The organism is Pseudomonas sp. XS1P51 (genome assembly GCF_054897845.1).
Map to the genome: position 1 here is coordinate 7,126,140 of NZ_CM142707.1, position 56,252 is coordinate 7,182,391.

Annotated in this window: 51 protein-coding genes, 1 tRNA gene and 2 pseudogenes (1 of these 54 only partly in view); 36 read left to right on the forward strand and 18 right to left on the reverse strand. The window is 59.6% G+C overall.

Annotation, left to right across the window (positions count from 1 at the left end):
* On the reverse strand, positions 1-1,018 hold the 5' portion of the coding sequence (eat, locus tag ACYZUD_RS32955; protein WP_084322389.1) for an ethanolamine permease. The gene continues 347 nt to the left of window position 1, outside the view; the window shows 1,018 of its 1,365 coding nt (coding positions 1-1,018); the start codon lies at positions 1,016-1,018; its stop codon lies off the left edge, out of view.
* Between the two features lie 404 nt (positions 1,019-1,422).
* On the opposite strand from eat, the gene kdpF reads away from it, so the two are divergent.
* The 6 genes from kdpF to ACYZUD_RS32985 all read left to right on the forward strand — a co-directional run bounded on the left by kdpF (position 1,423) and on the right by ACYZUD_RS32985 (position 9,508).
* Positions 1,423-1,512 carry a K(+)-transporting ATPase subunit F gene (gene kdpF / locus ACYZUD_RS32960; RefSeq protein ID WP_007899818.1) on the forward strand — a complete coding sequence of 30 codons (90 nt, stop codon included), beginning with the start codon at positions 1,423-1,425 and terminating at the stop codon, positions 1,510-1,512.
* Between the two features lie 8 nt (positions 1,513-1,520).
* Positions 1,521-3,215 carry a potassium-transporting ATPase subunit KdpA gene (gene kdpA, locus ACYZUD_RS32965; protein WP_462021936.1) on the forward strand — a complete coding sequence of 565 codons (1,695 nt, stop codon included), beginning with the start codon at positions 1,521-1,523 and terminating at the stop codon, positions 3,213-3,215.
* A gap of 10 nt (positions 3,216-3,225) precedes the next feature.
* Positions 3,226-5,292 carry a potassium-transporting ATPase subunit KdpB gene (gene kdpB / locus ACYZUD_RS32970; protein ID WP_462021937.1) on the forward strand — a complete coding sequence of 689 codons (2,067 nt, stop codon included), beginning with the start codon at positions 3,226-3,228 and terminating at the stop codon, positions 5,290-5,292.
* A gap of 142 nt (positions 5,293-5,434) precedes the next feature.
* On the forward strand, positions 5,435-5,980 hold the full coding sequence (gene kdpC, locus ACYZUD_RS32975; protein WP_462021938.1) for a potassium-transporting ATPase subunit KdpC: 546 nt from the start codon (positions 5,435-5,437) through the stop codon (positions 5,978-5,980).
* Between the two features lie 129 nt (positions 5,981-6,109).
* On the forward strand, positions 6,110-8,761 hold the full coding sequence (locus ACYZUD_RS32980; RefSeq protein ID WP_462021939.1) for a DUF4118 domain-containing protein: 2,652 nt from the start codon (positions 6,110-6,112) through the stop codon (positions 8,759-8,761).
* 48 nt (positions 8,762-8,809) lie between these two features.
* Positions 8,810-9,508 (forward strand): response regulator, encoded by a 699-nt coding sequence (locus tag ACYZUD_RS32985; RefSeq protein ID WP_462021940.1) that lies wholly within the window; start codon positions 8,810-8,812, stop codon positions 9,506-9,508.
* A 116-nt stretch (positions 9,509-9,624) separates the two neighbouring features.
* On the opposite strand, the gene ACYZUD_RS32990 is transcribed toward ACYZUD_RS32985, so the two are convergent.
* On the reverse strand, positions 9,625-10,665 hold the full coding sequence (locus ACYZUD_RS32990; RefSeq protein ID WP_462021941.1) for a patatin-like phospholipase family protein: 1,041 nt from the start codon (positions 10,663-10,665) through the stop codon (positions 9,625-9,627).
* A 222-nt stretch (positions 10,666-10,887) separates the two neighbouring features.
* Between ACYZUD_RS32990 and ACYZUD_RS32995 the strand changes: the two genes are divergently transcribed.
* The 3 genes from ACYZUD_RS32995 (at position 10,888) to ACYZUD_RS33005 (ending at position 13,032) form a co-directional block, all read left to right on the forward strand.
* The gene (locus ACYZUD_RS32995) at positions 10,888-11,166 is read left to right on the forward strand and encodes a hypothetical protein (RefSeq protein WP_010461623.1); all 279 of its coding nucleotides are present in this window, start codon (positions 10,888-10,890) and stop codon (positions 11,164-11,166) included.
* Positions 11,167-11,212: 46 nt separating this feature from the next.
* Positions 11,213-11,980, forward strand: coding sequence for a CHAD domain-containing protein (locus ACYZUD_RS33000; protein ID WP_462021942.1), 768 nt, complete (start codon positions 11,213-11,215; stop codon positions 11,978-11,980).
* 254 nt (positions 11,981-12,234) lie between these two features.
* The gene (locus ACYZUD_RS33005) at positions 12,235-13,032 is read left to right on the forward strand and encodes an acyl-CoA thioesterase (protein WP_462021943.1); all 798 of its coding nucleotides are present in this window, start codon (positions 12,235-12,237) and stop codon (positions 13,030-13,032) included.
* On the opposite strand, the gene ACYZUD_RS33010 is transcribed toward ACYZUD_RS33005, so the two are convergent.
* Positions 13,033-13,398 (reverse strand): terminase, encoded by a 366-nt coding sequence (locus ACYZUD_RS33010; RefSeq protein WP_462021944.1) that lies wholly within the window; start codon positions 13,396-13,398, stop codon positions 13,033-13,035.
* Between the two features lie 231 nt (positions 13,399-13,629).
* A complete protein-coding gene (locus tag ACYZUD_RS33015) occupies positions 13,630-15,111 on the reverse strand; it encodes a methyl-accepting chemotaxis protein (protein ID WP_462021945.1) in 1,482 nt (493 codons plus the stop codon).
* A 178-nt stretch (positions 15,112-15,289) separates the two neighbouring features.
* Between ACYZUD_RS33015 and ACYZUD_RS33020 the strand changes: the two genes are divergently transcribed.
* The 8 genes from ACYZUD_RS33020 to ACYZUD_RS33055 all read left to right on the forward strand — a co-directional run bounded on the left by ACYZUD_RS33020 (position 15,290) and on the right by ACYZUD_RS33055 (position 21,834).
* Positions 15,290-15,820 carry a hypothetical protein gene (locus tag ACYZUD_RS33020; RefSeq protein ID WP_462021946.1) on the forward strand — a complete coding sequence of 177 codons (531 nt, stop codon included), beginning with the start codon at positions 15,290-15,292 and terminating at the stop codon, positions 15,818-15,820.
* A gap of 70 nt (positions 15,821-15,890) precedes the next feature.
* Entirely contained in the window at positions 15,891-16,082 is a 192-nt protein-coding gene (locus ACYZUD_RS33025; protein WP_008148797.1) for a PLDc N-terminal domain-containing protein, read from the forward strand.
* A gap of 267 nt (positions 16,083-16,349) precedes the next feature.
* Positions 16,350-17,225, forward strand: coding sequence for a polyamine aminopropyltransferase (gene speE, locus ACYZUD_RS33030; RefSeq protein ID WP_462021947.1), 876 nt, complete (start codon positions 16,350-16,352; stop codon positions 17,223-17,225).
* Positions 17,226-17,385: 160 nt separating this feature from the next.
* Positions 17,386-17,619: a hypothetical protein gene (locus tag ACYZUD_RS33035; protein WP_462021948.1), complete on the forward strand. Its 234-nt coding sequence runs from the start codon at positions 17,386-17,388 to the stop codon at positions 17,617-17,619.
* A 214-nt stretch (positions 17,620-17,833) separates the two neighbouring features.
* Positions 17,834-18,175, forward strand: a complete 342-nt coding sequence (locus tag ACYZUD_RS33040; protein ID WP_150747017.1) for a ribonuclease E inhibitor RraB — start codon at positions 17,834-17,836, stop codon at positions 18,173-18,175.
* A gap of 480 nt (positions 18,176-18,655) precedes the next feature.
* A complete protein-coding gene (locus tag ACYZUD_RS33045; protein ID WP_462021949.1) occupies positions 18,656-20,065 on the forward strand; it encodes a circularly permuted type 2 ATP-grasp protein in 1,410 nt (469 codons plus the stop codon).
* A 12-nt stretch (positions 20,066-20,077) separates the two neighbouring features.
* Positions 20,078-21,028 (forward strand): alpha-E domain-containing protein, encoded by a 951-nt coding sequence (locus ACYZUD_RS33050; protein ID WP_010456611.1) that lies wholly within the window; start codon positions 20,078-20,080, stop codon positions 21,026-21,028.
* Positions 21,025-21,834 (forward strand): transglutaminase family protein, encoded by an 810-nt coding sequence (locus tag ACYZUD_RS33055; protein WP_046053119.1) that lies wholly within the window; start codon positions 21,025-21,027, stop codon positions 21,832-21,834. Before ACYZUD_RS33050 ends, ACYZUD_RS33055 begins: the two co-directional genes overlap by 4 nt.
* A 119-nt stretch (positions 21,835-21,953) precedes the next feature.
* Here the strand turns inward: ACYZUD_RS33055 and ACYZUD_RS33060 are convergent, their stop codons facing one another.
* Positions 21,954-22,775: a c-type cytochrome gene (locus ACYZUD_RS33060; RefSeq protein ID WP_462025143.1), complete on the reverse strand. Its 822-nt coding sequence runs from the start codon at positions 22,773-22,775 to the stop codon at positions 21,954-21,956.
* 681 nt (positions 22,776-23,456) lie between these two features.
* Here ACYZUD_RS33060 and ACYZUD_RS33065 point away from each other — a divergent pair.
* The 3 genes from ACYZUD_RS33065 to ACYZUD_RS33075 all read left to right on the forward strand — a co-directional run bounded on the left by ACYZUD_RS33065 (position 23,457) and on the right by ACYZUD_RS33075 (position 27,650).
* Positions 23,457-24,662: an acetyl-CoA C-acetyltransferase gene (locus ACYZUD_RS33065; RefSeq protein ID WP_462021950.1), complete on the forward strand. Its 1,206-nt coding sequence runs from the start codon at positions 23,457-23,459 to the stop codon at positions 24,660-24,662.
* A 25-nt stretch (positions 24,663-24,687) separates the two neighbouring features.
* On the forward strand, positions 24,688-26,832 hold the full coding sequence (locus ACYZUD_RS33070) for a 3-hydroxyacyl-CoA dehydrogenase NAD-binding domain-containing protein (protein ID WP_462021951.1): 2,145 nt from the start codon (positions 24,688-24,690) through the stop codon (positions 26,830-26,832).
* A gap of 95 nt (positions 26,833-26,927) precedes the next feature.
* Positions 26,928-27,650 (forward strand): amidotransferase, encoded by a 723-nt coding sequence (locus tag ACYZUD_RS33075; protein WP_462021952.1) that lies wholly within the window; start codon positions 26,928-26,930, stop codon positions 27,648-27,650.
* Positions 27,651-27,758: 108 nt separating this feature from the next.
* On the opposite strand, the gene ACYZUD_RS33080 is transcribed toward ACYZUD_RS33075, so the two are convergent.
* The 3 genes from ACYZUD_RS33080 to ACYZUD_RS33090 form a co-directional block, all read right to left on the reverse strand.
* Positions 27,759-28,730 (reverse strand): magnesium and cobalt transport protein CorA, encoded by a 972-nt coding sequence (locus tag ACYZUD_RS33080; RefSeq protein ID WP_462021953.1) that lies wholly within the window; start codon positions 28,728-28,730, stop codon positions 27,759-27,761.
* Positions 28,731-28,878: 148 nt separating this feature from the next.
* On the reverse strand, positions 28,879-29,601 hold the full coding sequence (locus ACYZUD_RS33085) for a 1-acylglycerol-3-phosphate O-acyltransferase (protein WP_462021954.1): 723 nt from the start codon (positions 29,599-29,601) through the stop codon (positions 28,879-28,881).
* 214 nt (positions 29,602-29,815) lie between these two features.
* The gene (locus ACYZUD_RS33090; RefSeq protein WP_131062465.1) at positions 29,816-30,505 is read right to left on the reverse strand and encodes a crotonase/enoyl-CoA hydratase family protein; all 690 of its coding nucleotides are present in this window, start codon (positions 30,503-30,505) and stop codon (positions 29,816-29,818) included.
* 309 nt (positions 30,506-30,814) lie between these two features.
* On the opposite strand from ACYZUD_RS33090, the gene ACYZUD_RS33095 reads away from it, so the two are divergent.
* The 9 genes and pseudogenes from ACYZUD_RS33095 to ACYZUD_RS33135 all read left to right on the forward strand — a co-directional run bounded on the left by ACYZUD_RS33095 (position 30,815) and on the right by ACYZUD_RS33135 (position 35,551).
* A tRNA-Ser gene (locus ACYZUD_RS33095) sits at positions 30,815-30,904 on the forward strand.
* A gap of 240 nt (positions 30,905-31,144) precedes the next feature.
* Positions 31,145-32,035, forward strand: coding sequence for a universal stress protein (locus ACYZUD_RS33100; protein ID WP_462021955.1), 891 nt, complete (start codon positions 31,145-31,147; stop codon positions 32,033-32,035).
* Between the two features lie 404 nt (positions 32,036-32,439).
* Positions 32,440-32,760 carry a YbjQ family protein gene (locus ACYZUD_RS33105; protein WP_462021956.1) on the forward strand — a complete coding sequence of 107 codons (321 nt, stop codon included), beginning with the start codon at positions 32,440-32,442 and terminating at the stop codon, positions 32,758-32,760.
* A 168-nt stretch (positions 32,761-32,928) separates the two neighbouring features.
* Positions 32,929-33,117, forward strand: a complete 189-nt coding sequence (locus tag ACYZUD_RS33110) for a hypothetical protein (protein WP_462021957.1) — start codon at positions 32,929-32,931, stop codon at positions 33,115-33,117.
* A gap of 312 nt (positions 33,118-33,429) precedes the next feature.
* Entirely contained in the window at positions 33,430-33,801 is a 372-nt protein-coding gene (locus ACYZUD_RS33115) for a bacteriocin (RefSeq protein ID WP_462021958.1), read from the forward strand.
* A gap of 194 nt (positions 33,802-33,995) precedes the next feature.
* Positions 33,996-34,430, forward strand: a complete 435-nt coding sequence (locus tag ACYZUD_RS33120; protein ID WP_462021959.1) for a glycine zipper domain-containing protein — start codon at positions 33,996-33,998, stop codon at positions 34,428-34,430.
* A 128-nt stretch (positions 34,431-34,558) separates the two neighbouring features.
* Positions 34,559-34,735 carry a hypothetical protein gene (locus tag ACYZUD_RS33125; protein ID WP_462021960.1) on the forward strand — a complete coding sequence of 59 codons (177 nt, stop codon included), beginning with the start codon at positions 34,559-34,561 and terminating at the stop codon, positions 34,733-34,735.
* Positions 34,736-34,892: 157 nt separating this feature from the next.
* Positions 34,893-35,338 (forward strand): annotated as a pseudogene (locus ACYZUD_RS33130) (transposase); the annotation flags it as partial.
* On the forward strand, positions 35,333-35,551 hold the full coding sequence (locus ACYZUD_RS33135) for a hypothetical protein (RefSeq protein WP_462025144.1): 219 nt from the start codon (positions 35,333-35,335) through the stop codon (positions 35,549-35,551). The pseudogene ACYZUD_RS33130 and the gene ACYZUD_RS33135, both read left to right, overlap by 6 nt.
* A 141-nt stretch (positions 35,552-35,692) precedes the next feature.
* On the opposite strand, the gene ACYZUD_RS33140 is transcribed toward ACYZUD_RS33135, so the two are convergent.
* Together ACYZUD_RS33140 and ACYZUD_RS33145 are read right to left on the reverse strand one after the other, a co-directional pair.
* Positions 35,693-36,085: a hypothetical protein gene (locus ACYZUD_RS33140; RefSeq protein WP_462021961.1), complete on the reverse strand. Its 393-nt coding sequence runs from the start codon at positions 36,083-36,085 to the stop codon at positions 35,693-35,695.
* Positions 36,082-40,953, reverse strand: coding sequence for an RHS repeat-associated core domain-containing protein (locus tag ACYZUD_RS33145; protein WP_462021962.1), 4,872 nt, complete (start codon positions 40,951-40,953; stop codon positions 36,082-36,084). Before ACYZUD_RS33145 ends, ACYZUD_RS33140 begins: the two co-directional genes overlap by 4 nt.
* A gap of 260 nt (positions 40,954-41,213) precedes the next feature.
* Between ACYZUD_RS33145 and ACYZUD_RS33150 the strand changes: the two genes are divergently transcribed.
* Entirely contained in the window at positions 41,214-41,909 is a 696-nt protein-coding gene (locus tag ACYZUD_RS33150) for an HAD-IA family hydrolase (RefSeq protein WP_462021963.1), read from the forward strand.
* A gap of 114 nt (positions 41,910-42,023) precedes the next feature.
* Here the strand turns inward: ACYZUD_RS33150 and ACYZUD_RS33155 are convergent, their stop codons facing one another.
* A complete protein-coding gene (locus ACYZUD_RS33155) occupies positions 42,024-42,770 on the reverse strand; it encodes a 3-oxoacyl-ACP reductase family protein (RefSeq protein WP_462021964.1) in 747 nt (248 codons plus the stop codon).
* 125 nt (positions 42,771-42,895) lie between these two features.
* Between ACYZUD_RS33155 and ACYZUD_RS33160 the strand changes: the two genes are divergently transcribed.
* Entirely contained in the window at positions 42,896-43,819 is a 924-nt protein-coding gene (locus ACYZUD_RS33160; RefSeq protein ID WP_462021965.1) for a LysR family transcriptional regulator, read from the forward strand.
* A gap of 116 nt (positions 43,820-43,935) precedes the next feature.
* Here ACYZUD_RS33160 and ACYZUD_RS33165 read toward each other — a convergent pair whose 3' ends face one another.
* Positions 43,936-44,664 carry an aspartate/glutamate racemase family protein gene (locus tag ACYZUD_RS33165; protein ID WP_462021966.1) on the reverse strand — a complete coding sequence of 243 codons (729 nt, stop codon included), beginning with the start codon at positions 44,662-44,664 and terminating at the stop codon, positions 43,936-43,938.
* A gap of 57 nt (positions 44,665-44,721) precedes the next feature.
* A pseudogene (locus ACYZUD_RS33170) lies at positions 44,722-46,127 on the reverse strand (NCS1 family nucleobase:cation symporter-1).
* A gap of 289 nt (positions 46,128-46,416) precedes the next feature.
* Here ACYZUD_RS33170 and ACYZUD_RS33175 point away from each other — a divergent pair.
* Complete coding sequence (locus ACYZUD_RS33175) at positions 46,417-46,623, forward strand: hypothetical protein (RefSeq protein WP_462021967.1); 207 nt, start codon at positions 46,417-46,419, stop codon at positions 46,621-46,623.
* A gap of 80 nt (positions 46,624-46,703) precedes the next feature.
* On the opposite strand, the gene ACYZUD_RS33180 is transcribed toward ACYZUD_RS33175, so the two are convergent.
* The gene (locus ACYZUD_RS33180) at positions 46,704-47,444 is read right to left on the reverse strand and encodes a phosphoadenylyl-sulfate reductase (RefSeq protein ID WP_414878599.1); all 741 of its coding nucleotides are present in this window, start codon (positions 47,442-47,444) and stop codon (positions 46,704-46,706) included.
* Positions 47,445-47,617: 173 nt separating this feature from the next.
* On the opposite strand from ACYZUD_RS33180, the gene thrH reads away from it, so the two are divergent.
* Complete coding sequence (gene thrH / locus ACYZUD_RS33185; protein WP_462021969.1) at positions 47,618-48,235, forward strand: bifunctional phosphoserine phosphatase/homoserine phosphotransferase ThrH; 618 nt, start codon at positions 47,618-47,620, stop codon at positions 48,233-48,235.
* Between the two features lie 122 nt (positions 48,236-48,357).
* Here the strand turns inward: thrH and pabB are convergent, their stop codons facing one another.
* From pabB to rloA, 4 genes are all read right to left on the reverse strand, one after another.
* Positions 48,358-49,695 (reverse strand): aminodeoxychorismate synthase component I, encoded by a 1,338-nt coding sequence (gene pabB, locus ACYZUD_RS33190; RefSeq protein WP_462021970.1) that lies wholly within the window; start codon positions 49,693-49,695, stop codon positions 48,358-48,360.
* A 212-nt stretch (positions 49,696-49,907) separates the two neighbouring features.
* Complete coding sequence (locus ACYZUD_RS33195) at positions 49,908-50,894, reverse strand: alpha-L-glutamate ligase-like protein (RefSeq protein ID WP_462021971.1); 987 nt, start codon at positions 50,892-50,894, stop codon at positions 49,908-49,910.
* Entirely contained in the window at positions 50,894-52,429 is a 1,536-nt protein-coding gene (gene rloB, locus ACYZUD_RS33200; protein WP_462021972.1) for an osmotic stress tolerance membrane protein RloB, read from the reverse strand. The genes ACYZUD_RS33195 and rloB overlap by 1 nt, the downstream gene beginning before the upstream one ends.
* Before the next feature lie 5 nt (positions 52,430-52,434).
* Positions 52,435-52,971 (reverse strand): retropepsin-like aspartic peptidase RloA, encoded by a 537-nt coding sequence (gene rloA / locus ACYZUD_RS33205; protein WP_462021973.1) that lies wholly within the window; start codon positions 52,969-52,971, stop codon positions 52,435-52,437.
* A 299-nt stretch (positions 52,972-53,270) separates the two neighbouring features.
* Here rloA and ACYZUD_RS33210 point away from each other — a divergent pair, with 299 nt between their 5' ends.
* The 3 genes from ACYZUD_RS33210 (at position 53,271) to prpC (ending at position 56,167) form a co-directional block, all read left to right on the forward strand.
* Positions 53,271-53,993, forward strand: coding sequence for a GntR family transcriptional regulator (locus tag ACYZUD_RS33210; RefSeq protein ID WP_462021974.1), 723 nt, complete (start codon positions 53,271-53,273; stop codon positions 53,991-53,993).
* Entirely contained in the window at positions 53,990-54,880 is an 891-nt protein-coding gene (prpB, locus tag ACYZUD_RS33215; protein WP_008146328.1) for a methylisocitrate lyase, read from the forward strand. Before ACYZUD_RS33210 ends, prpB begins: the two co-directional genes overlap by 4 nt.
* Positions 54,881-55,039: 159 nt before the next feature.
* Positions 55,040-56,167, forward strand: a complete 1,128-nt coding sequence (gene prpC / locus ACYZUD_RS33220) for a bifunctional 2-methylcitrate synthase/citrate synthase (RefSeq protein WP_462021975.1) — start codon at positions 55,040-55,042, stop codon at positions 56,165-56,167.
* Positions 56,168-56,252: the final 85 nt, after the last annotated feature.

Below are 56,252 nucleotides of genomic sequence, written 5' to 3' on the forward strand. Positions count from 1 at the left end.
TCGCCGCGATGCCGATCACGCCACCGGCGATGATTGCCCGGTGCGGCGTCTGGAAGCGCGACAGTTTGGCCAGGGACGCTGGCAGGTAACCGGCCCGGGCGAGGGCGAAGAACTGCCGCGAGTAGCCGAGGATGATCCCGTGGAAGCTTGCCACCAGGCCGAACAGACCGATCCACACCAGCATGTGCAACCAGCCGGAGCTTTCGCCGACCACGGTTTTCATGGCTTGCGGCAGCGGATCGTTGATGTTCGACAGGGTGCGCCAGTCGCCGACGCCGCCGGCAAAGAACATCACGCCCATCGCCAGCAACACCAGGGTCAGGATGCCGCTGATGTAAGCCTTCGGAATCGTGCGTTTCGGGTCCTTGGCTTCTTCGGCGGCCATGGCGGCGCCTTCGATGGCCAGGAAGAACCAGATGGCAAACGGAATCGCCGCGAACATCCCGGCAATGGCCGGTGCCCCGAACACATCGGAACCTGCCCAGCCATTGAGCGCGAAGTTACTGAAGCTGAACGCCGGCGCGACTACGCCCATGAACACCAGCAGTTCCGCTACCGCCAGCACGCAGACCACCAGCTCGAATGTCGCCGCGAGTTTCACCCCGAGGATGTTCAGGCCCATGAACACGATATAGGCGCCAACCGCCGCATGTTTTGGGTCGAGGGCGGGGAATTGCACGTTGAGGTAGGCGCCGATTGCCAGTGCGATGGCCGGCGGGGCGAAGACGAATTCGATCAGTGTCGCCAGCCCGGCGATCAATCCGCCTTTCTCGCCAAAGGCGCGGCGGCTGTAGGCAAAGGGACCGCCAGCATGAGGAATCGCGGTGGTCAGCTCGGTGAAACTGAAGATGAAACAGGTGTACATGGTGGCGACCATGAAAGAGGTCACCAGAAAACCGAGCGTACCGGCCACGCCCCAGCCGTAGCTCCAGCCAAAGTACTCACCGGAAATCACCAGCCCGACTGCAATGCCCCACAGGTGCAGCGTGCCCAGCGTGGGTTTGAGTTGTGTGTTCATGCGTTTGCTCCCTGAACGGTTTGGACAGCTCGGGGAGGGCGTGTGCAGTGGGCGTGCCAGTGTTGCGACAGCAGTCGTAAAGCGTAAAAAGGTGTCGTATCGGGGATGTTTGTTGCTGGATGTGTACTTTTTGTGCGCCAGTTAAGGGCAGTGTTGGCCGTTATGCCGTCATCGCGAGCAGGCTCGCTCCCACATTTGGAATGCATTTGCCCAACCGACACCGATCCCCGTGGGAGCGAGCCTGCTCGCGATAGCGTTCACCCCAATACCGCTGTAACCCCAGCGTAAACCCACTCTTTACGCATTCTTTATGCACAGCCAATCCCCTCGATCTCGTTCCTTTACAGCCTCCCTGCCGACAATGACTCCACACGCGGCAATACGCCGTAACACGGAGAACTTCCATGAGCGTTCTGGATGGGGTGTCACTGCTATTGGCAGTGGGGCTGTTCATTTATCTGTTGGTTGCGCTGTTGCGCGCGGACCGGAACTAGGAGCGGCTATGCACAGTTATGACTATTGGCTGATCCTCGCCTTCTTCGCTGTGGTGCTGATCCCGGCGCCGTTTCTGGGGCGGTTCTATTACAAAGTAATGGAAGGTCAGCGCACCTGGCTGACACCGATCCTGGGACCTGTGGAGCGTGGTTGTTATCGAGTGGCCGGCGTTGATCCGCAGGCCGAACAGAGCTGGCAGAAATACGCCCTGGCCTTGCTCGCCTTTAACCTTGCGGGCTTCTTGCTGTTGTTCATGATCCTGTTGTTCCAGGACCACTTGCCGCTCAACCCGCAAAACCTGCCGGGTCAGGAGTGGACGCTGGCGTTCAACACCGCTATCAGTTTCATGACCAACACCAACTGGCAGGCCTACAGCGGTGAAGCATCGCTGAGCTACTTGAGTCAGATGGTCGGCCTCACCGTGCAAAACTTCGTCAGCGCCGCCACCGGCCTGGCGGTATTGGTTGCGCTGTGCCGCGGTATCGGCCGCAAATCGACCAGGACCCTCGGCAACTTCTGGGTCGACATGACCCGTGCCACCCTCTACGGCTTGCTGCCGCTGTGCCTGCTGCTGGCGCTGTATCTGGTCTGGCAGGGCGTGCCGCAAACCTTCGCGCAATACGTGAATGCCGTGACCATGCAAGGCGTCGATCAGGTGATCCCGCTTGGTCCTGCCGCCAGCCAGATTGCGATCAAGCAATTGGGCACGAATGGTGGTGGCTTCTTCGGCGTCAACTCGGCGCACCCGTTCGAGAACCCGACGGCGTGGAGCAACCTGTTCGAGTTGGCCTCGATCATCCTGATCCCGGTCGCCCTGGTGTTCACCTTCGGCCACTACGTGAAAGACCTGCGTCAGAGCCGCGCAATCATCGCCTGCATGCTGGCGCTGTTCCTGATTGGTGGCGCGACTTCGCTGTGGGCCGAATATCAACCGAACCCGAACCTGAACAACGTCGCTGTCGAACAGACCGCGCCGCTGGAAGGCAAGGAAGCGCGGTTCGGCACCACCGCCACGGTGCTGTGGTCGGTGACTACCACCGCGGCGTCCAACGGTTCGGTCAACGGCATGCATGACAGCCTCAACCCGCTCAGTGGCATGGTGGCGCTGGTCAATATGATGGTCGGCGAAGTGATCTTCGGCGGTGTCGGCGCCGGGCTCTACGGCATGTTGCTGAACGTGTTGATCGCAGTGTTCCTCGCAGGTCTGATGATCGGCCGCACGCCGGAATACCTCGGCAAGAAACTGCAAGCCAAGGAAGTGCAATTGCTGGTGGTGACCTTGATGGTCATGCCGATTGGCGTCCTGGTACTCAGCGCGATTGCTGCCAGCCTGCCAGGCCCGGTGGCTGCGGTGAGCAACCCCGGCCCTCATGGTTTCAGTCAGTTGCTCTACGCCTACACCTCGGCCGGTGCCAACAACGGCTCTGCGTTTGGCGGCTTCGGCGCCAACACGGCGTTCCACAACCTGATGCTGGGGCTGGGCATGTTGATCGGTCGCTTCGGGTACATCCTCCCGGTACTGGCCCTGGCCGGCAGCCTGGCGATGAAGAAAACCGCACCGATCGGCCAGAACAGCTTCCCGACCCATGGCCCGCTGTTCGTGACCCTGCTGACCGTGACCATTTTGCTGGTGGGCGGACTGACCTTTCTGCCGACCCTGGCGCTGGGCCCAATTGCTGAACACCTGAGTATGGGCTTCTAAGGAATCCATCATGAATATGCACGTTCCTGCCTCAAAACAATCGGTGCCAGCCAAATCGGCCGAGCAACCGAAAACCGCGATCTCGGCCCTCTGGCGCCCGGCGCTGGTGCAAGCCTTCGTCAAGCTCGACCCACGGCAATTGCAGCGTGCGCCGGTGATGCTGGTGGTCGAACTGACCGCCGTCCTGACCACCGTGCTGTGCTTCATTCCCGACAGCGCCGTGCCGACTTTCGTCGCCGCGCAAATCGCGTTGTGGCTGTGGTTCACCGTGTTGTTCGCCAACTTCGCCGAAGCCTTGGCCGAAGGTCGCGGCAAGGCTCGCGCCGACAGCCTCAAGGCCGGCAGCGAAGGCTTGAGTGCCCGCCGCAAAACCAGCAATGGCACCTTCCAGGTGGTGCCGGCGACCAGCCTGCGCAAGGGCGATGTGGTGCGTGTTGAAGCCGGGGAAATGATCCCCGGTGACGGCGAAGTGATCGAAGGCATCGCAGCGGTCAACGAAGCGGCGATTACCGGTGAATCCGCGCCGGTGATCCGTGAGTCCGGGGGCGACCGTTCGGCCGTCACTGGCAACACTCGCCTGGTGTCCGACTGGCTGTTGGTGCGCATCACCGCCAACCCCGGCGAGTCGACCCTGGACCGCATGATCGCGCTGGTCGAAGGCGCCAAGCGCCAGAAGACTCCGAACGAAGTGGCGCTCGACATTCTGCTGATTGGCCTGACGCTGATCTTTCTGCTGGTGGTTGTCACCCTGCAACCGTTCGCCCACTTCGCCAACGGCAGTCTGCCGCTGGTGTTCCTGGTGGCGTTATTGGTCACGCTGATTCCGACCACTATCGGCGGCCTGCTGTCGGCCATCGGTATCGCCGGGATGGACCGTCTGGTGCGCCTGAACGTGATCGCCAAATCCGGTCGCGCCGTGGAAGCGGCGGGGGATGTGCACGTCCTGCTGCTGGACAAGACCGGCACCATCACCTTCGGTAACCGTCGTTGCACCGCGGTCTATGCGGCACCGGGCGTGAGCAGCAAGGAACTGGCCGAGGGCGCTTTGTTCGCTTCGCTGGCCGATGACACCGCTGAAGGCAAGTCCATCGTCGAGTACCTGCGCGGTATTCATCCACAGCCTGAGCCGTCCACCGAGCTGATGACAGCCGTGCCGTTCAGTGCCGAAACCCGCTTGTCCGGTGTCGACTATCAAGGTCGTGTGTATCGCAAAGGCGCGGTGGATTCGCTGCTGGCTTTCGTCGGCCTGAAACGCGCCGATCTCGCACCGACCTTGTCCCGTGAAATCGACAAAATCGCCCAAAGTGGTGGTACACCGTTGCTGGTCTGCGCCGACGGTAAATTGCTCGGTGCGATTCACCTCAAGGACGTGGTCAAGCCCGGTATCCGCGAACGTTTTGCCGAGCTGCGCAAGCTGGGCATCCGCACCGTCATGGTGACCGGCGACAACCCGCTGACCGCGGCGGCGATTGCGGCCGAGGCGGGCGTCGATGACGTGCTGGCCGAAGCCACGCCGGAGAAAAAACTGGCGCGCATTCGCCACGAGCAAAACGACGGTCGTCTTGTCGCGATGTGCGGCGACGGTGCCAACGATGCCCCGGCATTGGCGCAGGCCGACGTCGGCATGGCGATGAACGACGGCACGCAAGCGGCGCGCGAAGCAGCCAACATGGTCGACCTCGACAGCGACCCGACCAAGTTGCTGGACGTGGTGCAGATCGGCAAGGAATTGCTGGTGACCCGCGGTGCACTGACGACGTTTTCCATCGCCAACGACGTGGCCAAGTATTTCGCCATCCTGCCCGCGTTGTTCGCCTCGATCTACCCGCAATTGGGTGTGCTCAACGTCATGCACTTGAGCAGTCCACAGAGCGCGATTCTGTCGGCGATCGTGTTCAACGCCTTGATCATCGTGGTGTTGATTCCACTGGCATTGCGCGGTGTGCGGGTGCAGGCGGCGAGTGCAGCAGCGTTGCTGCGTCGCAATCTGCTGATCTACGGGGTGGGCGGGATTCTGGTGCCGTTCGTGGGCATCAAGGCGATCGACATGCTGTTGACGACGTTGCATCTGGTTTGAGCCTGTGAGGCGGTGTGACAGATACACCGCCTTCGCGAAAGGCACCGCGTTCCCCCTGTGGGAGCGAGCCTGCTCGCGAAGAACACAACACGGTGCACCTGACTGAACACTGTATTTGTTATCCGAATTCGAGGATTTTGAAATGTCCACAATGATACGTCCGGCCCTGAGCCTGCTGGTCCTGATGACCCTGATCACCGGCGTTGCTTACCCGTTGGTGGTGACCGGTGTCGCCCAGGTCGCGTTCCCGGATCAGGCCAACGGCAGCCTGGTGCGCGATGCCGGCGGCAAGGTTCGTGGTTCATCGCTGATTGCCCAGGATTTCGTCGGTGACGCCTGGTTCCATCCACGCCCCTCGGCCGGTGCTTTCGCCACCGTGTCGAGCGGCGCCAGCAACTTCTCGCCGAGCAACCCGGCGTTGGCCACGCGGGTGATTGACGATGCGAACAAACTGCTGGTGCCGGGCCAGGGTCCGGTGCCATTGGCGTTAGTGACCACCTCTGGCAGCGGCCTCGATCCACACTTGCCACCGGCCGCGATTGCCTATCAACTGGCGCGTGTTGCGGCGGCGCGTAATCTGCCGGTGTCTACGCTTCAACAACTGCTGAATGCGCACATAGAACAACCGCTCGTTGGCCCGCCGGTGGTAAATGTGCTGGAGTTGAATGCGGCGCTGGAAAAGCTGTAGATCAAAAGATCGCAGGCTTCGCCAGCTCCTACATTTACCGGATGGACTCCGCGATTTCTGTAGGCGCTGCCGCAGGCTGCGATCTTTTAAAGGCAACACCCAATCCCAAGACGAACAAGGCAATGACAGATGAGTGACTCCGGCCGCGCCGACGCGCTGTTAGCAGACCTGCCCCGGGATGGCCGTGGCCGACTCAAGGTCTTCCTCGGCGCCGCCCCCGGTGTTGGCAAGACCTTCGCCATGCTGCAAGCGGCCCACACTCAACTGCGCCAAGGCGTGAAAGTCATCGCCGGCGTGGTGGAAACCCATGGCCGCGCCGAAACCGAAGCGCTGCTCGGCGGCTTGCCGCAGCAGCCTCTGGTGCGCTCGGAATACCGTGGCGTGAAGCTCGAAGAAATGGACCTCGACGGTTTGCTCGCGGCCAAACCGAAACTGGTGCTGGTGGATGAACTGGCCCACAGCAACGCCCCCGGCAGTCGTCACGCCAAGCGCTGGCAAGATATCCAGGAATTGCTCGCCGCCGGCATTGACGTGTTCACCACGGTCAACGTCCAGCACCTGGAAAGCCTCAACGACCAGGTACGCGGCATCACCGGCGTGCAGGTTCGCGAAACCCTGCCGGACTGGGTGCTGCAAGAAGCCTACGAACTGCTGCTGATCGACCTGCCGCCGCGCGAACTGCTCGAGCGTCTGCGTGACGGCAAGGTCTACGTGCCGGAGCAGGCGCGGGCGGCCATCGATGCATTCTTCACTCAGACCAACCTCACCGCCCTGCGTGAACTGGCGATGCAAACCGCCGCGGCCCAGGTCGATAACGATCTGGCCCAGGGTTATCGCCAGCTCGGTCAGGCTGCACCGGCTGTGCGTGGTCGCTTGTTGGTCGGCGTCGATGGTGATGCGCAGGCCGAGCGTCTGGTGCGTCACGCCAGTCGTGTCGCCCAGCGCCGCCATTTACCGTGGAGCCTGGTGCACGTGGACAACGGTGGCGTGCGCGACGAGCAATCGCGCCTGCGCCTGCAAAGTGCCCAGCAACTGGCCGAGCGTCTGGGCGGCGAAGTGGTGTTGCTGCGGGCCGGCGAAGTCGCCAAGACGCTGATCCAGCACGCCGCCGAACGCCGCGCCAGCCTGGTGCTGGTCGGACAGTCCCGACAGAGTTTGCGTCGCCGCTTGTTTGGCGGGGGCCTGGCGTCACGCTTGCTGCGCAATGCCCGCGGACTGGAAATCAACGTCCTCGACAGTGAGCTCGAACAGCATCAGCCGCGCCAGCGCTCGGCGCAATCGCTGGTGTGGTTCGACTACGCCCTGGCGGTTGTGGCGACGGTTTTGGCCAGTGCATTGGCCTGGGCAGTGGCGAGTGCTTTGCCATTGCCGAATATATCCCTGGTGTTCCTCGCCGCCGTATTGTTGGTGGCGGTGCGCAGCAGTCTCGGTCCGGCGCTGGCCTGTGCGGCGTTGTCGTTCCTGACTTATGACTTTCTGTTCATTCCGCCGAATTTCTCCTTCAGCATCCAGCGCGAAGAAGACGTGCTGACGTTGCTGTTCTTTCTGCTGATGGCGGCGCTCACCGGTAACCTCGCGGCGCGGCAACGGCGGCAATTGCAGGCATTGCGCGACACCCAGGAAGAGACCACCGAACTGCTCGATCTGTCTCGCAAACTCACCGCCGCCACCGACCGTCAGGCCGTGGTCAGCGCCGCAGCTCAACACCTCAATGGCTGGAGCGATCTGCAACTGTGCCTGCTCAACCGCGACGGGCAGGCTGGCTGGAAAGTTGAAACCGGTGGTCCTCTGGACTTTACCGAGGCCGAACGCGCCGCCGCCGACTGGGCCTGGCAACACGATCAACCGGCGGGCGCGGGCACCGGCACGCTGCCGTTCGGGCGTTGGTGGTGGTGGCCGTTGTCAGTGGAAGACGGGCCGCTCGCATTGCTCGGCGTGTGCGCCAAAGAAGGCCAGACCTTGAGTGGTCAACGTCGACGCTTATTGACCGCGTTGAGCCAGCCGCTGGCCCAGGCGCTGGCCCGTGCGCAGCTGGCCGAAGACCTGGAAGCGGCGCGGCTGCACGGTGAAACCGAGCAACTGCGCAGCGCCTTGCTGGCCTCGGTGTCCCACGATCTGCGCACGCCGCTGACGTCTATGCGTGGCAGCATCGACAGCCTGTTGGCGCTCGGTGAAGCGATCCCGCTGGAGGATCGCCGCGAACTGCTCGAAGGCACCCGCGATGAAGCCGAACGGCTCGATCGCTACATTCAAAACCTGCTGGACATGACCCGCCTCGGTCACGGTGCCCTGAAGCTGGCGCGGGACTGGGTGTCACCGGCCGACATCGTCGGCAGTTCGCTCAATCGCCTGCGCGCGGTGCTGGCGCCGTTGCAGGTGACGACCGAGGTGCCGCCGGAGTTGCCGTTGCTCTACGTCCACGCCGCATTGATCGAACAGGCACTGGTCAACGTGCTGGAAAACGCCGCGCGATTTTCACCGCCCCACGGTCGCCTGCAATTGCGCGCCGGGGCGAACGACAGCGAGCTGTTTTTCTCGGTGAGCGATGAAGGACCGGGGATTCCGGAAGAGGAGCGGGCGAAGATTTTCGACATGTTCTACACCGCCGCGCGCGGTGATCGTGGCGGGCAGGGGACCGGGCTGGGGCTGGCGATCTGTCAGGGCATGGTCGGTGCCCATGGCGGGCGGATCAGCGTCGCCGACGGTATCGAGGGGCGCGGCACCTGCATCACCCTTCACTTGCCCTTGCAGGAACAACCGGGGTACGAAAGTGAAGCCTGAACGCGCTTGCGCTACTCTCTTGCCACTTCTTTGTGTTGATGTGAATTCATGAGCCAGACCGCGACCATTTTGGTCATCGACGACGAACCGCAGATCCGCAAGTTCCTGCGCATCAGCCTCGTTTCCCAGGGCTACAAAGTGCTGGAAGCCGGCACTGGCACCGAAGGCCTGGCGCAGGCGGCGCTGAACAAACCGGACCTGCTGGTGCTCGACCTCGGTTTGCCAGATATGGACGGCCAGCAGGTGCTGCGTGAGTTTCGCGAATGGTCGACGGTGCCGGTGCTGGTGCTGTCGGTGCGCGCCAGCGAAGGGCAGAAAGTCGAAGCGCTGGACGGTGGCGCCAACGACTACGTGACCAAGCCGTTCGGCATCCAGGAGTTTCTGGCGCGGGTGCGGGCCTTGTTGCGGCAGGCGCCAGCAGGGGAGGCCCAGCAAGCGGCGCTGACCTTCGGCCCGTTGACCGTGGACCTGGCGTATCGCCGGGTGTTGCTCAATGGCGTCGAGGTGGCGTTGACCCGCAAGGAATACGCGGTGCTGGCGCAACTGGCGCGGCATCCGGGGCGGGTCATCACCCAGCAGCAATTGCTCAAGGATATCTGGGGGCCGACTCATACTGAGGACAGCCACTATTTGCGGATTGTGGTCGGGCATCTACGGCAGAAGCTGGCGGATGATCCGACTCAGCCAAGGTTTATCGTGACCGAGGCGGGCGTTGGGTATCGGCTTTTGAGTGAGGGTAGCCTTTAGTTCTGTGCCGTCTGGTCCGGCCCTATCGCGAGCAGGCTCGCTCCCACAGGGGGAATGCATTCCAATGTGGGAGCGAGCCTGCTCGCGATAGGGGTCCCCGCAGTCAATCGAGAACCTCAGGAATCCCGCTCATTCTCATACCGATCCAGCGTATCCCGCGCAATCTCCCGCCCCAGCGCGATCAACTCCGGCGCCTTGTAAAACTCGAAAAAACGGCACACCCGCTTCGGCACGTTGATCAAAATATCCGGCGGATAACCGGCGATCTTGTATTGCGCCAATGAGGTTTGCATCACTTCGAAACTCTGGTTGATCAAGTCCAGCAAGGACGCCGGTCCCACGTTGTCGATGATGAACGAGCCGGTGGCGGACTTCGGGGCGCCGTCGCGTTCAGGGGCGGCTGCCGGCTGCTGGGCTTCGGGTTCGGCGGATTCGATCCAGGGGTTGATCTCGGCAGCCTCTGCCATCAACGCTTCCTGTTCCAGCAGCAGCAATTGTTCTGCCTGCTTGCGGCGGAACGGCAATTTCGAACCCAGCGAATTGATCAGGCTGTCGAAGCGGGTCTTGAACGCCGCCGGGCGCTGGATCACCGGCAATTGATAGTGGCGCTGGTTGGTGGAGTTGAGGTTGACCGCGATGATCAGGTCGCAATGACTCGACACCACCGGCACGATCGGCAAAGGGTTGAGAATGCCGCCGTCCACCAGCATGCGATTGCCCTGCATCACCGGCGTGAATAGGCTGGGGATTGCCGCCGAGGCACGCATGGCCTGATGCAGGCAGCCTTCCTGAAACCAGATTTCCTGTTGGTTGGTCAGGTCGGTGGCCACCGCCGTGTAGGGGATGCGCAGGTCTTCGATGTTGATTTCGCCGACGATCTTGCGGATCTGCCCGAAGACCTTCTCCCCGCGAATCGCGCCGAGGCGAAAACTGACGTCCACCAGACGCAAGACGTCGAGGTAGTCCAGGCTCTCGATCCAGTCGCGATAATCATTGAGTTTGCCGGCGGCGTAGATCCCGCCAACCACGGCACCCATGGAGCAACCGGCGATGCAGGCGATGTCGTAGCCACGCCGTTCGATCTCTTCAATAACCCCGATATGGGCATAGCCCCGGGCCCCACCAGAGCCCAGTACCAGTGCGACACGCTTTTTCATGAATCGCCCTCGTCTGACAAGGTTCAACAATGCGCCCATCGAGGGGCGCGCTTCAATCGCTATGGTCGCCCGATGGGCAGAAGGCGTCGTTTTTTCGACACTCCATGGCGGCAGATGGGTATTCTCGCGAGCGCTATAGTTTCGGCGGCGGGACCAAGGCACTTTTCACGCGCCAGACCGTCTTAACTGCACGATTGTTTACCTATCTTTGAGGTGTGAGTAATGAAAGCCTGGATCTGTGTGCCTTTGATTGCGCTGGCGCTCGCCGGTTGTGCCGGCAAAACCGCTTACCGTGACAGCTGTGGTAGCGGGCTCGATGCCGCGTGGCATGAACTGGACCTGGCCAAGGCCGAGGGTTTCGCCGGCACCGTCAGCTACTCCAAGGCCCTGTCGCTGTTGACTGCGGCCAAGACCCAGCAGCAATTCGAAGGCTTTGAAGGCTGCACCAAGAAGGCCGAGAAGGCGCGCTTCTATATTCGTGAGTCTCGCGCTGGCCGTTGAGGCATGATGTAGCGCAATAAGGGAAACTCGATTCAGGGAGCAAGCGATGTCTGCCTTGGTTGATCGGTTAGTGGCTCATGTCCTGGGCCTGGAAGTTCGTTTGCTGGCCTGTCAGGCACGCTTGAGTGCCCGTACCGACCCTGAAGCGTTGCACGACCTGCGCACCACGGTTCGCCGTTTGCGCAGCCTGTTGCGACCGTTGCGTGGCTTGCCCGGTGTCGAGCAGCTGGAAGCAGCGGCGTCCCGGGTCGGCGATCTGACCACGCCGCTGCGCGATCGCGAAGTGCTGGCGGCGTATTTGCTCCAGCACGGTCAACCCGAGGCGGCGCAACGGCGCATGGCGCAGATGGCCGAGGCTTATCCGGCGGTAGCGGTGAGCCCGGAGCTGGCGCAGTTGCTGATGATCCTCGACGCCTTTCCGCGTTTTCTGCGGGCCTCCCAGCGTCAGGGGTTGCTCAAGGGCTTGCGCCAGCGCATCGAGAAGCGTCTGGCCAAGCAATGGAAAAAACTCGATAAGGCCCTGCATGATCCTGCCCATGATCGCCATCGTCTGCGCCTGCTGATCAAACGCGTGCGCTATGGCATCGAGGCCTACCCCGAACTCGATCGTTTGCCGAAGCCGGCCCTGCCCGGACTGAAAGCGGCCCAGGGTGCGTTGGGCGACTGGCACGATTGCTGGCAATGGCTGGCCAGGGCCGAACAGGAAGCCGATTTGCAACCTTGCGTCGCGGTCTGGAAAGTCACCATGGCCAAGGCCGAAGGCCGCGCCGACCGCGTCCTCGACAAACTCAGCGCCGCCTGCTTCAAATCCTGAGGCCACCACACAAAGTGGGCACACCCTATGGAATGGGGTGCACCCGATCTGTGTAGGAGCTGCCGAAGGCTGCGATCTTTTGATCTTTAGCGTCATTCGCTGCGCCGAAAATCAAAAGATCGCAGCCTTCGGCAGCTCCTACAGGGGTCATGTGTATCCGGCCTATCTGTCAGCCTCTTTGGCCGGAATAAGCGCTGTGCCATCCTCGTGGGCTGGTTAAGATCCCATCATCCTTTTCCCGCACCGAGGTTTCCATGCGTTTTTCCGATCTGCTCGACGCTGTCCGCAGCCAGCCGCTGGAGCTGTCTATCCCGGCCGAATGGGCTCAGGGGCGTGCCAGTTTCGGTGGTTTGGTGGCCGCCTTGCAGTACGAAGCCATGCGCGCAAAAGTCCCGACAGATCGTCCAGTGCGTTCGCTGGCAATCACCTTCGTCGGGCCGGTCGAGCCCGAGGTGCCGGTCAGTTTTGAGGTCGATGTGTTGCGCGAAGGCAAGGCCGTCAGCCAGGTGTTGGGCCGGGCGATGCAGCGCGGGCAAGTGGTCACGTTGATCCAGGGCAGCTTCGGCGCCTCGCGACCGTCCGAAGTCGCGGTAACGGCAACGCCGGCCCCCGAGATGAAGCACTGGGACGACTGCCAGGAACTGCCCTATATCAAGGGCATCACCCCGGAATTCATGCGTCATCTGGCGATGCGCTGGAGCGTCGGCGGTCTGCCGTTCACCGGCAATACATCGCGCGAGATGGGCGGTTGGGTGCGTTTGCGCGGTGATGTGAAGGAAGAGGCGGTCAGTGAGTCGCACATTCTGGCGCTGGTGGACGCCTGGCCACCGGCCCTGTTGCCGCACCTGAAGAAACCGGCGATGGGCAGCACGCTGACCTGGACCATCGAATTCGTCCAGCCACTGCTCGAACTGAGCACGCTGGACTGGTGCAAATACCTCGTTGAAATCGAACATGCCGCTGACGGCTACGGTCATGCGGCCGCCAAGCTGTGGAACGCGGACGGTCAGTTGATTGCGATGAGCCGGCAGACCGTGACGATTTTCGCCTGATCAGTGACGACGGTGGCGCTCACGCCAGGCGCGCCACCAGCCGCCGCTGAGGAAAAACCGTGGGAAGGTCAGGAACTGCTCGACTAACAGGCGTGATACCGCATCTTTGCGATCACTGAACGGCTCGGAGGCTTGCGCCTCCAGGCTGTGACCATGGCGTTGCAGGCCCAACGCAGCGAGCAGGCCGATGATGCCAATCGCGAAGTTCGCAAAACTCAGGCTGAACACCCCGCAAACAATCAGCAGAAACCCGACAATGAACAGCGGCACCGCAATCAGGTGCAGCACCAGATTGGTCGGGTGCTGGTGATTGTTCGGGTACGCTCGCCACTGCCAGGCGGGAAGGTTGGGGTGACGTTTGCCCATGATGCTAATCCTCTATCCATGTTGAACACATGATTAAAGAATAGGCGCGGCGCCTGCGGGCCGCGAATCAAGGTTGGCTATCGAAGTGATAGGGGTCATGGTCGGAATTGATGTTTGCCGGGGCTGACGCCATCGTGAGCAGGCTCGCTCCCACAATGGATCTGTGTCGTACCCAAATTGTAGGAGCAATGACGATTACTTGTGGGAGCGAGCCTGCTCGCGATAAGTCCTTCAGAGCTTGAGCTGCCCGATCGCCTTGCTCAACTCCCCGGCCAACGCTGCCAGTTCATTACTGGTCGTCGCCGAATCCACCGTCTGCTGCACCGTGTTCTCGGTCACGTCGCGAATACTCACCACCGCCCGATTCATCTCTTCCGCCACCTGGCTCTGCTGCTCGGCCGCCACCGCGATCTGTGTATTGCTTTCGCGCATCTGCGCCACCGCACTGGTGATTTCTGCCAATGCCGCGCCGGCCTCTTGAGCCTGTTGTACGCAATCGTCAGCCTTGAACGAGCTCTCCTGCATGAAGTCTACGGCGTCCCGAGTACCGGCCTGCAATGCCGCAACCATCGTCGTGATCTCGTCAGTGGACGTTTGCACACGCTTGGCCAGATTGCGCACCTCATCGGCGACGACCGCAAAACCACGCCCCATTTCACCGGCACGCGCCGCTTCAATCGCTGCGTTCAGCGCCAGCAGATTGGTTTGCTCGGCGATGCTGTGGATCACATTGACCACGCCGTTGATCTTCTGGCTGTCCTCGGCCAGACGCTGAATCATCTCGGCGGTCTGCTGCACCCCGCTGGACAACCCGGCAATCGACTTTTGCACGCGGCTGACCACTTCCTGCCCACTGCCGGCCAGGGTATCGGCGGTTTGCGAGAGGTCACGGGTAGCGCCGGCGTGTTGGGCGATGTGATAGACCGTGGCGGTCATTTCGTTGATGGCCGTGGCCGCCTGATCGGTTTCGCTTTGCTGGCCGAGCATGCCGTGACGCACGTCATTCATGCTCGACGCCAGCCGCGCGGCACCGACATCCAGTTGCCGGGCGGTGCTGGCGACGGTGTTGACCACTCGCTGGTAACCGGCCTGCATCGCGTTGAAGGCGTTAGCCATCTGCCCGACTTCGTCGGTACAGGCCAGCGGGACGCGGGCCGACAGGTCGCCGGTTTTCTCGACGTGGAGCATCACATCTTTCAGTGTATTGAGTTGGCTGAGCAGAAAGCGGATCAGCAATTGCGAAGCCCCGAGCATCGCCAGCATCAGGATAAACACCGCCGCCGCGTAATTGGCGAAACGCTCGCCGAACACTTGGCTCAGGCTCGGGCCATAGGCGATCACCGCGACTTGCTGTCCATCGGCGCGAGTGAACACGTCGGCACCCATCAACGGGTTTTCGCCGAACAACGGCATGGAGTTGATGTCCACCCAGCCGTTGGCATCGGCCAGTTCCAGGACGGGCTGCCCGTTCAGTAAAGGCGCCTGCCCGCGACCGGACGTCAGCAGGTTATCGGCCTTCGGCAGCGGTTGCCCGGCGGGCCAGGCGCCGAGTAATCGGGCCTGGGCCTGGGCTGACGCCTGGTAGGCGTGGCTGCGGGCCTGTTGTTCGAGTTGTACGGCGTACAGCACCAGCAACAGGGTGGTGACGAAGGCGACGGCGTTGACCGCCCAGAATTTATATTTCAGCGAGATATTGCTAAGCCAGGCACCCATGGAGGTCTTCTCTGATAGCGGAAACAGTTTCGGCAAGGTGCCAGCATTGTGCCGCCACCCAGAACGTCCGGTCTTGATGTGAGTCAACATTCCGGGCCACGCGCCCGCACAGGAATTGCCGGGCGTAATGCGCTATCCTTCGCGCCTTCAAAATTCCCTCGCTACAGGATTCCGCCCCATGAAAGCCGCACTCGTCGAACTCATCAGCAAAATAAGCTCCGGGTGCATGAGCGATGACGAAATCCTGAAAGTCGCTGACGAAGCGGCCCAGGCCTACGCCGACCCAGAGGCTTTTCTGACGGCTAATCCGGACATCAACTACGACGAAACCTTCCCGATTCCTCTGGGCGAATGGGTCGTCGTCGGCAGTCTGCCGGAGACTGTGCTGTTCCAGGCCGACACCTACATGGACCTGTTCGCCCAGATCGTCGCCTCGTTCGGCCCGGGCGTTGATTTCAACATCAAACCCAAACAACTGGCCAAGACCGAAGCCCTGACCGCGCTCAATCGCATTCAGGTGCAGATGGGCAGCATGAACAAGGAAAACGGCGGTTATACGCTGATGAACTTCAGCCAGTTGCTCGATGACGAACTGCAAGTGGTGCTGGTCTACGGCAATGACGTGCCGCGTGTGCTCGAGTTGTGCGCCGAAGTCGGCATCGCTGCCGCGCCGTCCCTGGAAGCCCTGAAAGTGGCGATCCACGTTTGATGGAATAAAACGGAACCCTCGCAATGGCCGTCTATCCTAAGAGGGCACACCACTCTTAGGGAGCGTCACCATGGGTTCCACGTTCAACGGTCTGATTGGCCTGATTATTCTTGCCCTCGACATCTGGGCAATCATCAACGTGCTGAAAAGTGGCGCCGATACCGGGATGAAAATCATCTGGGTGTTGTTGATCCTCTTGCTGCCGGTTCTGGGCCTGATCATCTGGGCCATCGCCGGGCCGCGGGGCAACGTACGCATCTGACTCCGCCCTGAAGGTCGACACAACCCATGTGGGAGCGAGCCTGCTCGCGATGAACGATAACGTGGTCTGTCAGAGAAGCCACGGCGCCGTCATCGCGAGCAGGCTCGCTCCCACAATGTTCTGTGTGTATCTACCAGCTGATGACGGTTCGACCTGTCATCTTCCGCGACGTAAAATGCGCGCCTTTCCCGGGCAATCGAGGCTATCGATTGGCCATCATGGGCGGGTAACCGTCCGTGGCCTCCCGCATTCATCGGAGCACTTCCCATGAGCAACATTCCAACCAGCGAATACCTGGAAACCCTCTACGAAGGTTACGGCCAGCGTTTTCGCATGGAAAAACTGCTGCACGAAGTGCGTACTGAACACCAGCACCTGGTGATCTTCGAAAACCCGCGCATGGGCCGTGTCATGGCGCTGGACGGCGTGATCCAGACCACCGAAGCCGACGAATTCATCTACCACGAGATGCTTACCCACGTGCCGATCATCGCCCACGGCACCGCCAAGCGCGTATTGATCATCGGCGGCGGCGACGGCGGCATGTTGCGTGAAGTGGCCAAGCACCGCAGCGTCGAGCACATCACGATGGTCGAGATCGACGGCACCGTGGTCGACATGTGCAAGGAGTTCCTGCCGAACCACTCCAAGGGTGCGTTCGATGATCCGCGCCTGAACCTGGTGATCGACGACGGCATGCGCTTCGTCGCCACCACGACCGAAAAGTTCGACGTGATCATTTCCGACTCCACCGACCCGATCGGTCCGGGCGAAGTGCTGTTCTCGGAAAACTTCTACCAGGCCTGCCGTCGCTGCCTGAACGAAGGCGGCATTCTGGTGACGCAGAACGGCACGCCGTTCATGCAGATCGAAGAAGTCAAAACCACCGCGGGCCGCCTGCGCAGCCTGTTTCCGGACTGGCACTTCTATCAGGCGGCCGTGCCGACCTACATCGGTGGCGCCATGACCTTCGCCTGGGGCGCGACCAATACCGCCTATCGCAAGCTTTCCCGCGAAACCTTGCAGCAGCGCTTCGCCGGCAGCGGCATCATCACCCGCTACTACAACCCGGAAATCCACATCGGCGCCTTCGCCTTGCCGCAATACGTGCTGCAAGCAGTGAACAAGCCAAGCAACGACTAAACTCAAGATGTACGCATAACCCCTTGTGGGAGCGAGCCGGCTCGCTCCCACAGGATCTGCGTTTTTCATGCTTCTACGCCGTAATCCGTTTGAACGAACACTCAGGCCAAAAGTCGAGATAGTGGTAAGCCCATCCGCGGGTTTTATCGAGGAGGCACCGATGCAAAAGTGGAAAGTCACTTTCATTGATGATCATGGCGAACAAGTGGACGAGGTGTTCGAGAACGAGGAGTGCCCGAACAACGAGCAAGCCGCGAAACTCATTCGTGCCCGGCGCTTGCCTGTCGCTGCCGAACTGGACCTCAATGACCTGGAAGGGCGCGCCGATGATCCGACCGTCAAAAGCCTGAAGACCCAGAACAGCATCGAAATCCTCAGCATTACTCCCGTCTGACACTCACCTTGTCACATTCACAACCAGGCCTTGGCAGCGGCTCTGACTTGGGGCTACTCTGCAAGCGAGATCAGCGAACGGATCGCTAAGGTCTGGTCTTGTCAGCTACATGCTTGCTTCCCACCGGCAACGTTGTTGTCGCATCGCTCGCATCATTCGGTTGTGAGTGCCGGGAATACGGAAAGTCTATCCATCAATTTGAGGGGGACGTTTCATGAGCACAGCCTATCAAGAAGACATCAGCAGCAGCGTGCTGCGCCGCATGAAAGAAGGCGGTTTCGACTTTTCACGATTCCATCCCATCGAGTTCTACGCCATTTTCCCGGATGAGGAGCGGGCGCGCAGGGCGGCAGGGCATTACTGTGGTGAATCCTTGAATGCACAAATCAGCGTGCGCGATGACGGCGCGTGGCACCTGGAACTGAGTAAAGTGATGTACGCCACCTATGACGGCATCGGCGATTTTGAGCAGGACTTCGAGGCAGTGGTCGAGCCTTTGGGCGGCATCATCGAAGGATGGGGCGTCAAGCAGGAGGTACGAGGGCGACTCGCATAACACTATGAACAGCGACAACACTCAGCAACGGCTGACCTTCGGGTTGGCCGTTTTCGTTTTTGCGGTTTGAAAGGCGAAAGATCGCAGCCTCGTTTCACTCGACAGCTCCTACAGGAGAACGCATTCCAATGTAGGAGCTGTCGAGTGAAACGAGGCTGCGATCTCTTGATGTTGTTTTTGATTCATAACGTTTCAAACAGGCAAAAAAAACCGCCTGAGCAGGCGGCTAAAGGGAAGTTTTTGAGCGAATGCGTGGATTATCCGCATCGACTCCCGGGCAGTGAAATCAACTCTGGCTATGCTGGTGATAGGCAACAGCATTGCTTCGCAATGAAGCGGGGGCGATCAGGTTGGGGCGTTTGCCGCACAGGATTGGTGCGGTGCAGGCGAGGCGTTTATCCAACTGATTGATATAAAAGCGTTTATGCCGATGGCACGGGCCTTGCGAAGCCTAGATGTCCGGGTGACAAGGAGTACGGCATGATCCGCACCTATTTTGATGAGATGTACGATGCCGGCGGCCAGGTCCGCCCGCATTATCGGGAGTTTGCCCGTTGGCTGGCCGATACGCCTGACGAGCTTTTGGCACAACGGCGACGCGAGGCCGATCTGTTATTTCATCGCGCCGGGATTACCTTCACGCTCTACGGTGATGAGCAGGGGACGGAGCGCCTGATTCCCTTCGACACCATTCCCCGCAGTATCCCCGCCAGTGAATGGCGAGTCGTCGAGCGCGGCTGCATTCAGCGGGTCAAGGCGTTGAACATGTTTCTCGCCGACCTCTATCACGAGCAGCGAATCATCAAGGCCGGCATCATTCCGGCCGAGCAGGTGCTGGCCAACGAGCAATACCAGTTGGCGATGCAAGGACTCGATCTGCACCGGGATATTTATTCCCACATCTCGGGTGTCGATCTGGTGCGTGATGGCGACGGTACGTACTACGTGCTCGAAGACAATCTTCGTACACCGAGCGGCGTCAGCTACATGCTCGAAGACCGCAAGATGATGATGCGACTGTTCCCCGAGTTGTTCGCGGCGCAACGCATCGCCCCCATCGACCATTATCCGAACCTGTTGCTCGACACTTTGAAAAGCTCCAGCCCGATCGATAACCCGAGCGTGGTGGTGCTGACGCCGGGCCGCTTCAACAGCGCGTTTTTCGAGCATGCGTTCCTGGCGCGGGAAATGGGCGTTGAACTGGTGGAGGGCGCGGACCTGTTCGTGCGTGACGACAAGGTGTTCATGCGCACCACGGACGGGCCGAAAGCCGTCGACGTGATCTACCGTCGCCTCGACGATGCGTTCCTCGATCCGCTGGCGTTCAACCCGGATTCGATGCTCGGTGTTCCAGGGCTGCTGTCGTCGTACCGCTCCGGCAACGTGGTGCTGGCGAATGCCATCGGCACCGGTGTGGCGGACGACAAGTCGGTGTACCCCTTCGTCACGGACATGATCCGTTTCTACCTGGACGAAGAGCCGATCCTGAAGAACGTGCCGACGTGGCAGTGTCGCAATCCCTCTGAACTGTCCCACGTGCTGGCCAATCTTCCAGAACTGGTGGTCAAGGAAACCCAGGGTTCCGGCGGTTACGGAATGCTGGTGGGACCGGCGGCGACGGCGGCGGAGATCGAGTCTTTCCGTGAGCGGATCAAGGCCAAGCCCCACGCGTACATTGCGCAACCGACGTTGTCTTTATCGACCTGTCCGACCTTTGTCGAGAACGGAATCGCTCCACGCCACATCGACCTGCGTCCGTTTGTATTGTCTGGCCGCGAAACCCGGGTTGTGCCCGGCGGTCTGACCCGTGTCGCCTTGCGCGAAGGCTCCCTGGTGGTGAACTCCTCCCAGGGTGGCGGAACCAAGGACACCTGGGTGGTCGAGGATTGAAGGAAGCCTGCCATGTTAAGTAGAACTGCCTCGGATTTGTATTGGATGTCGCGTTACCTGGAGCGGGCGGAAAACCTCGCACGGATGCTCGACATCAGTTATTCGCTGTCGCTGATGCCGCAGGATGGTCGCGGCGACGGTCTGCACGAACTCGCCATGCCCTTGCTGATCACCGGCACCCTGGACGATTACCTGGAGCGTCACGGCGATCTGCACGCCGAACGGCTGCTGCATTTCTTCGCCCTGGACGCGGCCAACCCGGCGAGCATCTACAGCTGCCTCGGTGCCGCACGGGCCAGCGCCCATGCGGTGCGTGGGCGAATCACCGCCGACATGTGGGAAAACATCAACGCCACCTGGCTGGAAATTCGCGGGATCGCCGAACAGGGCTTGAGTCGCTACGGCATGAGCCGTTTTTGCGAGTGGATCAAGGAACGTTCCCACCTGTTTCGCGGCGCGTCCTACGGCACCATCATGCGTAACGATGCGTTCCGCTTCATTCGCCTGGGGACGTTTATCGAAAGGGCTGACAACACCTTGCGCCTGCTCGATGCCCGCTACGAAATGGCGGGTGATCAGGCCGAAGCGGTCAGCGACGGCACGGCCCACGCCTATTACCAGTGGAGCGCTTTGTTAAGGGCGTTGTCCTCCTTCGAGGCTTACACCGAGATCTACCGCGATGCGCCCGGCGCCCGGCATGTGGCCGAATTGCTGCTGCTGCGCGCTGACGTGCCGCGTTCCCTGCGCGCCTGCACCGAAGAAATCGACCAGATTCTCGCCCAGCTGCCAGGGGCCAACGGCCGTCCTGCGCAACGCCTGGCGGCGGAAATGGACGCGCGCCTGCGCTACACCGGCATCAACGAAATTCTCGACGAAGGCCTGCACGCCTGGCTGACCGAGTTCATCCCGCTGGTGCGCCAGTTGGGCAACGCCATACACAGTTCCTACCTGGAGGCTGCATGAGACTTTCCATTAGCCACGAAACCACCTATCACTACGAAGATCAGGTGCGGGCGAGCATCCAGTACCTGCGACTGACACCCCACGACAGCGAGCGCCAGCACGTGCTCAGCTGGCAGCTCGACCTGCCGCGCCCGGTGCGCGCGCAACTCGATCCGTTCGGCAACATCCTGCATGTGCTGACCATGGACGAACCCCACGAGGCGATCATCATCGGTGCCCGTGGCCAGGTCGACATCGACGAACTGCGCGAAGCCGAGCATGAGAGCCAGTCGGCGCTGCCGTTCCTGCGCTTCACGCGCCTGACCGAAGCCGATGAAGCCCTGCGGGCGTTTGCCGAAAAGGAATGTAAGCAACGCCGGGATCGCACGGCGCTGATTGACTTGATGCATGGTCTGAACCAGCACATGACCTATACGCCGGGCTCCACCGAAGTGGACACCAGCGCTGCCCAGGCATTCGCCGGGCGGTCGGGCGTGTGCCAGGACCACACCCATGCGTTCCTCGCCTGCGCCCGCAGCCTGGGCATTCCGTCGCGTTATGTGTCGGGGTATTTGTACAGCGAGAACAGCGAGCACCTGGCCAGCCATGCCTGGGCCGAAGCCTGGCTGGATGACGCGTGGTACAGCTTTGACGTGACCAATGAACTGGCTCGGCCGGAGCGGCACTTGAAGCTGGCGGTGGGTCTGGATTACCTGGATGCCTGCCCGGTGCGTGGCATGCGCCGGGGCGGTGGATGCGAGCAGATGCATGCGAAGGTGTTTGTCTCACCGACGCCGATGCCTGTAATTTCGGTGCAGCAACAATAGTCCAGAACACGCCCCCCCTTGTGGGAGCGAGCCTGCTCGCGAAAGCAGTCTTTCAGTCAGCAAATTCGTGGCTGACACTCCGCTTTCGCGAGCAGGCTCGCTCCCACAGGGGGATGGTGTCAGGGTTTAACTTTGCGCCCCACCATATGCTTCAAATACCCCACCAACATCTCCAGATCCCCCTCCGGCAACACCGCCGCCGAAAACCCGGGCATCTTCGCCTGCGGCCACTGCCGCAAACTCTGCGGATCACGAATGTAGCGCTTGAGGAAATCCGCGCCGAAGTACTCGGTCGGGTTGTACGGAATATTCAGATCCGGCCCGAACTGCGCATCCCCGACACCATTGAGTCGATGACACGCCAGACAGTTCTTCTGAAACAACGCAAAGCCCTTGTTCACCGGATCATCCGCCTTCAACCCCGGGTCGGGCAGCAGGGCAGGAAAGCGCTCGGCCACCGGCGCCATGCGCTTGATGCTCGCCACTTGAAAGGGCCATTGCTCGGGGCTGATGTCGCCCGCCTGCGGATCAGTCCACACCAGATAAAACGGCCCGGCACCAGGCTTGCCTTCCGACAGCGCTGGCCACGGTTTGGCCGGGTCTTCAATCGCCAGCCAGGCCCTTGCGCCCTTGGCACTGAGCAACGGCGCAGCAGCCAGTTCGGCGGCAAAACCGTCCAGCGCCACGGCCTGTAGATGGTCTTCAGGTTTGATACCGGTCAACAACGCAGCCAAGGGCACGGCGCGATAGCTCATGTCCCGCTTGTAGGAAACGTCGTTGGTGATCGTGATGGTCTGGACTTGAGGATGCTTGAGCAACTCCGAGGTCTGCCAGGTGCGACTGTTCGCGCCCAGCTCCAGATTCAGCTGAGCGGCATAGAGGGGGGAGCAGAGCAGCAGGGCCCCGAACAGAATGAGCGTTTTCAAGTGATCGCCGTCCATGTCGTGGAAGTGCCGCAAAGGTTGGCACACCCACGCTGGCCCGGGTAGCGAGCCAGTCACATTTTTGATGAGGCGATGAAAAACCTTGCGCCGTATTTTCAATAACCGACTAACCGATCACCTTGGTCAGGTTCGGCAAAATCAACAACAGCGTAGTGGCGAATAGAATGAGCCCGGCTTGACGTACTTTCGAATGTTTGAACATGGCTGACCGCCTTTTTTTGTTATTTCCTGATGCCTGCCTGCATATCTCCATGACGGCAGAGCGTTGCACTTCCTGTAGGACGAGCGCCTCGGCAAAACCCGACGACAACTTCGTACAACTTCACCTTAGAGCCCGCGTCACGCTTGGTTTAGATCCATTTCGTATGGAATTGGCATTAATTGCTCTTAAAAAAGCATGAGGCATATTGCCAGCTGCTTGGACGCCCGTTTGCTAGACAGCTTGGTGTTCTGAAACGGTTAATCCGGTCGTTGGTGACCGTCCGTCTGAGCGTGAGCGTGAGCGTCAACGCCCGTGAGCGTTGCGGTCATTGAATCGGCGGCAGCCAGGAATAAGGTGGAGGCTCCTTAAAGATCAAAAGATCGCAGCCTTCGGCAGCTCCAACATAAGAATTCGATCCCCTGTAGGAGCTGCCGAAGGCTGCGATCTTTTGATCTACAACAAGAATCGAGAACGTCATGACCCAAGCTTTGATTTTCGACGCGTTACGCACGCCCCGTGGCAAAGGCAAGGTCGATGGCGCCTTGCACAGTGTCAAACCGGTGAACCTGGTGGCCGGGCTGCTCACGGCACTGCAACGGCGCACGTCCCTCGACACCAGCCAGGTCGATGACGTCGTGCTCGGCTGTGTGACGCCGATCGGCGATCAAGGCTCCGACATCGCCAAAACCGCGACCCAGGTGGCCGATTGGGACGTCAGCGTCGCGGGTGTGCAGATCAACCGCTTCTGCGCGTCGGGGCTGGAGGCGGTGAACCTCGGGGCGATGAAAGTGCGGTCCGGCTTCGAGGACCTGGTGGTGGTCGGCGGCGTCGAGTCCATGTCCCGCGTTCCAATGGGCAGCGATGGTGGCGCCTGGGCACTCGACCCGGAAACCAACCTGCACAGCCACTTCACGCCTCAAGGCGTGGGCGCCGACCTGATCGCTACGATTGAAGGCTTCAGCCGGCAGGACGTCGATGCCTACGCGCTGCACTCCCAGCAAAAGGCTGCGCGGGCGCGGGCCGACGGTTCGTTCAACAAGTCGCTGGTGCCGGTGCAGGACCAGAACGGCATCATCCTGCTCGATCACGATGAGTTCATCCGCGCCGAGTCGACCATGGAAGGCCTGGGCAAGCTCAAACCGAGTTTCGAAATGATCGGGCAAATGGGCTTCGACGCCACGGCGTTGCGGGTCTACAGCCATGTGGAGCGGATCAACCACGTCCACACGCCCGGCAACAGCTCCGGAATCGTCGATGGCGCAGCCTTGATGCTGATCGGCTCCGAGGCCAAGGGCCGGGCGCTGGGCTTGCAGCCACGGGCGCGGATCGTCGCCACGGCGGTCACCAGCACCGACCCGACCATCATGCTCACCGGCCCCGCGCCGGCCACCCGCAAGGCACTGGCCAAGGCCGGGTTGCGGGTCGAAGACATTGACCTGTTCGAGGTCAACGAAGCCTTTGCCTCCGTGGTGCTGAAATTCATCAAGGACATGGCCATCGATCCGGACAAGGTCAACGTCAACGGCGGCTCCATCGCCATGGGCCACCCGCTGGGCGCCACGGGCTGCGCGATTCTTGGCACTTTGCTCGATGAACTGGAAACCCGGCGCCTGCGTTATGGCCTCGCGACATTGTGTGTCGGCGGCGGCATGGGCATTGCCACCATCATCGAACGCCTCTGAGCCCCGACTTCAAGGAAATACGTTAATGACCGAAGCCATCCGTTACGAAAAGGGTCAGGACCAGATCGTCGTCCTGACCATCGACATGCCGGGCCAGAGTGCCAACACCATGAACGCGGTCTACCGCGAGGCCATGGCCGCGTGCGTCGCCAAACTGGTTGCCGACAAGGCGTCCATTGCCGGCGTGATCATCACCTCGACCAAGAAAACCTTCTTCGCCGGTGGCGACCTCAATGAACTGATCAAGGTCGGCAAGCCCGAAGCCAAAGCCTTTTACGACATGGTGCTGACGCTCAAGGGGCAGTTGCGCACCCTGGAAACCCTCGGTAAACCGGTGGTTGCGGCGATCAACGGCGCTGCGTTGGGCGGCGGCTGGGAAATCTGCCTGGCGTGCCACCACCGTGTGGCGCTGGATAATCCGTCGGTGCAACTCGGGCTGCCGGAAGTGACCCTCGGTCTGCTGCCGGGCGGCGGCGGGGTGGTGCGCATGGTGCGCATGCTCGGGTTGGAAAAAGCCCTGCCGTATCTGCTTGAAGGCAAGAAAGTCCGCCCGCAACAAGCGTTGCAGGCGGGTTTGATCGATGAACTGGCGGCGGATCGCGATGAACTGCTGGCCAAGTCCCGCGCCTGGATCATTGCCAATCCGACGGCGGTGCAGCGCTGGGACGTGAAGGGCTACCAGATTCCGGGCGGCACGCCATCGAATCCGAAAGTCGCGCAGATGCTGGCCATTGCGCCGTCGATCCTGCGCAGCAAAACCCAGGGCTGCATGCCGGCACCGGAGAAAATCCTCTGTGCCGCGGTTGAAGGCGCTCAGGTGGATTTCGACACGGCGCACCTGATCGAAACCCGCTACTTCACCGAACTGACCACCGGCCAGGTGTCGAAGAACCTGATTAGCACTTTCTGGTTCCAACTGAACGAGATCAATGCGGGCGGTTCGCGGCCCCAGGGTTTTGCGCCCTATGTGACGCAAAAGGTCGGCGTGCTCGGTGCCGGGATGATGGGCGCGGGTATCGCTTTTGTCAGCGCATCGGCAGGCATCGAGGTGGTGCTAAAGGACATCAACCTCGCGGCGGCGGAGAAGGGCAAGGCTCACTCGGCGGTGCTGCTGGACAAAAAAGTCGCTCGCGGACAATTGAGCGCCGAACAGCGCGACGCCACGTTGGCGCGGATTCATACAACTGAAAGCGATGCGGATCTGGCGGGCTGCGACCTGATTATTGAAGCGGTATTCGAAGATCGCGAGCTGAAAGCCAGGGTGTCTTCGGCTGCGCAAAAAATCGTCGGCCCCGACGCAGTGATCGCCTCCAACACCTCGACTCTGCCGATCAGCGGACTTGCTGCCGCAGTACCGGATCAGACCAAGTTCATCGGTCTGCATTTCTTCAGTCCGGTGGAGAAAATGCCGTTGGTGGAAATCATCAAAGGCGCCAATACCCGCGACGAAACCCTGGCTCGCGGGTTCGATTTCGTACTGCAAATCAAGAAAACGCCGATTGTGGTCAACGACAGCCGCGGTTTCTTCACCTCGCGGGTGTTCGGAACATTCACCAACGAAGGCATCGCCATGCTCGGCGAAGGCGTGAGCGCGCCAATGATCGAGACCGAGGCGCGCAAGGCTGGCATGCCTGTCGGGCCTCTGGCGATCTCCGACGAAGTTTCCCTCAGCCTCATGAGCCATATCCGCCAGCAAACGGCCAAAGACCTGCAAGCGGAAGGGAAACCGCTGATTGAGCATCCGGCGTTCGCCGTGATTGACTTGCTGCTCAACGAATACAAGCGTCCGGGCAAGGCCGCTGGAGGTGGTTTCTACGAGTATCCGGCCAGTGGCCAGAAACATCTGTGGCCACAGCTGAAAACCCGTTTCGAGAAAGCCGACGGGCAAATCTCGCCGAAGGATGTGCGTGATCGGCTGTTGTTCGTGCAAGCCATCGAAACCGTGCGCTGTGTGGAGGAGGGCGTGCTGACCTCGACGGCGGATGCCAACGTCGGCTCGATCTTCGGTATCGGCTTCGCAGCCTGGACCGGCGGCGCGCTGCAATTCATCAACCAATACGGGGTGAAGGATTTCGTCGCTCGCGCCCAGTATCTGGCCGAGCAGTATGGTGAACGGTTCGCTCCGCCTGCGTTGCTGCTGGAGAAAGCTGCCAAAGGGGAGGCGTTTTAAGGGACCGATGACACATTCCGGGGCTTGCCTTGTCACGGTGTTTCGAGGCAGGCTCTGGGGTGTGCATTATTCCCATCACGTGTCAGGTATTTTTTATGTCGTTACGCATCTGCATTCTGGAAACCGACATCCTGCGTCCGGAACTGGTCGATCAATATCAGGGTTACGGGCAGATGTTCCAGCGTCTGTTTTCGCAACAACCCGTCGCGGCCGAGTTCACCGTCTACAACGTGATGCAAGGCGAATACCCGAGCGATGAGCTGACCTTCGATGCCTACCTGGTGACGGGCAGCAAGGCCGATTCGTTCGGCACCGACCCGTGGATCGAAACCCTCAAGGCTTACCTGCTGACCCGTTACGAACGCGGCGACAAATTGCTGGGCGTGTGCTTCGGTCATCAGTTGCTGGCGCTGCTGCTGGGTGGCAAGAGCGAACGTGCGACCCAAGGCTGGGGCGTCGGCACTCACAGTTACAAACTCGCGGCCAAGGCGCCGTGGATGAGCCCTGTGAGGGAAGAGCTGACCCTGTTGATCAGCCACCAGGATCAGGTGACGTCGCTACCGGAGAACGCCACGGTCATTGCATCGAGTGATTTCTGCCCTTTCGCCGCGTACCACATCAACGATCAGGTGCTGTGCTTCCAGGGGCACCCGGAATTCATTCACGATTATTCGCGGGCGTTGCTGGAGATTCGTCAGCAAGCGCTGGGTGAACAGGTTTATCAGAAGGGTGTGGCGAGCCTGGAGCATGAGCATCATGGCACTACCGTTGCGGAGTGGATGATGCGGTTTGTGGCGCACAAGCCAGAAGCTGTTTGAAGCTGAAAGCATCGCGAGCAGGCTCGCTCCCACATTGGATCTTCGGTGTTGCAGAGATCAGTGTGGGAGCGAGCCCGCTCGCGATTTTCACAGGCAGCTCGGTAGCGGCTACAGCCACCCCGACTTCTTGAAACTCGCCCACAAACTCACACAGCCCACCGCAATAAACCCCAACACGCCGAAATACCCGTAATGCCACGTCAGCTCCGGCATGTTCTGGAAGTTCATCCCGTAGATCCCGGCCACCGCCGTCGGGAACGCCAGAATCGCCGCCCATGCCGCAAACTTGCGCTGTACCACACTCTGCCGTGACGCTTCGAGCAACACGCCGACTTCAATGGTCTGACTGGCAATATCCGCCAGAGTCGTCAGGTCTTCCATCTGCCGCGTTACATGAATCTGCACATCGCGAAAGTACGGGCGCATGTTCTTGTCGATGAACGGAAAACTCAGCTTCTGCAATTCCTCGCCAATCTCCACCATCGGCGCGGCATAACGGCGCAAACGCAATACATCGCGACGCAAACTGTGGAGTTTTTGAATGTCGTGCTCGTTCAGGGAACTGCACATGACGTTGCGTTCCAACTCATCGATCTCTGCGTGGATCGCTTCGCCCATGGGCTGGTAGTTTTCGATCACGAAGTCGAGGATGGCATAGAGTACGAAATCTTCCCCGTGCTCCAGCAATATCGGACGCGCCTCACAACGCTGCCGGACAAGGGCGTAGGACGCCGAGTGCCCATTGCGTGCGGTAATGATGTAACCGTTGCCGGCGAAGATATGAGTTTCGATGAACTCCAGTTTGCCTTCGTTCCGGATCGGCGAATACGTGACGATAAACAGTGCGTCGCCGAAGGTTTCGAGTTTCGGTCGGCTGTGCTTTTCCAGCGCATCTTCGATGGCCAGTTCATGCAGGTTGAACTGGCGTTGCAGATTGAACAGTTCCTGAGCGTTCGGTTCTTCGAGACCGATCCAGACAAAGTGGCCAGGTTTTGCAGCCCAGGCCGCGCCTTCGTCGAGGGTGATATTGGTGACTTTCTTACCGGCGCTGTAAACCGCAGCAGCAACAACTCTACCCATGATGGTGATTCACTTCTTATTGGCACAATGGCAGTGGCAGGCAGTGTCCAGCTTAGCCTTGTCTGCGGCTTGAGAGTCAGTGAAATCTGCTGAGTTCCCAGGCAAAAACTCGCAGGCAAAAGAAAACCCGCACAGGGCGGGTTTCTTTTTATGCGGCTTGCAGTTGCCGGTCCATCGAGGCGATGCACTCGCGCATCTGCTCCCGACACTGGGCAATCAGCAGTGGCATGTCGTCCAGGCTCAATCCAGCCGTAGGAATTGCCGGCAGCGAACGGATCAGAATCTTCCCACTGCGCCAGCGGTTCAATCGCATGTGTTTGACGTAACTGCTGACACACACCGGAACGATCGGCACGCCGGCAGCAATGGCCATCTGGAATGCGCCTTTTTTGAACGGCAGCAAGTCTTCGCCCAGGTTACGCGTGCCTTCCGGGAAGACCCAGATCGACGTGTCTTCATGCTGCAGGGTATGCGTGGTGGTCAGCATCGACTTGCGCGCCTTCTGCGCATTGCCACGGTCGATCAGCACGTTGCCGGCCAACCAGAACAACTGGCCGAACAGCGGCACCCATTTCAGGCTCTTCTTGCCGATGCACACGGTGCGGCGGGGCACTACGTTACCGAACACAAACAGGTCGTAGTTGGATTGGTGGTTGGCGATGATCACGCAGCTCTCGGGTTTGTTCATCAACGGCCCGACCTCAGCCTTCACCCGCAAGCGCAAAATGCACATGGCCGGCCATGCGTACAGACGCGCGCACAAACGGCTGTTGTCCGGATTGAACGGACGGCACAGCCCCAGAATCACCCCGAGCACCCCGGCCAGAATAAAGTGCATGCCCATCAACAACATACGAAACACAAACAGCATTTACAGGCCCCACCGGGACAAAAGGTGGCGCAGTGTACGGATGTGCACTGTTTTCGGCAATTGCCGCTATAGAGGTAGGAGATAGGCGATGTTTGAGCGCATGTTTCCGACTTATGGGTCAGACGCGTCCTAGAGCGGTTGTAGGGTTTTAAACCGATCTCGTAAGAAAAAGCCCGACACGACGGTCGGGCTTTTCGGTGTTGCAGGTTTGGGCTTAACCCATATGCTCCTGGTCCAGGATAATCGCGTTGTCCAGCGTATCAAGCAGCGCCTTGCGTACTTTGAGTTTGGTGTTCTTGTGGGCGGTCATGTTGATCTTCTTCAATTGACGCGCCGCCGCCAGTGCCGCGCCTTGCAGCTCCTCGGCCGACACCACTACGTCGAGGAAGCCGGCATCCACGGCGCTCTGCGGATTGAACATCTCGCCATTGATCACCGAACGGTGGAACGCCGATTTGCGCAGACGATCCCGGGCAATCTCGATACCGGCGTGGTGCATGGTCATGCCGATCTGCACTTCGTTCAGGCCAATGCTGAACGGGCCGTCGACACCAATGCGATAGTCGGCCGACAACAGCAGAAACGCCCCCTTGGCCACCGCATGGCCAGGACATGCCACGATCACCGGGAACGGATGCGACAACAGGCGACGGGCCAGCGTCGAACCGGCAGTCACCAGCGCCACGGCTTCTTTAGGACCGGATGTCATCACCTTCAAGTCATAACCGCCCGAAAGAATCCCGGGCGTGCCGGTAATGATCACCACTGCACGATCAGTCACCGCCTGATCAAGCGCAGCATTAAACGCAGCAATCACGTCCGGGGAGATGGCATTGACCTTGCCATTGCTCAAGGTCAGGGTCGCGATACCGTCTTCGAGATGGTAGGAAATCAACTCACTCATGACGCTATTCCTTGTATGAAAGTTGGGGCAGACGTTACCCACCGCCGCAGGCCAGGTAAAGCGCCGTGACTGACCCGCCAGTCACCGTTTCACCGCCCGCCAAGCGTAGTCCGCCATGCCAGCCGCACATTGCCCTCTATATAGAAGGGAGCACGAAGCCGGAGATTGGCAGGTTTGCCATAGCCATGAACGACCCGAAAGGGTTCGTCGCGTTAACCGCATGAAAATTCTGAAAAAAATGTTTGCCATCGAAAAAGCTTTCGACTACATTAGCGCGCCTCGACAGACTGAATATGTTTGACGAGATACGGTGAAGTGTCCGAGTGGCTTAAGGAGCACGCCTGGAAAGTGTGTATACAAGAAATTGTATCGAGAGTTCGAATCTCTCCTTCACCGCCAAATTCGATGTAACCAAAACCCCTGATTTCGAAAGAAGTCAGGGGTTTTGTGGTTTCTGGCGTCTGAAAAAAGCTGATTCAGGCGCAATAGCGCGCTTTGCAACACATCATAGATCGGCGTTGGCAGCATGCTCGTTAACCGAATGCAGGCGTATATTAAAGTAGTGAAGTAATAGCGGATCGTAGAGGTGTGAGAGAGCTGGGGGGTTAGCAGTTATCCCGGAACGTTTGGAGGTGTTACATGAGCCAATATCAACGACTCTTTCTGATAACCGGTCCAACCATGCGTCACACACCCGCGCTGCAGCGGGCAGTCGCCATTGCCGAAGCCACAGGCGCAGCGTTACATATCGCCGTGTTTATCGACGACTTCGACATCATGAGTTTGATGCGTGGCAGTGAGAGGTTTCGTGAAACCTGTCAGCAAGAGAACCAAAAGTGGCTGAAGGATGAGGTTGAGCTGATACGCGGCAGAGGTGTCAATGTGAGCAGCGAAGTGCTGATCACTCGCAGCGCACTGAAAGAGATTCTTCAGCATGTGGAAGAAATGCAGCCGGATCTGGTTATCAAGGACGTACAGCACGAGTCAGCGCTCAAACGTGTGTTCATCACGCCTCTGGATTGGCAGTTGTTGCGCGATTGCCCGGTGGCGGTGCATCTGGTCAGTGAAGTCAGATGCCCACTTCCACGAGTGATAGTGGCGGCAGTTGATCCATCGCAACCGGAAACCCAGATTACCGACATCAACGACCGTATCATTCAGGCTGCAAATGGATTGGCCATGCAATGCAGTGCTGAGTTGCATCTGCTGTATGCCTGCGATCCGTCACTGACACATATTTCTGATGCGGGTGCTGGCGCTGTGACGATGCCAGGTTTCAGCAGCGACGTACGTCGTTCTCTGCATAAATCGTTCATGGCATTGGCCGATCACTACGGCGTGCCACCTGACCAACAACACTTTATTGCAGGGCCACCTACCAAGGCGATCGCTGACTTTGCAGCTCACAACCGAGCCGATGTGATCGTGATGGGGAGTGCGCATCGCGAAGGGCTGGACAAGTTGGTCGGCAGTACTACGGAGCATGTCCTGTACAAGGTGCCCTGCAACGTTCTCGCCATTAAGGGGTAAGCCGATCCCCTGTTAAGTCCAGGGCTTATGTCTATGTGTTCAGCTTCCAACCCCTGAGATAAAGTGGGCAATCTTGCGGTCTTGCGGTTGCCCACTTGCCCGAAAAACCTCGAATGGAATCGACACCATGTCCCGCCCTCGCGCCGCTTCCTTGCGCATTATCCATCCCATCGCAGCCCTGTTGCTGTGTATCACGACATCACTCACCTTCGCATCCAACCCCACAACCTTTCCCGACGCAGCCGCCAGCGACCCCGCAAAGCTGGGCTGGATGGTCGGTTCGCATCCCGTTGCCAGCACTCAGTCAACGATCCCGTTACGTTGCCGGCGTTTGATGCGCTGGCCCAGTATTTGTCCAGGCTGCCTTGAGTCGATATCTCCAAGGCTATGAAAAAGGAAATCTCATGATCACCACCACAACCCACACCATCGAAGGCCGACAGATCACTGCCTACCTGGACATCGTCAGCGCCGAGTCTGTGCAGGGCGTCAACGTTATTCGCGACATGTTCGCCGGAATGCGGGATTTTTTTGGTGGACGCTCTCAAACGTTGGAGCGGGCGTTGAAGGAAGCGCGGATTCAGGCCACTGACGAACTCAAGGAGCGGGCGCGGGTGCTTCAGGCAGATGCGGTGGTTGGGCTCGATTTCGAGATCAGCATGCCGGCCGGGAAGGGTGGAATGGTGGTGGTGTTTGTGACCGGGACGGCAGTCAAACTGAGGTGAGTCATGTGTTGGTTTTGTAGGAAATAATGCTGGCCATTCGTCGGGCATGGGGCAATCTGAACTGCAAGTCCAGTAATGACCGGCTAGTCTCAAAATCCTTGGTGGTCGATATGTTTCAGGCAAATAGGGCTTGCCGGTATCGATCCCGTTTTTGAGAGGGGCGAAGATATGACCGATCCGTATATCGAAGACGACGGGGCAGAGTTTCCGATCAACAATTGTGTTCAGTGTGGCCAGACGGAGTACGTGGCTGGCTTTGGTGAAGACCAGACCAAGATTGGCAAGATCAAATCCATGGCGCGCCGAGGGCCGAAGGCGAAGTTTTTACCCAAGGTAGCGGCACCGGCCAGGAAGTAACGGACCACTAAGCAGACCCCGTCATCGAACGGGGTTTTTTATGCTTGCAGGAAATTTTTGGCAACGCGTGTTCTTCGCAGAAGTTTTCACAAAGTTTTCACACCGTCTTACGTAGGCTCAACTCATCCGTTAGAAAGCAACACCTGGCCCGCCTCCCCAGCGGGCTTTTTTTTGCCTGTCATAAAACCTTTTCCATAAACGCTGTCCAACCGTCGCCAATGGCGAGTTGAGTCCGCGTGTCTGGACTTTCTCGCCGCTAAAGCATTCAATCTCGACCCTTTTTGGTTTCCCCCTATATTTGAGGTTCTTGTCATGCGTTTAACACTGCCCGCTCTGGTTCTGGGGCTTTTGGTTGCTCAAGGTGCAATGGCTGCTGGCGATGGCACTGCCGCGCTGGGTGGCGGTCTGGGTGGCGCGCTGGGTAATGTGGTTGGCCAAAGCATGGGCGGCAGCACCGGTGCAGCGATTGGTGCCGGCGTAGCGGGCGCAGCCGGGAGTGCTGTTGCAGCACGCAAAGGCAGCCGTACCAAAGCGGCTATCGGCGGCGGTGTTGGTGCAGCGGGCGGCTCGGTGATCGGTAATAGCCTGGGCGGCAAGACGGGTTCCACCATTGGCGCAGGCTTGGGCGGTGCATTGGGCGGCGGCGTGGGCAGCAACCTGTCCAAAGGCCACAAGCGTCACTGATCCTGATCGATCAGCGCAAAAAAGCCCGGCTTGATGCCGGGCTTTTCGTATCTGAATGTTTATCCCTCGCCAGTTTCGAATCTGTAGCTGTCCAACCGTCATCGCTGGCCGGATTCAGCGGGGGGCAGATGCTAGACTCCCGCCTATCCGCAGCGCGTTCTTCTCCCCCCGATGCGGAATTAGAGGTTCATATCATGCGTTTGACATTGTCCACGTTGGTTCTGGGACTTTTGGTCGCTCAAGGTGCAATGGCTGCCGGTGATGGCACCGCGGCAGTTGGCGGTGGTATTGGCGGTGCGTTAGGTAATGTGGTCGGCCAGCAGATGGGCGGCAGCACGGGTGCAACGATTGGCGCTGGTGTGGGCGGCGCGGCGGGCAGTGCGGTTGGCGCGCCTAAGGGCAGCCGCACCGCAGCGGCTGTCGGCGGTGGTTTGGGCTCGGCGGGTGGTTCGGTGATTGGTAACAGTCTCGGTGGTTCGACCGGTTCCACTATTGGCGCAGGCCTGGGCGGTGCTGCGGGCGGTGCGGTGGGCAACAACCTGGGCACCGACAGCGGCGGTTCCGACTCCGGTAACGGCCACAAACATAAGCATAAAAATAAGCACAAGAACAAGAACAAACATCACTGATTCGATCTCGATTCACTGCATAAACCCGGCCTGGTGCCGGGTTTTTCGTGTCTGCGAACAGGACGCCGGAACGTTTGGCCATAGACCGCCTCGAACTTCATACACCCCTGAATGTTTTGAGGCATGCCATGACTCCTGAAACCGAAGGCAAGGAAGAAAAAGGCCCGAGTGGACTTCCATTCATCAACGATCCGGGCAATGAAGATCCTGGATCAATGATGGAAGACGCAACAGTGCCGCTCAATGATGCTGATGACGCAGGCGATGTTGGCCAAAACGACTTTGAAGACGAGGACGAAGATTGAACAGGGCCGACCGATCGTCTCTCTGATCGAACCGTCGCATGCACCCAGCCTCGAAACTTAAGGGCCTGATTTTCAGGCCTCTCGAGAGGTGCCTGTAGTGGTCTAATGAAACCGGACACCCATTTAGGCGAGAATACTCGCCAGATCGAGGTGTCAGATGACCAAACAACGCCGTTCATTTTCTGCTGAATTCAAACGCGAGGCTGCCGACCTCGTACTCAAGCAAAACTACAGCTTCATCGAAGCCAGCCGTTCACTCGGCGTGGGCGAATCGGCCCTGCGCCGTTGGGTTGACCAGGTTCAGAAGGAACGCCAAGGCGTCACTCCGCAGAGCAAAGCGCTGACACCGGAGCAGCAGAAAATCCAGGAACTGGAAGCCCGGATCGCTCGTCTTGAACGGGAAAAATCGATATTAAAAAAGGCTACCGCGCTCTTGATGTCGGAAGATCACGAGCGTACGCGCTGATCAATCAGCTGAGCGTCCACGAGCCGGTTGATTGGCTGTGCAAAGTGTTTGAAATCAACCGCTCAAGTTACTACGCCCACCGCCTCAAGCGTCGAACGCCTGATGTCGAACGGCTTCGGTTGCGCAGCCTTATGAACGCTGACCCGAAAGATTCCGACATCGACGAAACCCCTGAGTATCCGCTCCCTTCACCCACGGACTCTCTTCCCCGCGACCAACGCCCGCCCGACGATGACACCGGTGTGGAGCAAGTGCCAAACGAGGATGTAAGACGGACCGATACCGACGTCGAAGCTGATCCGGAAGATCCGGATATTGCAGGGAATGATGGCTCGAACGAACTGAGTTGATTTGTTTCCTGTGGTGCACTGCTGCTCAGGTATCTAAGCCCAGCTATTTGCTGGGTTTTTTACATGCGTTGGATTTTCGACTCGCACCCCATGCTAGTGCGCTAGCCACTCAGGCATGGGATCGATAGACACGTGCCCGGTTTATTCCGCCAAAGAGTCGATCCAGCGCTTGTAGAACTCCCTTTGCTGCTGGATGTCACTTGTGATGTCGGACTCTTCATAGTCGAAGATGTTAACCACGTCACCTTGTTCGGCTGGTTTTCCCAACGTCAGCTCATACGCCATTACTCCTGCAGACATTTGCGATGACATACGTGAGGGGTAAACATTGAGTTTGGCACCTTTGCATAAAAATTTTGTTTCTGGGAAATCAGCTCGCAACAATCCAAAGCAAACGTAAAGATCATAGGCTGTGTATGTTTTTCTTAAGCCGTTTTCCATTATGAAAGTTAACGTCAACTTTTGTCGGTCGCATTCGATTACAGCTTTTCGGGCGACTCCATGGGTGTTTGTAGATATTTCTATTATTTTCATGGTCGCTTCCTGTGCGGGTTGGGGATTGAGTAGCCTTCGTAACTCCCATCAGCGTAAACGGGGGTAACACCGAGAATGTCTCGGCTGTCGATTCCTCCAGGAAAAGCGATTTCAGCTTCACCCCTATGAGGCGAAAGCAAGCCAAGTTTTTTATTCACATCTATCCCACGAATATTTTTTATTACATACACGAATCCGTCTTCAAATCCGTAACCGGTTGCAAATTTTATAGCCTCCTTTTCTGAGGTCGAAGTACTGACAAAGAAACTGGGGGGACTTCGGTTGTCATGGGCATGTAAGTAGAGGTCCATGCTGTCTCCGAGTGGCTCAAATCCAGTCTCAAAAATCTCCCAGGATTCCCGTGAGTCTCCGCGGTACAAGTAACGGGTTTTAGGTTTTTGGGATGGAGTAGCAGGATCCCCCTCATCAACCTTCGCCTTACCCGCCGGATCCTCAACCCCATCCCCCGGCCTGCACTTACCCGTCCCCGGACAATCACTCAACCCCAACGGATCAACCCACCCCGTTGGACTCAGCGCATACCGATACCCGTTTAACCCACCCCCCAGCTTGATCGGATCCTGCGTTAGATACCGTCCAATATCCGGATTGTAGTAACGATGCCGGTTGTAGTGCAGGCCGCTTTCCGCGTCGAAATACTGCCCCTGAAACCGCAACGGCTGGTCGAGAATCTGGTGGGTGTCGCGGTTGAGGCGGGTGAGGCGACCGTACGCGGTGTATTGGGCCGCCCAGACGATGTCGCCGCTGTAGTCGGTGAGTTCTTGCGGTGTGCCGAGGTGGTCGAGTTGGTAGTAAAACGGGCACGCCTGGCGCGGGCCTTTACCGTCGAGCATGGCCAGCGGGCGGAAGGTGCCGGGTTCGTAGACATAGCTGCGGTAATGCTCGTGACTGTTTTCGGCGACGAGGTGGTCGCCCTGCCAGAAAAACTCAGTGGTTTTACCCCCGACGGTTTTGCTGATTCGGCGGCCGAAGGCGTCGTAGCGGTAGCTTGTCTGGTTGCCGTTGGGCAGGGTCACACCGATCAGCCGATGCTGACAGTCGTAACGGTATTGAGTGACGAGTTTCTGGGCAGTGCCGCGACGTTCGCGGATCAGGTTACCGAAGGCGTCGTAGTCGTAGTGACGGTCGCCTTGCATCAGCAGGCGATTGCCTTTGAGGGTGGTCGGCCCTGGACGATCCTGCATCAGCAGGTTACCCGCCGGGTCGTGGGCAAAGCTTTCCGGTTGGAGGTCACGGGAGTGACGGACGCGGATCAGGCGGTCGAGTGGATCGTACTGGTAGCTGCGCTGGCCGTGTCGAGTGTCGGAAACATGATCGAGGTTGCCATTGGCGCTGTAGGCATAGTCGCGGCGATAGAGTGGTTGCTGCTGTTGACTGACAGCGTGGGCCTTCAGACGGCCTTGGTCGTCGTAGGCATATTCGCTGAGCAGCAGGCCTTGCTGACGCTGCTGCTCACGACCGAATTCGAACTGGTGAGTGCTGAGCCGGGCGCCGTTGAGGTCGATGGCCGTCAGCGCACCACCCTTGGCGTGGTGATAATCGAGCTTGCTGGTGTCCGGCAGACGCAGCCGGTTGAGCTGGCCGCAAGCATCGTAGCCATAGCGTAGCGTGCCCCAGCCCTGATGCTCGGTGATCAGGCGATCTTGTTGGTCGTACTCGAATTCCAGCGGATGGTCGTGACCGTCGTCGACGCTGATCAGTCGGCCGAGGCTGTCGTAGCAATACTCGACGCTGACGCCATCGGGCAGGGTCTTGAGCAGCAAGCGCCCTGCCGAGTCCCGTTCATAAGCGGTAACCAGTTGCGAGCCGTCATCGCCGAACTCGGTTTTTTCCAGCAGATGGCCGTTGAGGTCGTAGGCGTACGCCGTACGGCGGCCATCAAATCCGGTCTCCTGTCGGATCAAGCCGTTGGGCGTGTAGTCCAGGAGGTATTTTTCGCCGGATTCGTTTTCGATTTCCGTGAGTAGCAGCTGTGCGTTGTCGTAGCGATACCGCAGCTGCGTGCCGTCGGCATTGATGCGGCGGCTGACCAGGTGCAGATCGTCGACATACTCGTAGCGAGTGACGCGGCCCAGTTCGTCGCGTTCGGCGGTGATCTTGCCGTAGGCGTTGTAGCTGAAGCCGCGAGTGGCGCCTGTAGGAAACGTTGTCTGAATCAGTCGGCCAACGGCATCCCATTGGTGGTGGGTGACGGCACCGTGTTCGTCCTGACGGGTAAGCTGCCGACCCAAAACATCGTAGGAAAACCGTCGCTGAGCGCCATCTGGCAAGGTCTCTTCGAGCAGTTGTCCTAGTGCGTTCCAGACGAAAACATGTTGGCTGGTATCCGGATAACGGATCGACAGCAACTGCCCTTTTTCATCGTAGTGATAGTGGGTGACATGGCCGTCAGGATCGGTCGCTTCGGTGACGTCCCCCTGCGCATTGCGCTGATACGTCCACACGGCTTTACCGCGATACCGCGCGTGCAGGAAACCGTTGCGATACTCGTAGGACGTCGGTTCGTCTTCCGGTGGAATCAGCGCGATCAGCCATCCGACTTCGTCGTAGTGGTATTCGGTGACAGCGCCGAGCGGATCCTGCTCGGCAACCAACCGACCTTTATCGTCGTAGGTCTTGAGGTGTTCGGCGCCATCCAGCCCGACCTTGCGCACCAGTCGCGCCCGATCGTCGTGCTCGTAAACCTCTTCGCTGCCATCGATGTTCAGGACGGTGACGCTGCCCGCGTCATCCCAGACATACCGCGCATCCATCTGCGAAAACGACGCCCAGTGGCGGATGCATCGCGCCGCTTTGCCGGACCTTTCCCACTCCCAGAAGAAACTCGCCCCACCGGCCAGTTGCCGCTGGAGAATGACGTGCTGGTCGTCGTAGTCGTAGCGCTCGCTTTCGCCAGCAGCATTGGTCGCTTGGATCAAGCGATGACAGGCGTCGTAGCGGTAGGTAATCAGTATCTGTTCGGTACGCCAGGCGTCTTCCAGTGTGTCGGCTGGATGAAAGCTCTGATACTCGACGGCGGCGATGTGCCGACGGTCGTAGCGCAATCGCAGTGAACGCCCGGCGCCGTTGTCGAGGCGATTGATCCTGTCGGCAGTGTCCCGATGCACTGTCAGCCGATTGCCATAGGCATCGCTGATCGCCGTCAGTCGCCCTGTGCGAAAGTGATAAAAGCGCGTTGTCTCGCCAGCCGGTGCGAGGATCAGCTCCTCCGGCTCGTCCCCCAGATAAATCGCCGACCGCGACAGACTGTTGTGAATCGCCGGGCGTTCAACATTCGGCAACGGGAAAGTGGTACGGCGGTTTTCCTGATCGATCCAGATGACGCTCTCGCCATCGATTTTCAGCCGATGCGCGAGGCTGTGGCTCCAGCCGTAACCGAGGCCGCAATCGATCTCGACGGCGCTGGTGCGATAGAGCCGGGTAAAGTCAAACGACAGAATTCCATCCAGCGAACCGTCGGTGAGGGTCAGCAGTTCTTCACCGGTGACCATCGACACCGGGCAGCCGTTGGTTGCGGTTTTATCCGCTGAATCGACACTGTCGCCGTTCGGGTTTTTCGCCGGGGCAGGGGCGTCATCGCGATGTTCCTGCCTGCTCAGGCGGGTCTTGGCTGCGGATTTGTCGCGAGCAATGGCCAGCGGGTTGTTCACCTGCACAACCGGCGATTCACCGGCGGTGATGTGCAACGGAACCGCAGGCGCAGGTTTGAGCGGCGCACTCCGGGCGCTGACCATCAAAGGTTTGAGCGCGCCCGCGTGACGGGTAAGGTCAGACCTGGCCGTGAGTGCGGCCAGTCGCAAACTGGCAGCCGCCAGCCATTGTCGGGCTCGCACAGACCTGATCTTGCCCAACACCCTGGTGCTCATGCCGAGCTTCAGGCCAGTAGGACCTGTGAGACGTACCAACAGGAAACCGATCAGTATTTCTGTGCGAATTTCCGCCACGACTTCGGCGACATACTGCGGCGGCAACATCCGCAACCAACTGGTGAAGGCCGCGAGATGAATGAACATCAACGGCTCGTCGCTCAACACCAGCAACACATTGGCGATGGCCTCGGCCGAAGCGTTCAGCAACGCCTCAAGTTCGCTCTCGGTCAGGTACTCAAGGAGTTTTTCGCTGTTGGCTTGCAGATCCGCCATCAGCGCATAGACCTGCTTCACGTCATCCCACAAACCGTGCAACGAATTTTCAAAGCCTCGCCAGTCGGCCTGTTGCAGCATGCCGTAGCGTTCCCTGAAGCCTGCCTCGGAAAACCCCTCCCACAATGGCTGGAACTCGGTCGTCCATTCGTTGCGCAACCAGCCTTCCAACTCGTCGATCACCTCTTGATAGGAGGCGTAAAGTGCTTTGACATGGTCAGTGGAAACATTGGGGAAGAAGGTGATGCGATAGCGCTGGCCACGCCAGCATTCGGGGATTTCCAGGATGCCGCCGGGGCCGATAGTCTTGTGAATCGGCTCGCCGAACGTCTGTTCGCCTTTGCCTTCGGCAAGCAAAGGTTCGAGCATCACTGGCGTATCACCGATCGGCACGAAACGCGCAGCGTCAAACATATGCACCAGTGTCAACGGGCCGCTGGCCGGGCACGTGGCGAGTGTCGAACTGACGGGAGCGATGGAATCCTTCGGTGCGCGGAGACGGACTTCGTTGCCGACCTTGAACACCTGTTCGACATCCAGCGCCCAGCCGGACCAGAAGTTTTCCGCCCAGGCTTCATAGTCGTTAAGGCAGAGACGGAAATCACCGAGCAACGCTTCGACGTCCGGCTGCTCGGGGTTCATGGCGGCGACCACCAGCAGGCCGATGGCGTTGTTCAAGGCCAGGACCTTGTCGGGGTTGAACATTCGCAGTCCCTCGCGCAGATCGATTTGGATCGCGAGACTTTGCGGGGGATCAACGGCGAAAGAAGTCGGCAAAGGAGGCGTTTTATGTAGGGCGAATCGCTAAATCACAGCCCACGCTTCAGAACGGGTATTTGTATACGCCGGACATTGCCCGTTGCTCTATGCCGGCCGCGCTCGCTATGCTGCTGAAACCTTTAATCGATCACGGATCCGGCCGTACCTGAGCCGCCTGGGATGTCATTAAAAACGGATCAGATGTGATGAATGCACCGCTGAAAGAGTTCGGCCCGATCAAGGCCGTGATTTTCGATATGGACGGCCTGCTGCTGGACACCGAGGGCATTTACACCGAGGTCACGTCCATCATTGCCGCGCGTTATGGTCGGACCTTCGATTGGAGCGTCAAACAGAACATCATCGGCCGGGGCGCGGGTGATCTGGCGCGTTATGTGGTCGAAGCGCTGGATCTGCCGATCACCGCTGAAGAGTTTCTGGTGATCCGTGAGCCGTTGATGCGCGAACGTTTTCCTACAGCGCTGGCGATGCCCGGGGCAGAGGAACTGGTTCGGCACTTGAAGGCCAACAACATTCCGATCGCGGTGGGCACCAGTTCTTCGCGCCAGTCGTTCGGCCAGAAAACCACCTTGCACCGCGACTGGTTTGCGCTGTTCGACTTCATCGTCACCGCCGACGATCCGGAAGTGGGCGCGGCCAAACCGGCGCCGGATATCTTCCTGACGGCGGCGCGACGCCTGGGCGTTGCGCCTGGGGATTGCCTGGTGTTCGAGGATTCGCCATTTGGTGTCACCGCGGCGAAAGCGGCGGGGATGACGGCTATTGCGATTCCGGATGCGGCGATGGCCGACGAAAAGTACGCACACGCCGATGGGATTCTTCGTACGTTGAAGGCGTTCAAACCAGGCGCCTGCGGTTTGCCGGCACTCGACTGGGCGTAACAAATGTGGGAGCGAGCTTGCTCGCGAAGACGGTAGGACAAACAACATCAATGTTGCCTGACCCACCGCCTTCGCGAGCAGGCTCGCTCCCACATTTTGACTGCGTTTAACTCATCAGGCACCGAAACCGCCGTCGATGGTCAGGCTGGCGCCGGTGATGTAGCCGGCTTCCGGGCCCACCAGGTAGGCGACGAAACTGGCGATTTCTTCGGTTTTGCCGTAGCGACCCACTGCCATCAGCGGGATCAGGCTTTCGGCGAAGTCGCCGCTGGCCGGGTTCATGTCGGTGTCGACCGGGCCTGGTTGCACATTGTTGATGGTGATGCCGCGTGGGCCGAGGTCGCGGGCCAGGCCCTTGGTCAGGCCGACCAGCGCCGATTTGCTCATGGCGTAAGGGCCACCACCGGCGAAGGGCATGCGGTCGGCGTTGGTGCTGCCGATGTTGATGATGCGACCGCCTTCGGTCATGTGCTTCGCGGCGGCCTGGGTGGCGATGAACACGCTGCGCACGTTGATCGCGAGGGTCTGGTCGAAGTCTTCGAGTTTGAAGTCTTCCAGTGGCGCAACTGCCAGCACGCCGGCGTTGTTGACCAGGATGTCCAGGCGACCGAAGGCTTCGACGGTAGCGGTCACGGCGTTGCGAATGGCCTCGGCGTCGGCACTGTCGGCCTTGATCGCCAGGGCTTTGCCGCCATCGGCGGTGATGCTGTTTTGCAGTTCTTCGGCTTTGGCCGTGGAGCTGACGTAAGTAAAGGCGACCGTCGCGCCTTCAGCGGCCAGGCGTTTGACGATGGCTGCGCCGATACCGCGGGATCCACCTTGAATCAAAGCCACTTTGCCGCTGAGGTTCTGAGTAGTCATATCGATCTCCAAAGTCCCGAGGCGAGATGTCTCGGTTGATGGAGCCTAGTATCGATTCAGGATTACAGGCTGTGTAGACGGTAATTGCGATAGTCTGTGTAAACCAGAAGTTTATAGTGGCGCTTATGGAAACCTTCAGCAGTATCGAATGCTTCGTGCGCAGCGCCGAAGTCGGCAGCTTTGCCAAAGCCGCGCGGCGCTTGAGCCTGACCCCGGCGGCGGTGGGCAAGAGTGTTGCAAAGCTTGAAACGCGGCTCGGTGTGCGACTGTTCCAGCGCAGCACCCGCAACCTGACGCTGACCGAGGCCGGGCATCTGTTTCTCGGCGAAGTCAGCTCCAGCCTGCTCACGATCCAGAATGCAGTGGCTAACCTCGCCAGTGCCGAGGGGCGCCCGGCCGGTACGCTGAAAGTCAGCATGGGCACGGTGTTCGGGCGCTTGTATATCGTGCCGCTGCTTGGCGAGTTTCTGCGACGGTTTCCGGCGATCAACCCGGACTGGCATTTCGATAACCGTCAGGTTGATTTGATTGCCCAGGGTTTTGATGCCGCGATTGGCGGTGGATTCGAGCTGCCGCAAGGCGTGGTGGCGCGCAAACTGACACCGGCGCATCGGGTGTTGTTGGCGTCAGCCGACTATCTGGCGGGACGTGAGGCGATCGTCGAGCCGGATGATCTCAAACATCACGATGGCATCCTGATTCGGTCCCCGCAGACGGGTCGTGTGCGGTCCTGGCAATTGACCAGCCGCACTCAGCAACACAGCCCGTTGACGCTCAAGGCGCGGATGACCATGAGCGATTCCGAAGCTGCATGCGCCACCGCGGCCCAGGGCTTGGGCATTGCGCTGGTGAGCATGCCGTTTGCCGTGGGGTATCTGGAGGCCGGGACATTGCTGCGGGTGTTGCCGGACTGGTATGTCGACGATGGCAACATCTCTATCTATTACGCTGAGCACAAACTGCTGCCGGGCAAGACCCGGGCGTTTGTGGATTTCATCATCGAGCAGTTTGCGGAGCGGGGGTTGGGGCAGCGGTTTAGTGCGCTCTGAGTCAGGTTCAAGACCGAGGTGCTGCCATCGCGAGCAGGCTCGCTCCCACATTTGATCTGTGTCGTTCACAAATCCCCTGTGGGAGCGAGCCTGCTCGCGAAGAACGATAACGCGGTCTACCGCCCGAAACGCCCCGCCCAACCAATAATAGTCTTCGGCCGCGGCGTCGCATACGTCCGCACCTTGGAGGTGGACAACCCCAACCGCACCAACGACTCCGCAATGGTCACCGCCGCCGTCACGCCATCCACCACGGGCACGCCGGTGCGCTGACGAATCTGTTCATCCAGCCCGACCATCCCGCTGCAGCCCAGGCAAATCACTTCCGCCTTGTCCTCAAGCACCCCCAATTCCGCCTGACGCACAATGGCCTCCAGCGCACGCTCGGGATCAGATTCCAGTTCCAGCACGGCCAGGCCACTGGCCCGTACCGACGCGCAGCGGTCCCAGAGCCCGGACAGTTTCAGTCGATCCTCAATCAGCGGGACGGTGCGGTCCAGGGTGGTGACCACCGAGTAGGCGTGACCAAGGAACATCGCGGTACTGGCCGCCGCATCGGTGATGTCCACCACCGGCACGTTGAGCAATTCCTGCAAACCTTCGCGGCCGTGCTCGCCGTAACCAGCCTGGATCACGGCATCGAAGGGTTGGTCGTAGGACATCACCCGGTCCATCACCGCGATGGCGGCCAGGTAGCTTTCGAAATTGCCTTCGATGGAATCGGCACCGAAATGTGGCGTCAGGCCGATGATTTCCGTACCCGGCGCGGCAACGGACTGCGCCGAACGTGCGATGGCCTGGGTGATGGATTCGGTGGTGTTGACGTTGACCACGAGAATTCGCATGGGAAGTCCTTATAGCAGGGTGGTTCTGCGGCCCGACTGTGCCAGGCCGTCGTGGAGTCAGTGACTGACGTTATCGACCGCGATGGCTTCACCGCTGACGTCGGCGTAATGGGGCTGCCGCTTGGCGATGATCAGGTAGAGCATTCCGGCAATCCCGGCGCCAATCAGCCAGGAGAAGGGCGATACGACCTGGAAACCCGGCACCAGCGCCAGGACGATGGCGATCAGTGCTGCAGGAATGAACGCCGCCACGGCACGCAAATTGACGCTACGGCTGTAGTAATAGGCGCCGTTGGGATCTTCGCTGTACAACTGCGGCACGTTGACCTGACCTTTTCGTACGAGCCAGTAGTCGACCATGATCACCCCGTACAACGGACCGAGCAGGGCGCCGAGGCCGGACAGGAAATACACGATCACCAGTGGGCTGTTGTAGAGGTTCCACGGCAGAATCAGTACGGCGATGGTCGCGCTGATCAGCCCGGCGCGACGGAACGTCAGGTATTTGGGCGCCAGATTGCTGAGTACGAAGGCCGGGGCGACGAAGTTGGCCATGATGTTCACCGCCACGGTGACGATCAGGAACGCCAGGCAGCCGAGTACCAGAAAGAAAGTGTTGGGGATCGAGGCGATGATTTCTGTCGGGCTTTCGATGATCCGTCCGTTGATCTGAAATTGCGCGCCGCACAGCAGGACGGTGATGGTCGCGAACACCAGAATATTCACCGGCAGGCCCCAGAAATTTCCGACCTTGATGGTCTTGCGGCATGGCGACGAGCGAGCGAAGTCGCAGAAGTTGAGGATGAGTGTGCCGTAGATCGACAGCCACAATGCGCCACCCGCAAAGATGTTGCGCCACATCTCGCCACCCGACAGCGGTTCGCGGATCGACCAGGCGATGGTCGCGTTAGCCTGGAAGTACATCCACGCGGCGAGGGCGGCGACGGTCAGCAAAATGACCGGCCCGGCGAATGCCTCGTAGCGCCGCACCATCTCCATGCCATAGGCGAGGATTGCCAGTTGCACGAGCCAGATCGCCACGAAACACACCCAGCCCAGGCTCGATAAGCCGAGGATCGAGTCGTGGTCGTAGTCGGCGAAGCCGGGGTGCACGGCCGTCAGCAGAACTCGGAAGACTACCGACGCCAGGTACGTCTGAATCCCGAACCAGGCGATGGCGATAACGGCGCGAATCAATGCAGGAATCTGCGCCCCGTGAATGCCGAAACTGATCCGGCTGATGACCGGAAATGGCACACCGGTCTTCTGGCCCATGTAACCGGACAGGTTCATGAAGCCATACACCAGCGCCGGCCTTCGGCCTTGGTCGGCGCCAGATCCTTGTTGTGCAGGCGCGGGCTGAGTACGACGGGTGATTGAACCGTTTGATCGTAAGCAGAGGGGTTAGGGTGAGAGGAGGGCAGATCCAGCGCGATATTGTTATTGGAGAGGCTAGTACGCATTCCGGCAGGCTCCTGATGCTCGACGTCGCGATGACTGTGCATGAGCGTTGGCTCGACAAATCTTCGTCACGGCTGGCGAATATCATTGGTTACGGGGCATCTGCAGCCTGTACGGGACAGGGCGCTTCAGGCTTGCAGATCTAAAGTGTGTGTATATTTTGATTTAATTGTATACAAAACATGTGGGCGCTTAAGCCAGATCTATGCCAGCTCGCGATCTATGAATTCCGCCGCTAATTTCGTTTTGTTATCTGTTATCAGTAAGTGGCTGAAATAAATGCGATATAAATTGACCGATCAAACAGGTATTTATTTTTCAGTGGGGTTTTGTGGGAAAGAGCGACTGAGGAAGTCAGGAAAGGAGGATGTAACCTTTTGGGGCGATAAAGTTAAAAGTGCACACATAAATGGCATCTATGGTGGCATTCGTGTGTACACATTTTTTGAAGCGGCGCATAAAGCTGTGGGAGCGAGCCTGCTCGCGATAGCGGTGTAACAGTCAACCCCGATGTTGAATGTCAGTCCGTCATCGCGAGCAGGCTCGCTCCCACAGGGGGATTTCACAAGGCTTGGGGTTTATACCTTGGACTTGCTGATGATGTTACCCGCATGCAAACCGCATTCTTTCTGCGTCGCTTCTTCCCACCACCAACGACCTTCACGCTCATGCTGGTTCGGCAGCACCGGGCGGGTGCACGGTTCGCAGCCAATGCTGATGAAACCGCGTTCATGCAGGCTGTTGTACGGCAGCTCAAGCATGCGGATGTAACCCCAGATCTCCTCGCTGGTCATTTGCGCCAACGGGTTGAATTTGTACAGGGTGCGTTCCGGGGTCGAAAACGCGGTGTCGATTTCCAGCACCGCGACCGCGCTGCGGGTGCCAGGGCTCTGGTCCCGACGCTGGCCAGTGGCCCAGGCGGTCACGCCGGACAACTTGCGACGCAGCGGCTCGATCTTGCGGATGCCGCAGCACTCGCCATGGCCGTCCTTGTAGAAACTGAACAGGCCCTTTTCCTTCACGAACGGTTCGAGTTTGGTGTAGTCCGGCGACACCAGTTCGATGTCGATCTTGTAGTGCTCGCGCACCTGATCGATGAAGCGGTAGGTCTCGGGGTGCAGGCGGCCGGTGTCGAGGCTGAACACCTTGACGTTCTTGTTCAGCTTCCAGGCCATGTCCACCAGCACCACGTCTTCGGCGCCGCTGAAAGATATCCACAGGTCATCGCCGAACTCGGCAAACGCGAGTTTCAGGATGTCCTGGGCGGATTTATTGGCATAGGTCGTGGCGAGTTCCACGACATCGAACGATGGGCTCATCAGGGCGGCTTCCTACAGGTCGGTGGCGCTGGGCGCTCTATATAGGGCTGATGGTAACAAAATCCGGCAGCGGCTGGCGTGCCGTCTGCGTTGCGCAGGTCAGCCCGAGTCGCTAGAGTTCGGCAGTCCTTTTGCTCGCTCGACTCAATAATCAATACAAATGGGAGTGTCTTGTGGAAATTGCCTGTCTGGATCTTGAAGGTGTGCTGGTCCCGGAAATCTGGATCGCCTTCGCCGAAAAAACCGGGATCGAATCCCTGAGGGCTACCACCCGGGACATCCCCGATTATGACGTGCTGATGAAGCAGCGCCTGCGGATTCTCGATGAGCACGGCCTGAAGCTCACCGACATCCAGGAAGTCATCGCTACGCTCAAGCCGCTGGACGGCGCTGTCGAGTTTGTCAACTGGCTGCGCGAGCGCTTTCAGGTGGTCATTCTGTCGGATACGTTCTACGAGTTCTCCCAGCCGCTGATGCGTCAGCTGGGCTTCCCGACCTTGCTTTGCCACCGTCTGATTACCGACGATGCCGGTCGGGTGACGAGCTATCAGTTGCGTCAGAAAGATCCCAAGCGTCAGTCAGTTTTAGCGTTCAAGAGTCTGTACTACCGGGTGATCGCGGCGGGGGATTCCTACAACGACACCACGATGCTGGGCGAGGCGGATGCAGGGATACTGTTCCATGCACCGGACAACGTGATCCGCGAGTTTCCGCAGTTTCCGGCGGTGCATACCTTTGAAGAACTGAAGCAGGAGTTCATCAAGGCTTCGAACCGGGCTCTGAGCCTGTAAACCCCAAACCTGTAGGAGCGAGCTTGCGATGAATCGTCAACGATAACGCGGCGAGCCTGACCCCCCCGCGGCGTTCTCCGGTTCATCGCGAGCAAGCTCGCTCCTACAGGAGGTGGTGTTGTTCAGAGGTTTTGCAGGGTATCGAGCAACACCTTCACCTTGGTAATCGATTCCTGATACTCAGCCTGCCACTCCGAATCCGCGACAATCCCGCCGCCACCCCAGCAGCACACCTGTCCATCTTTCACCAGCAAACTGCGAATGGCGATGGAGCTGTCCATCTCGCCACGCACGTCCAGATAAAGCAGGGAGCCGCAGTACAATCCGCGCCGGGTCGGCTCCAGCTCGTCGATGATCTGCATCGCCCGAATCTTCGGCGCGCCGGTAATCGAGCCACCCGGGAAGCTGCCGGCGATCAGGTCCAGCGCATCCCGGTCATCCGCCAGTTCCCCGGTCACGCTGCTCACCAGGTGATGCACGTTCGGATAGCTTTCCAGGCTGAACAACTCTGGCACCCGCACCGAGCCAATGCGGCAGGTACGACCGAGATCGTTGCGCAGCAGGTCGACGATCATCAGGTTTTCCGCGCGATCCTTCGGGCTGGCCAACAGCTCGGCGGCGTTCGCCGCATCTTCGGCAGCCGTCAGGCCTCGGGGGCGGGTGCCCTTGATCGGGCGGGTTTCTACATAGCGCTCGCTGACTTTGACGAAACGCTCCGGCGACAGGCTCAGCACTGCGCCGCCGTCGGGCAGGCTCTGGAAACCGGAAAACGGTGTCGGGCACGCCGCCCGCAACGCACAGTACGCGGCCCATGGATCACCCTCGCACTTCGCGCGAAAACGCTGGGCGAAGTTGACCTGATAGCAGTCGCCAGCCTGAATGTATTGCTGAATGCGTTCCAGCGCTTGGCGATATTCATCAGCGTTCAGGTCGGCGCTCATCGCAGCTTTCAGTTTGAATGGCGTGATCGCTTCAACTGCAGGCTGGCTGAACAATGTGATCAACCGCTGACGCTCACTGTCGATCAGCGTCGGGTGGAACACCAGTTGACTGGTCGCCAGGTGGTGATCGCTGATCAGCGCCCAGTCGTACAACCCAAAACGCGCATCAGGCAATTGCAGGTCGTCCCGCGCCTGGCTCGGCAGGTTTTCCAGGTGCCGGCCGAAGTCGTAGCTCAGGTAGCCAATCAGGCCGCCGGCGAAGGGCAGGTCAAAAGGAGCAGCCGCTTCACCGAGTCGTGTCAGGTTATCGCGCAGGCGTTGCAGGAAATCGCTGCCACTTTCGTCAGGTAATACCGCCAGCTGTTCCAGCGGCCAGGCGCTGAGCAGATCAAAACGCCCGCGCTCGGCACTCGGCCGGCCGCTGTCGAGCAGCACGGCACCGGGGGCATGACGAATCGCCGCGAAGTACTCGGCGGGGTTGGCGCAATAGGGGAGCGGGTGTACGGAACAGGTCAGCATGGGCGGGGCAGATCAGCCATCGAGGCGGGGTGGCGATTGTAGTCCCCTCGGGGAATTGCTCCTAGAGGGGATGTCGGGGATTGGTAGATCGGTGGCAGGGTTGGTGTTGTGGTGACAGGAGGGGACTCTTCGCGAGCAGGCTCGCTCCCACATGGGATTACACTCTCCTGTGGGAGCGAGCCTGCTCGCGAAGGGCGCTCCTTGGTCCCGGATCAGCCCTCAACCGCCGGAATATGCCCAAACAATTCCTGGGCAAACGCCACGCGCTCCTCAACCGTTTCGGTAACGCCACGGGCCTTCAGCTCTTCCAGTCGCGCCTCGATCGCGTGGGTACGCAGCGTCAGGCCGCAATCATTGGCGATCTGAATATTCAAACCAGGCCGCGCATTGAGCTCAAGAATCAGCGGCCCTTTTTCCTGGTCCAGCACCATGTCGACACCGATGTAACCCAGCCCGCACAGCTCATAGCAGCCGGCGGCGAGTTTCATGAAGCCGTCCCAGTAGGGCAGTTGCACACCATCCACCGCGTTGGTGGTGTCCGGGTGTTTGGTGATGATGTTGTTCAGCCAGGTGCCGCGCAGGGTCAGGCCCGTGGCGAGGTCGACACCGACGCCGATGGCGCCCTGGTGCAGGTTGGCCTTGCCGCCGGACTGACGGGTTGGCAAGCGCAACATCGCCATCACCGGATAACCCATCAATACGATGATCCGAATGTCCGGCACGCCTTCGTAGCTGATGCTTTTGAAAATCTGATCCGGGGTCACGCGGTATTCGATCAGCGCCCGATCCCGGTGTCCGCCCAGCGAATAGAGGCCGGTGAGGATGCTTGAGACATGGTGCTCGATCTCCTCATGACTGATGATCTTGCCGGACACCGTGCGATAGCGACCCTCGAAACGGTCGGCAATCACAATGATGCCGTCACCGCCGGCGCCCTGGGCCGGTTTGATCACGAAGTCGTTGCGCCCGCCGATGATCGCGTCGAGGTTGTCGATTTCTTTCTCGGTGGAAATCACGCCATACAGTTCCGGCACATGAATGCCGGCGGCGATGGCGCGCTCCTTGGTGATGATCTTGTCATCGACGATCGGGTACAGGCTGCGCTTGTTGTACTTGAGCACGTAGTCCGCGTTGCGTCGATTGATCCCCATGATGCCCCGGGCTTCCAGGGCCTTCCAGGTCTTCCAGAAACCGAACATCAGGCGTCAGCCTTCTTGAGGAAAGCCTTGAAGCGCACCAGTTCGGTCAGGCGATAACCGCGATAACGACCCATGGCCAGCATGAAGCCCACCAGAATCAGCAGGATCGCCGGGAAGGTGAACACGAAGTACACCAGCTCCGGAACGCTCATGATCAGGTGTGCCAGGGATGCGGCGAACAGCGTGCCGATCGCCACTTTCATGGCATGGCTGGCGCCACGTTCTTCCCAGGTGATCGACAGGCGTTCGATGGTCATGGTCAGAATCACCATCGGGAACAGCGCGACGGACAATCCGCGCTCCAGACCGAGTTTATGGCTGAACAGGCTGATGGCCGCAATCAACACCACCACGAACGTCAGCACCACCGACAGCCTCGGCAGCATTTGCAGCTTCAGGTGTTCAAGGTAGGAGCGCAGCGACAGCCCCAGCGCGGTGATGACGGTAAACAACACGATGCCGAAGCCGAGTTGGGTCTCCCGGAAGGCCAGGGCGATCAGCACCGGGGTAAAGGTGCCGAGGGTCTGCAAGCCGATCAGGTTGCGCAGGACCAGAATCACCAGCACGCCGATCGGGATCATGACCATGATCATGAAGGTCTGCTGGGTTTGCAGTGGCAGGCCGTACAGCGAGTATTCGAGGAAGTTGGCGTCCGTGTTTTCGTCGGTCAGCTTGGCCAGGCGAATGGCGTTCATTTCGCTGTTGTTCATGCTGAAGGTGACGGTGGCTTTCTTGCCGCCATCGACGGTGATCAGGTTTTCATCGCCGGTCCACCACAGCAGGCGGTCGGTGGGCATGCCTTGTTCGCCGGTTTCCGGGTTGAAGTACAGCCAGTCGGTGCCGTTGAAGCTGCGCAGCCAGAGTTCCGGCACTTGCGGTTGGTCGGCCACGAGGCGAATGGTGTGGACCTTTTCCACCGGCACGTGGGCGATGGACAGGATCAGCTCAACGATCTTGGCTTTCTTCGAGGGCGATGTGTCGCTGCCCAGCAGCAGTTTGACGTTATCGTCACTGAGGTTGTTGGTCCGCTTGATGGCTTCGCTGATAAAGGTCTCGACGTCCGCCGAATGCTGGCGGATCGGCGCGAGCAGGGCCTCGGCGGCAATTTTTTCCGGGCCTTCGACGGCGATGCTGTCACGGAAGGTCGGGCCTTTGATCTTGGTCTTCTCGGCTCTTTCGCGCTTGGTCAGCACCAGACGGTAATAAAGGGTCTGATTGCCCTTGGCCCGGCGCGCCGACCAGGTGACCTTGCGGTTGCCGTCGACACGGTTCACCGCCACGCCGTAGTTATTGGAAATGAAGCTCTCGTTGAGGCTGACGTAATCGCGGCTCAGCGGCGGCACGAACATCTGGATCTTGACCGGGTCCTTGGCACTGGCGACGAACTCGACCTTGGCGTCGATGTTCCACAAGTCGTCGGTGGCGTCTTCGGTCACGGGAATGCCGAGCACGAAGATCTGATAGGCCGTAACTGAAATGCCCAGTACCACCAGGATGGCGATCAGCATTTTCAGATGAAGGGTAAGAGAGCGCATTGGAATTACTCTGCGGTATGAGCGTCGGTGGCGCAGGCGGGTTTGCCAGCAGCGTATTTAAGACTGGGGTCGACCAGCGCATCAAAGCGTTTGAGCGCTTCGGAGCCAATCAGGAGCGGGTATTGGAAGGCACTGCGGTCGGTAAGGTTCACTTCGATACTGCGTAATGCCGAACCCATGCAGATATCCAGCTCGATCACCGGACGGGCAGTGTACTTCTTGCCTTCATCCGGATCGTAGTCGCCGGCCCGGCGCTTGATCTTGCTGACCCGGGCCAGTGGCCGTTCGATCGGGTGCGAGTGCGCCGCGTCGATCGCCAGATAGAACCGCACCCAGGACTCGCCATTGCGTTTGAAACGTTTGATGTCACGAGCGCTCAAGGACGCGGTTTTCGCCCCGGTGTCGAGTTTGGCGGCGACTTCCAGATTGATGCCGTCCAGCGAGGCGTACTCGTTGAGGCCGTAAACGGTCTTTTCCCCCGCCGCGGCGACACCGGGCAGGCAAATCAAATAAAGGAAGGTGGGGAAGGGCTTGAGTCTCATAAATCCTGGTGCGCAGCGGTCCGTGTTTCGATTCAAGGCCCTGGCATCGCTGCGCAAGCTCCCTCGTATGCCTATCAGCTATTTATGACAAGCAGTGCAGATGTCACAAACAAATGCGGGCGGCATTCTAGCACGGTGGCTTTATGGCGCCAGCGCTGGCGGGCGTCTATAAACAGAGGGGCTGCGTCGTTATGGTGCAGTCGGTTATTAGACGATTGTCGACAATACCTATTTATCCTTTGACTGTTAGGCCTGTATTCGCTAGTTTTTGCGGCATTAGCTTTCAAGGTGTCGACAATATGCTGGATCAACTCGATCCCCCGGTCACAGTCCAGGACGATTCGGAGACGCTTTCCGAAAACGTCTTCCGGCGCATCCAGGCGGCCATCGTCAAGGGTGATATCGCCCCGGGCAGCAAGATCTCCGAGCCGGAACTGGCGCGCACCTATGGCATCAGCCGCGGGCCGCTGCGCGAGGCGATCCACCGCTTGGAAGGCCAGCGCCTGCTGGTTCGCGTGCCGCACGTCGGGGCGCGGGTGGTTTCGCTGAGCCACGCCGAGCTGCTGGAGCTCTACGAAATCCGCGAATCCCTCGAAGGCATGGCCTGCCGTCTGGCGGCCGAACGCATGACCGTTGAAGAAATCGACGAACTGCGCCGGGTCCTCGAAACCCACGAGCGCGATGCGGCGTTTCAGGCCGGCGTTGGCTATTACCAGCAGGAAGGCGATTTCGACTTCCATTACCGAATCATCCAGGGCAGCGGCAACCGCACCCTGACGCAAATGCTCTGCGGCGAGCTCTATCAACTGGTGCGCATGTACCGCATCCAGTTTTCCACCACGCCCAATCGCCCGCGCCAGGCCTTTGCCGAGCACCACCGAATTCTCGACGCCATCGCCGACCGTGACGGTGAGCTAGCCGAGTTGTTGATGCGCCGCCACATCGGCGCCTCCAAACGCAATATCGCCCGTCACTACCAGGACGGCGCAAACCAGACAGCCACTGAACGAGGTGAGTCATGAGTTCCAACAAGAGCACTCCAGGCCAGCGATTCCGCGATGCGGTCGCCAGTGAACATCCGCTGCAAGTGGTCGGCGCGATCAACGCCAACCATGCGCTGCTGGCCAAGCGCGCCGGTTTCAAGGCTATTTATCTGTCCGGTGGCGGGGTGGCTGCTGGCTCCCTCGGCGTGCCGGACCTGGGCATCACCGGCCTGGATGACGTGCTGACCGACGTGCGCCGCATCACCGACGTCTGCGACCTGCCGCTGCTGGTGGACGTGGACACCGGTTTCGGTTCCTCGGCGTTCAACGTCGCGCGCACCGTCAAGTCGATGATCAAGTTCGGCGCGGCGGCGATTCACATCGAAGACCAGGTCGGCGCCAAGCGCTGCGGCCACCGTCCTAATAAAGAGATCGTGTCCCTGCAAGAAATGGTCGACCGGATCAAGGCTGCTGTTGATGCGCGCACCGATGACAGCTTCGTGATCATGGCCCGTACCGACGCCCTCGCGGTGGAAGGTCTGGAATCTGCACTGGATCGCGCCGCGGCGTGCATCGAGGCTGGCGCCGACATGATCTTTCCGGAAGCCATCACCGAACTGGACATGTACAAACTGTTCGCCAGCCGCGTGAAAGCACCGATCCTGGCCAACATCACCGAATTCGGCGCGACGCCGCTGTACACCACCGAGCAACTCGCCGCTGCCGACGTGTCGCTGGTGCTGTACCCGCTGTCGGCGTTCCGCGCGATGAATAAGGCGGCGGAAAACGTCTACACCGCGATCCGCCGCGACGGCACGCAACAGAACGTCATCGACACCATGCAGACCCGCATGGAGCTTTACGATCGCATCGACTACCACACCTTCGAGCAGAAGCTCGATGCGTTGTTCGCCGCGAAGAAGTAAAGATCAAAAGATCGCAGCCTTCGGCAGCTCCTACATCGATCGTGTTCCTCTGTAGGAGCTGTCGAGTGAAACGAGGCTGCGATCTTTACGACATCACCCGAATACCGTGATGAAACACAATTTGCCGATTCCCTAACAAATTCAAGATTGGAGACAGCAATGGCCGAAGCAAAAGTACTCAGTGGCGCCGGGCTCCGTGGCCAGGTTGCCGGGCAAACCGCGCTGTCCACCGTGGGCCAGTCGGGCGCAGGCCTGACCTATCGCGGCTACGACGTTCGCGAACTGGCGGCTGACGCACAATTCGAAGAAGTGGCCTACCTGCTGCTGTACGGCGAACTGCCGACCCAAGCACAACTCGCTGCTTACGAGAGCAAACTGAGCAAGCTGCGTGACCTGCCGCAAGCGCTCAAAGAAGTGCTGGAACGCATCCCCGCCGACGCCCACCCGATGGACGTGATGCGCACCGGTTGCTCGTTCCTGGGCAATATCGAACCGGAGAAAGACTTCTCCGAGCAGCACGACAAAACCGACCGCCTGCTGGCCGCGTTCCCGGCGATCATGTGCTACTGGTATCGCTTCAGCCACGACGGCAAACGCATCAGTTGCGTGAGCGACGAGCAATCCATCGGCGGCCATTTCCTGCACCTGCTGCATGACAAGAAGCCGAGCGAGTTGCACGTCAAGGTCATGAACGTTTCGCTGATCCTGTATGCGGAACACGAGTTCAACGCCTCGACCTTCACCGCACGGGTTTGTGCATCGACGTTGTCTGATTTGTTCTCCTGCATCACCGCCGCCATCGGCTCCCTGCGCGGTCCGCTGCACGGCGGCGCCAACGAAGCGGCGATGGAAATGATCGAGCGTTTTTCGTCGCCGGAAGAGGCGATCAAAGGCACCCTCGGCATGCTCGAGCGCAAGGACAAGATCATGGGCTTCGGCCACGCGATCTATAAGGACAACGATCCGCGCAACGAGGTGATCAAGGGTTGGTCGAAAAAACTCGCCGACGAAGTGGGCGACACGGTGTTGTTCCCGGTCTCCGAAGCCATCGACAAGACCATGTGGGAGCAGAAGAAACTGTTCCCGAACGCCGACTTCTACCATGCGTCGACGTACCACTTCATGGGTATTCCGACCAAGTTGTTCACACCGATTTTCGTCTGCTCGCGCCTGACTGGCTGGGCGGCGCATGTGTTCGAGCAACGTGCCAACAACCGCATCATCCGCCCGAGCGCCGAGTATGTCGGCGTCGAACAGCGCAAGTTCGTGCCAATCGAACAACGCTGAATGGTGAAGGCCTGCACTGGGATCTGAATTCAACGCGGATCCCTGTGGGAGCGAGACCGGCTTGCCGGCGATGACGGACTGACAT

What these genes read in the sequence shown, in the direction of transcription:
- ACYZUD_RS33180 (WP_414878599.1), bottom strand. Translation starts at nt 47,444, where the DNA reads ATGAGCCCATCGTTCGATGTCGTGGAACTCGCCACGACCTATGCCAAT.
- ACYZUD_RS33135 (WP_462025144.1), top strand. Translation starts at nt 35,333, where the DNA reads ATGAACGCTGACCCGAAAGATTCCGACATCGACGAAACCCCTGAGTAT.
- ACYZUD_RS33105 (WP_462021956.1), top strand. Translation starts at nt 32,440, where the DNA reads ATGATCACCACCACAACCCACACCATCGAAGGCCGACAGATCACTGCC.
- rloA (WP_462021973.1), bottom strand. Translation starts at nt 52,971, where the DNA reads ATGAGACTCAAGCCCTTCCCCACCTTCCTTTATTTGATTTGCCTGCCC.
- ACYZUD_RS33010 (WP_462021944.1), bottom strand. Translation starts at nt 13,398, where the DNA reads ATGGGCAAACGTCACCCCAACCTTCCCGCCTGGCAGTGGCGAGCGTAC.
- rloB (WP_462021972.1), bottom strand. Translation starts at nt 52,429, where the DNA reads ATGCGCTCTCTTACCCTTCATCTGAAAATGCTGATCGCCATCCTGGTG.
- ACYZUD_RS33040 (WP_150747017.1), top strand. Translation starts at nt 17,834, where the DNA reads ATGAGCACAGCCTATCAAGAAGACATCAGCAGCAGCGTGCTGCGCCGC.
- ACYZUD_RS33165 (WP_462021966.1), bottom strand. Translation starts at nt 44,664, where the DNA reads ATGCGAATTCTCGTGGTCAACGTCAACACCACCGAATCCATCACCCAG.
- ACYZUD_RS33120 (WP_462021959.1), top strand. Translation starts at nt 33,996, where the DNA reads ATGCGTTTGACATTGTCCACGTTGGTTCTGGGACTTTTGGTCGCTCAA.
- ACYZUD_RS33015 (WP_462021945.1), bottom strand. Translation starts at nt 15,111, where the DNA reads ATGGGTGCCTGGCTTAGCAATATCTCGCTGAAATATAAATTCTGGGCG.
- ACYZUD_RS33055 (WP_046053119.1), top strand. Translation starts at nt 21,025, where the DNA reads ATGAGACTTTCCATTAGCCACGAAACCACCTATCACTACGAAGATCAG.
- ACYZUD_RS33160 (WP_462021965.1), top strand. Translation starts at nt 42,896, where the DNA reads ATGGAAACCTTCAGCAGTATCGAATGCTTCGTGCGCAGCGCCGAAGTC.
- ACYZUD_RS33100 (WP_462021955.1), top strand. Translation starts at nt 31,145, where the DNA reads ATGAGCCAATATCAACGACTCTTTCTGATAACCGGTCCAACCATGCGT.
- speE (WP_462021947.1), top strand. Translation starts at nt 16,350, where the DNA reads ATGAGCAACATTCCAACCAGCGAATACCTGGAAACCCTCTACGAAGGT.
- kdpA (WP_462021936.1), top strand. Translation starts at nt 1,521, where the DNA reads ATGCACAGTTATGACTATTGGCTGATCCTCGCCTTCTTCGCTGTGGTG.
- ACYZUD_RS32995 (WP_010461623.1), top strand. Translation starts at nt 10,888, where the DNA reads ATGAAAGCCTGGATCTGTGTGCCTTTGATTGCGCTGGCGCTCGCCGGT.
- ACYZUD_RS33000 (WP_462021942.1), top strand. Translation starts at nt 11,213, where the DNA reads ATGTCTGCCTTGGTTGATCGGTTAGTGGCTCATGTCCTGGGCCTGGAA.
- prpC (WP_462021975.1), top strand. Translation starts at nt 55,040, where the DNA reads ATGGCCGAAGCAAAAGTACTCAGTGGCGCCGGGCTCCGTGGCCAGGTT.
- ACYZUD_RS32985 (WP_462021940.1), top strand. Translation starts at nt 8,810, where the DNA reads ATGAGCCAGACCGCGACCATTTTGGTCATCGACGACGAACCGCAGATC.
- ACYZUD_RS33025 (WP_008148797.1), top strand. Translation starts at nt 15,891, where the DNA reads ATGGGTTCCACGTTCAACGGTCTGATTGGCCTGATTATTCTTGCCCTC.
- ACYZUD_RS33080 (WP_462021953.1), bottom strand. Translation starts at nt 28,730, where the DNA reads ATGGGTAGAGTTGTTGCTGCTGCGGTTTACAGCGCCGGTAAGAAAGTC.
- ACYZUD_RS33090 (WP_131062465.1), bottom strand. Translation starts at nt 30,505, where the DNA reads ATGAGTGAGTTGATTTCCTACCATCTCGAAGACGGTATCGCGACCCTG.
- ACYZUD_RS33150 (WP_462021963.1), top strand. Translation starts at nt 41,214, where the DNA reads ATGAATGCACCGCTGAAAGAGTTCGGCCCGATCAAGGCCGTGATTTTC.
- ACYZUD_RS33110 (WP_462021957.1), top strand. Translation starts at nt 32,929, where the DNA reads ATGACCGATCCGTATATCGAAGACGACGGGGCAGAGTTTCCGATCAAC.
- ACYZUD_RS33050 (WP_010456611.1), top strand. Translation starts at nt 20,078, where the DNA reads ATGTTAAGTAGAACTGCCTCGGATTTGTATTGGATGTCGCGTTACCTG.
- pabB (WP_462021970.1), bottom strand. Translation starts at nt 49,695, where the DNA reads ATGCTGACCTGTTCCGTACACCCGCTCCCCTATTGCGCCAACCCCGCC.
- ACYZUD_RS33210 (WP_462021974.1), top strand. Translation starts at nt 53,271, where the DNA reads ATGCTGGATCAACTCGATCCCCCGGTCACAGTCCAGGACGATTCGGAG.
- ACYZUD_RS33005 (WP_462021943.1), top strand. Translation starts at nt 12,235, where the DNA reads ATGCGTTTTTCCGATCTGCTCGACGCTGTCCGCAGCCAGCCGCTGGAG.
- ACYZUD_RS33155 (WP_462021964.1), bottom strand. Translation starts at nt 42,770, where the DNA reads ATGACTACTCAGAACCTCAGCGGCAAAGTGGCTTTGATTCAAGGTGGA.
- ACYZUD_RS33140 (WP_462021961.1), bottom strand. Translation starts at nt 36,085, where the DNA reads ATGAAAATAATAGAAATATCTACAAACACCCATGGAGTCGCCCGAAAA.
- ACYZUD_RS33075 (WP_462021952.1), top strand. Translation starts at nt 26,928, where the DNA reads ATGTCGTTACGCATCTGCATTCTGGAAACCGACATCCTGCGTCCGGAA.
- ACYZUD_RS33060 (WP_462025143.1), bottom strand. Translation starts at nt 22,775, where the DNA reads ATGGACGGCGATCACTTGAAAACGCTCATTCTGTTCGGGGCCCTGCTG.
- ACYZUD_RS33070 (WP_462021951.1), top strand. Translation starts at nt 24,688, where the DNA reads ATGACCGAAGCCATCCGTTACGAAAAGGGTCAGGACCAGATCGTCGTC.
- prpB (WP_008146328.1), top strand. Translation starts at nt 53,990, where the DNA reads ATGAGTTCCAACAAGAGCACTCCAGGCCAGCGATTCCGCGATGCGGTC.
- ACYZUD_RS33020 (WP_462021946.1), top strand. Translation starts at nt 15,290, where the DNA reads ATGAAAGCCGCACTCGTCGAACTCATCAGCAAAATAAGCTCCGGGTGC.
- ACYZUD_RS33065 (WP_462021950.1), top strand. Translation starts at nt 23,457, where the DNA reads ATGACCCAAGCTTTGATTTTCGACGCGTTACGCACGCCCCGTGGCAAA.
- ACYZUD_RS32990 (WP_462021941.1), bottom strand. Translation starts at nt 10,665, where the DNA reads ATGAAAAAGCGTGTCGCACTGGTACTGGGCTCTGGTGGGGCCCGGGGC.
- ACYZUD_RS33125 (WP_462021960.1), top strand. Translation starts at nt 34,559, where the DNA reads ATGACTCCTGAAACCGAAGGCAAGGAAGAAAAAGGCCCGAGTGGACTT.
- kdpF (WP_007899818.1), top strand. Translation starts at nt 1,423, where the DNA reads ATGAGCGTTCTGGATGGGGTGTCACTGCTATTGGCAGTGGGGCTGTTC.
- ACYZUD_RS33145 (WP_462021962.1), bottom strand. Translation starts at nt 40,953, where the DNA reads ATGTTCAACCCCGACAAGGTCCTGGCCTTGAACAACGCCATCGGCCTG.
- ACYZUD_RS33115 (WP_462021958.1), top strand. Translation starts at nt 33,430, where the DNA reads ATGCGTTTAACACTGCCCGCTCTGGTTCTGGGGCTTTTGGTTGCTCAA.
- ACYZUD_RS33045 (WP_462021949.1), top strand. Translation starts at nt 18,656, where the DNA reads ATGATCCGCACCTATTTTGATGAGATGTACGATGCCGGCGGCCAGGTC.
- ACYZUD_RS33035 (WP_462021948.1), top strand. Translation starts at nt 17,386, where the DNA reads ATGCAAAAGTGGAAAGTCACTTTCATTGATGATCATGGCGAACAAGTG.
- kdpB (WP_462021937.1), top strand. Translation starts at nt 3,226, where the DNA reads ATGAATATGCACGTTCCTGCCTCAAAACAATCGGTGCCAGCCAAATCG.
- kdpC (WP_462021938.1), top strand. Translation starts at nt 5,435, where the DNA reads ATGTCCACAATGATACGTCCGGCCCTGAGCCTGCTGGTCCTGATGACC.
- ACYZUD_RS33085 (WP_462021954.1), bottom strand. Translation starts at nt 29,601, where the DNA reads ATGCTGTTTGTGTTTCGTATGTTGTTGATGGGCATGCACTTTATTCTG.
- ACYZUD_RS33195 (WP_462021971.1), bottom strand. Translation starts at nt 50,894, where the DNA reads ATGTTCGGTTTCTGGAAGACCTGGAAGGCCCTGGAAGCCCGGGGCATC.
- ACYZUD_RS32980 (WP_462021939.1), top strand. Translation starts at nt 6,110, where the DNA reads ATGAGTGACTCCGGCCGCGCCGACGCGCTGTTAGCAGACCTGCCCCGG.